Source organism: Pseudomonas sp. ICMP 460, from assembly GCF_002723595.1.
Taxonomy (GTDB): Bacteria; Pseudomonadota; Gammaproteobacteria; order Pseudomonadales; family Pseudomonadaceae; genus Aquipseudomonas; species Aquipseudomonas kitaguniensis.
In genome coordinates this window covers 1-57671 of record NZ_LKBR01000019.1, presented here as the reverse complement: position 1 = coordinate 57671, position 57671 = coordinate 1, and the positions used below count along the sequence as shown (strand labels likewise).

Sequence of the window (57671 nt, the reverse complement as noted above, 5' to 3'; positions counted from 1 at the left end):
CACTGACCTGTTCAAGCAAGCCGGCTTGAGCATGCCGGCACACCCCACCTGGAGCCAACTCGGTGAATTCGCCGCCAAACTCACCGCAAAGGACAAAGACCAATACGGCCTGTGCCTGCGCGGCAAAGCCGGTTGGGGCGAGAACATCGCGCTGCTCAGCACCATGGCCAACGCCTTTGGCGCGCGTTGGTTCGACGAGCAGTGGAAGCCGCAATTGACCAGCCCCGAGTGGACGGCGGCCGCCAACTTCTACGTCAACACGCTGAAGCAATATGGCCCACCGGGCGTGTCCAGCAACGGCTTCAACGAAACCCTGGCGCTGTTCAACAGCGGCAAATGCGCGATCTGGGTCGATGCCAGCGTCGCCGGTTCTTTCACCACCGACAAAAGCCAGAGCAAAGTCGCAGACAGCGTAGGGTTCGCCGCGGCACCCACCGAAGTCACCGACAAAGGTTCGTCCTGGCTGTACGCCTGGTCCCTGGCGATCCCGGCCACCTCCAAGCACAAGGACGCCGCCAAGGCGTTCATTACGTGGGCAACGTCCAAGGACTACATTCAGTTGGTGGCCGATAAAGAAGGCATCACCAACGTACCGCCAGGCACGCGCCAGTCGACCTACAGCGAAGCGTATTTGAAAGCCGCGCCGTTTGCTCAAGTGACGTTGCAGATGATGAAGCACGCCGACCCCGCGCACCCATCGGCCCAGCCCGTGCCGTATGTGGGCATCCAGTACGTGACGATCCCTGAGTTCCAGGCCATCGGCACCTCGGTTGGCAAGCTGTTCTCGGCGGCGCTGACCGGCGGCATGACGGTTGAGCAGGCGTTGCTCGCCGCCCAGTCCACCACCGAGCGCGAGATGAAACGCGCCGGTTACCCGAAGTGATTTTTACAGGACACCCCCATGAAACGACTCGAAGGTAAAAGTGCACTGATCACCGGATCGGCGCGGGGTATCGGCCGTGCGTTTGCTCAAGCCTATATTGCTGAAGGCGCGACGGTTGCCATCGCCGATATTGACCTGCAACGCGCCGAGGCCAGCGCAGCCGAGCTTGGCCCCCAGGCCTACGCGGTGGCGATGGACGTCACCGACCAGGCGTCCATCGACGCGGCGATTGCTGCCGTGGTGGCGCATGCCGGCAAGCTGGATATTTTGATCAACAATGCGGCGCTGTTCGACTTGGCGCCCATCGTCGACATCACCCGCGGCAGCTATGCGCGGCTGTTCTCGATCAACGTTGCGGGCACGCTGTTCACGCTGCAAGCGGCTGCCCGGCAGATGATCAGCCAGGGGCACGGTGGCAAGATCATCAACATGGCCAGCCAGGCCGGGCGTCGGGGCGAAGCGTTGGTGGCGGTGTATTGCGCGACCAAGGCGGCGGTGATCAGCCTTACGCAGTCGGCGGGGCTGAACTTGATAAAGCAAGGCATCAACGTTAATGCCATTGCGCCGGGTGTGGTCGATGGCGAGCATTGGGACGGCGTGGATGCGTTGTTCGCCAAGCATGAAGGTTTGGCGCCTGGCGAGAAGAAGCAGCGGGTGGGCGCTGAGGTGCCGTTCGGGCGCATGGGAACGGCGCAGGACCTAACCGGCATGGCGGTGTTCCTGGCCTCGAAGGAGGCTGATTATGTGGTGGCGCAGACCTACAACGTCGATGGCGGTAATTGGATGAACTAAGACCAGGTCAGTTGAGGCGGCGCTTCTCAGATCAAGATCAAAAGCGTAAAAGCGCTTTCTGTGGGAGCGGGCTTGCTCGCGATGCATTCAACTCGGTGTACCTGATGGTCCGAGGTGCCTGCATCGCGAGCAAGCCCGCTGCCACATTTGGATCCTCATGACGCTTGATCAACACGCTAGTCGGCAAAACTGCGGTCAAAAAAATACACCGCGCCAGGCTTCAGGTTCTCCACCGTCGCCTGTGGCCGGCCGCCTTCGCCATGCTTCTTGCGCCCCGTCTCACGCAAATACCCGGCCTCAGTCAGCTTCAACAAACGCTGGCGAATACTGGTCTTCAACACCGGCCGCGCCAGCACCAGCGAAAAAATCGTGGTGGCTTGCGGCGCACTGAACTCAGCGCCCAGGAACATCAACGGCAAACTGCTGTACAGCGACTTGGAAAACAGCCGTTCCTGCACCGCCGCCACGATCAGGTTGTGGTCGAACGGCAGCTTGATACTGCCGTCCGCCACCGCGTCCAGCGCAGACCATTGCTGATGCTCAGCCAAGCTGACTTCCTCGGCGACGATCGCCAGGTAGTAAGTCGACGACGACCAGCAACGCGGGTCACGAAACGCGTCGCCCACGGTGCCGACTTGCTCGCTCCAGGCCAGTTCAAAGCCCACCTTGTCACTCGCGCGTAAACGCTCCACCGCATCCTTGAGGCTCAGATCTTGCACGCCGCCGTTCACGACCACGCCGGGCAACGCCCAATGCCCGGCGAAGGGCTCGGCTTCGCGTTTGTTCAGCAACAGCATCAACTCCCCGCGGGTGCGGCAGTAAAACAATACGCACAGGTCGACAGTGTGCAAGTAGGCGCTAAGTGGCATGGGAGGTCCTTATGAACAGTGGCGGGGTACAGTCTAACGGATCGAACAGGTATGTCATGTACTTGCACCAATGCTCATAACCAAATGTTTCTTGCAATGAAAGTACATGACGTGTACTTTTGTTTTCAGGCCACAGGAGAACCGCCATGCCCCTCGCAAAAACTGCCATCGCCTCATTCGACGTCGACGCCCAGAAGAGCTTCACGCCGCTGTGCCCCGACGAGTTACCGGTGGCCGGTGGCGACCAGATAGGCGCTGAGCTCAACTTCATGGCCAGCCTCGCCGGCCATCGCGTCGGCAGCAAAGACGCCCACACCCCGCACGCGTCGTGGGTGGTCGCGCAGCACAGCGAGATGCTGCAACCCACAGGCTTGGCGCACGCCGATGTCACTTGGGTCAGCCACTGCGTGCCGGGCACCGAGGGTTTTACGTTGTTGGACGAATTGCCCAGCCCGTATGACTACGACTACTTCATCTGGAAAGGCGTCGAACCCGACTTTCACCCATACGGCGCCTGCTACCACGACCTGCACGACAAGCTGTCGACGGGCGTCATCGAGTATTTGAAAGCCCAGGGCGTCAGCCGCGTGATCGTCGGCGGCCTGGCGCTCGACTACTGCGTCAAGACCACCGCGTTGCAACTGCTCAAGGCTGGTTTTGACGTGGTGCTGCACGTGCCCGCGTGCCGCGGTATCACCGAGGAGGGCGGCGTGCAGGCCGTGAATCAATTGCTCAAAGCCGGTGCGGTGATCAGCCGCACCCGCGAAGAACTGGCCGCGATGGCCACGCGCTAAGGAGAAACACGATGGAAAGTGCATACGACTACCAATCCCCGGTGATCCAGGGTTTGCTCGACACCGACTACTACACCTTCACCATGATGCAGGCGGTGTTGCACCAGCACCCGAACGTCGACGTGGAATACAACTTCATCGTGCGCTCCAAAGAAAAGCTCGGCCACCTGATTCCACAACTGCGCGATGAGCTGGAAAAGCTCGCCGGGCTGCACATGCGCGAAGGCGAGTTGCGCTTTCTGTTCAACCCGCGTTTTCGCGAATACCTGACCCCGGATTACGAGCGCTTCCTTGGCCTGTTCCGCTTCAACCTGCGCTACATCCATGTGAGCGAGGTCGACGGCCAACTGAGCATCCGCGTGGTTGGCCCGATGTTGCACTGCATCATGTTCGAGCAACCGGTGCTGGCGCTGGTCAGCGAGTTGCGCAACCGCGACAAATACCCCGACGTCAGCCTGGAAGATGTCACCCGCAAGCTTTACCAGAAGTTCGACTGGCTGGAGAAAAACCTCAGCCGCGACGAACTCGCCGATCTGCGCATCTCTGATTTTTCGACACGCCGGCGCCTGTCATTCAAGGCCCAGCGCGAAGTGGTGGACATCATGCGCCGCGACTTCCCCGGCCAATTCGTCGGCACCAGCAACGCGCACCTGGCGTATGAGTTCGACTTGCCGCTGATCGGCACCATGGCCCACCAATGGATGATGGTGCACCAGCAACTTGGGCGCCTGCGCGAAAGCCAGAACGCCGCCCTGGAAAACTGGGTGCGTGAATACCGAGGCCGCCTCGGGGTTGCGCTGACCGACTGCATCAGCACCGACTTTTTTCTCAAGGACTTCGACCTGTACTTCGCCAAATTGTATGACGGCCTGCGCCAGGACTCCGGCGACCCCATCGTCTGGGCTGATAAAGTGCTGGCCCGTTACGCAGCACTGGGTATCGACCCGATGACCAAGGACCTGATGTTCTCCGACGGCCTGAACTTCGAGAAATGCTTGCCGATCTTGCGTCACGTGCGCGGCAAGGCCAAGTTCGGGTTCGGTATGGGCACCAGTTTGGCCTGCGATGTGGCTGGCGTAGAGCCGTTGAGCATCGTGATGAAACTGGTGCGGGTGCACGGTGAACCGGTGGTGAAGTTTTCCGATGACCCGATCAAGAACGTCTGCGAAGACCCGTCGTTTTTGCAGTATGCGGCCAAGGTATTCAATGTCGGCAGTCTGGAGGTGTGACATGCAAGAGCGTATTGCGCAGGAACTGAATATCGACCGGCAACTGGTCAAGGGCGCTGAAGCCAACGAAATTCAGCGGCGCATCGACTTCATCAAGGCCACCTTGCGCAGCGCGGGCGGCAAGGCGCTGGTGCTCGGCATCAGCGGCGGTGTGGACTCACTCACGGCGGGCCGCCTGTGCCAGCTTGCCGTCGAGCAACTGCGCGCCGATGGCGACGCCGCGCGCTTTATCGCGATGCGCCTGCCCTATAAAACCCAAGCCGATGAGCGTGACGCGCAAGCCTCACTCGCGTTCATCAAACCGGACCACATCGACACCTTGAATATCGCCGCCAGCGTCGACAGCCTGATGGCCAGCCTCACCGCCGGTGCAGCCAGCGCCGCGCAGGTCGACTTCATCAAAGGCAACGTCAAGGCGCGCACCCGGATGATTGCGCAATACGCCGTGGCCAACCTGCACAATGGCCTGGTGGTCGGCACCGAAGCGTTGATGGGCTTCTTCACCAAATTCGGCGACGGCGCCTGTGACCTGGCACCGCTGTCGGGCCTGACTAAAACCCAAGTGCGCTTGCTCGCCACAGCCCTCGGCGCACCGGCAAACCTGGTGCACAAGCAGCCCACCGCAGACCTTGAAGAATTGGCGCCGGGCAAGGCCGATGAACAGGCGTATGGCTGCACCTATGCAGAGATCGACGCCTACTTGATGGGTGAGCCGGTGAGCGAGCGGGTGAGGCAGATTGTGCAGGCCGCGTACAGCAAGACCGCACACAAACGCGCGCTGCCAACCACCCCGGCCTGATAGTGATGATCGTCCCCACGCTCCGCGTGGGAATGCACCCGTGACGCTCTGCGCCGCCCTGCGCAGAACTCAACGCTCAATCGACCGGCTCCACCGCGCATTCCATTCTGGCCGCGCCTGGTTGACCTGATCCCAATCAATCGAAATCGCGGTTTGCAGGTAACCCTGCATCGCCTCCACCCGCGCGCGGGTTTTTTCGGTGGTCGGCGTGGTCGGGTTCGAGGGTATCTGGTCACCTTCTTCCAGCGCCGGCGCTTGAGCCTCGGCGGTCAGCAGGAACGCTGCGAGTTTTTGCGCCAGTTCTGGCTGGTCATGGCACGCAGCGGCTTTGACGCGATCTGCCTGGACCGCAGCGAAGGCCCGTACCCGATCCGCACTTTTACCGGTGACATCGGCGGGCGCGCGGCGTTGAGCGTGGCAACCATCAGTGACCGGCTAGGCCCGAGCTGGTTGCCGATTGTGGTGGAATTGCTCAAGCGCGAGGCCGCGGCGATTGGGCCGCGGATCCATCCGTTCGATCCGACATCGCGCAGGCCGTCGCAAACCTTCGGCGCATAGCCCAGCGCTCATTGAACGCTCAAGCCGAACGCGGTCAAGTGTGGGAGCGGGCTTGCTCGCGAAGCAGGCACCTCGGACCCTCAGGCACACCGCGTTGATGCCATCGCGAGCAAGCCCACTCCCACACTTGACCGTGTTTTGATCGTTGCCCTCAACCATGAGTACAGCAAAATGCTATCCACTTACGGTATAAACCTTGGACGCTTTAGTGTTTCGAGGCCCCGTTTTTAATGCAAATCCCTCTACAACGCCCACTGTGGCAGATCTACCTGATCTTTCTGGCACCGATGGTGCTGTCGAACTTTTTACAGAGCTTTTCCGGCACCCTTAATGGCATCTATGTCGGGCAAATGCTCGGTACACAGGCGCTGGCGGCGGTGTCGGGGATGTTCCCCATCGTGTTTTTCTTTATCGCCTTGGTGATCGGTTTGGGGGCGGGCGCTTCGGTGCTGATCGGTCAGGCCTGGGGCGCCGAGGAAACCGCCATGGTCAAGGTGATCACCGGCGCCACGCTGACCCTCGGTGCGCTGGTGGGGTTGATCGCAGCCGTGCTTGGCAGCCTGTTTGCGCGCCCGGCGTTGCAGGCATTGGGCACGCCGGTTGACGTTCTGGACGATGCGGTCGGTTATGCCCAAGCGATGATGCTGATCATGCCGCTGCTGCTGGTGTTTATCCTCTACACGCAACTGCTGCGCGGTGTCAGTGACACGGTCTCACCGTTGTTGGCATTGATGGTCTCGACGTCTGTCGGCCTGTTGCTGACCCCGGCGCTGATTCGCGGCTGGATCGGTTTGCCGCCGCTGGGCATTCAAAGTGCGGTGTACGCGGGCCTGGTCGGTAACGCCTCGGCGATGCTGTTTCTGATACTGCGCCTGCGCCATAAAAAGCATGTGATGGCGCCGGACCGTGAACTGCTCGCCGCGTTGCGCCTGGACCGCGTAATACTCGGTAAAGTCTTGCGCATCGGCCTGCCGACCGGCTTGCAGATGGTGGTGCTGTCGCTGTCGGAGCTGGTCATCCTGGCCTTGGTCAACAGCCACGGCTCTCAGGCCACGGCGGCCTATGGCGCGGTGACGCAGATCGTCAATTACGTGCAGTTCCCGGCGTTGTCGATTGCGATTACCGCCTCAATCCTCGGTGCCCAAGCCATTGGTGCGGGGCATCCGGATCGGGTCGGGCCAATTTTGCGTACCGGGCTATTGATCAACCTGTGCCTCACCGGTGGCCTGATCGTGCTCGGGTATTTAATGTCGCACTGGTTGTTGGGCCTGTTCATCACCGACGCCGATGCGCGGGTCAAGGCCGAACACCTGCTGCACATTATGTTGTGGAGCGTGCTGGTATTCGGTTTCCAGGCGGTGGTGGGCGGGATCATGCGCGCCAGCGGCGTGGTGCTGATGCCGGTCGCGATCTCGATTTTCTGTGTGCTCTGCGTTGAGCTGCCGATGGCGTATGTGTTCAACGCACATTTTGGTCTGGAAGGGGTGTGGATGGCGTTTCCGGTCACCTACCTGGCGATGCTGGCGCTGCAGACCGCGTATTACCGGCTGGTGTGGCGGCACAAGCAGATCAAGCGGTTGGTGTAATAAAGGTCGGTGTAATAAAAGTTGCCCACATTCAGTGGCAGAAGGCGTTTAAGTCATGGCAAACCCTTACGCCGAGTTGTTCCAGGCCCCTGGTGCTCGCGCTTTTGTACTGGCCGGCATGCTTGCCCGCATGCCGATCTCCATGGTCGGCATCGGCTTGATCACCATGCTGTCCCAGGTTCACGGCGGCTTCGGTTTGGCGGGCGCGGTGGCGGCCGTATTCGCCCTGGCCACGGCGTTTTGCGCGCCGCAGGTGTCGCGCTGGGTAGACCGCTACAGCCAGGGCAAGGTAGTGCCGATAGCGGCGTTGATCGGCGGTGGGTCGTTGTTACTGCTGTTGTTGTGCACCCGTTTGCAGGCGCCGGAGTGGACGTTGTTTGTGTTCGCCGCGCTGGCCGGTTGCATGCCGAACATGTCAGCCATGGTGCGGGCGCGCTGGACCGAGCTGTACCGGGGCCAGCCCGCGCTGAAAACCGCCTTTGCCCTGGAGTCGGTGCTCGATGAGGTGTGTTTCATCATCGGCCCGCCGATTTCAGTCGGTTTGAGCGTTGTGCTGTTCCCGGAAGCCGGGCCTTTGATCGCCGCACTGTTGCTGGCGGTGGGCGTGACCGCCTTTGTGCTGCAACGCGCGACTGAACCGCCCGTGCATGAACACCACGAGCATCTCGGCGGCTGGTTGATCGCCTCGCCCTCGGTGCTGATCTTGATGATTGTGCTGCTGGCCATGGGCATGATCGTCGGCGTGGTGGATGTGGTCAGCGTGGCCTTTGCCCAGCAACAGGGCCAACCGGCGGCGGCGAGCATCGTGCTCTCGGTATATGCCATCGGTTCGTGCCTGGCAGGGTTGGCGTTCGGCACTCTCAAACTCAAGGCATCGCTGCCCCGGCAGTTTCTGTTATGCGGCGTGGCCACCGCCTTGACCACCTTGCCATTGTTGCTGGTGACCAATATTCCCGGCCTGGCGGTGGCAATCTTCATTTCCGGATTGTTCTTCGCGCCGACGCTGATTGTGTCCATGGCGCTGGTGGAGCAGATCGTGGCGCCGAGCCGCCTGACCGAAGGCATGACCTGGCTGATCACCGGCCTGAGCATTGGCGTGGCCATCGGTGCTGCCAGCTCCGGTTGGATGATCGACCATTTCGGCGCCACCAGCGGGTTCTGGGTGGCGTTGGTCGCGGGCGCGGTGGTGTTTGGCGCTGCGCTGCTGGGGTATCGGCGCTTGGGCTAGTCAGCCAATCGCCGGCGCAGGCTCGGCGCAATGCTGTTGCAAAAACTCATTCAGCGCTTGGCGTGTCAGGTCATTGAGCGTCACTTTTTTGCGGATCGCCGCCAGCGCCGCTGCCAGATGCAGGTCATGGCCGACGCGTACGTTGAACGAACCCTTGCAGGGCTTTTCGGGTGTTTGCCCGAGGGTTTGGCAGGTAGCGAGGTAATCGTCTACCGCCTCACGAAAGGCCGCGTCCAGCGCTGCAACGGTGTTGCCTTCATAGCTGACCAACGCCTTGATAAACAGGACTTTGCCGAACAGGCAGTTGTCTTCGAGGCTGGCTTCGATAGAGCCGATGTAACCTTTGTATTTGAGTTGGTTGTTCACTGAATCAGTTCTCCTGACTTCAATTGTTCGATGACCTGGCGCCGAATGTAGTGCTTCAGTTCGTTGCCGGGGTGAGGCTTGTGCAAGCTGATCATCGCACTGGGGTCACCGCTGTCGAATTTGACGCGGCTTCCAGCCCCTTCAATTTGTGTGTAGCCAAGCCAACGCAGCAGCGTCACACGCTCTGGCCAGTTAAAAGCCATGTGCTCATTGAGCAATTTGGCGAGCAGCTTTTCATTTTTGGACACGGCGTTCCCTGCGTGTAACTAAATGTAGTTGCAAAACGTGGTGTGCGTCAATGCTAACCCGGGCGACCGTGCCTTTGCTGAAATTGATGTAACCCCTGATGACACCTCGCTCCACGCCCTCCATGCGCCGCTAATTTTTCCCCGCCCGGTTCGTTTTATAGGGACGACGTGCCTTTGTGCTTCCTGCCTATTGCTCCGGACTCCAAGAAATGAATGCTGAAGACTCCTTGAAACTTGCTCGCCGGTTTATCGGGTTGCCCCTGGAAAAACGCCAGGTATTCCTGCAGGCCTTGCAGAACGAAGGTGTGGATTTTTCAAGGTTTCCGATTCCGGCCGGGGTAGAAGCCGAGGACCGCCAGGCGCTGTCCTACGCACAGCAACGCATGTGGTTTCTCTGGCAGTTAGACCCGGCCAGCGGCGCCTACAACCTGCCGGGCGCGGTGCGGCTCAAGGGCGCACTCAGCCTGCGCGCGCTGGAGCAAGCCTTCGCCAGCCTGGTGGCGCGTCATGAAACGTTGCGCACGGTGTTCCAGCGCCAGGCCGATGAGCGCCTGGCGCAAGTGGCACTGGCGCCGTCGCTGGTGGTCGAGCAGGTGGACATGAGTGCCCTTGACCTCGCGGCGCGCGAGCAGGCCGTCAACCACGCGGCGACGCGTCAATCGCTGTTGCCGTTCGATCTGGAAAGCGGCCCGCTGCTGCGCATGCAATTGCTCAAGCTCGACGAACAGGAACACGTGCTGCTGCTGACCCTGCACCACATCGTCTCTGACGGTTGGTCGATGAACGTGCTGATCGACGAATTCATTCGCTTTTACGACGCGCATGAGCGCAACGAAACGCCGCAATTGCCGGCGCTGCCGATTCAGTACAGCGATTACGCCCTGTGGCAGCGCCGCTGGCTGGAGGCGGGCGAGCAGGCGCGTCAGTTGGCGTACTGGCAAGCGCGTCTTGGCGATGAGCACCCGGTGTTGGAACTGCCGACGGATCGTTCGCGCCCGGCCATGCCCAGCTACCAGGGCACGCGCCATAACTTCGCAATCGATGCGGCGTTGGCCGCGCAACTGCGCAGTTGCGCGCAACAGCACAACGTGACCCTGTTCATGCTGTTGCTGGGCGCCTTCAATGTGCTGTTGCATCGCTACACCGGGCAGGGCGACATCCGCGTGGGTGTGCCGATTGCCAACCGCAACCGCAGTGAAGTCGAGGGGCTGATCGGCTTCTTCGTCAACACCCAAGTGCTGCGCACCCAGCTGAACGGGCAGACCCGCGTGGCCGAGTTGCTGCAACATATAAAAGAGCACGCGCTGGGTGCCCAGGCTCATCAGGAGTTGCCGTTTGAGCGCCTGGTAGAAGCGTTGAAAGTCGAGCGCAGCCTCAGCCACACGCCGCTGTTCCAGGTGATGTACAACCACCAGCCGGTGGTGGCGGACATCGCCTCGGTCAGCACTGCTTCCGGCCTGGAGCTTTCGCTGGTCGAGTGGCAGGGCCGTACGACCCAGTTCGACCTGACGCTGGACACCTATGAAAAGTCCGGCACCTTGCATGCCGCGCTGACCTACGCCAATGACCTGTTCGACGCGCCTTCGATTGCGCGCATGGCCCGGCACTGGATCAGCCTGTTGCACGCCATGGTAGCCGAGGGTGACCAACGCATCGGCGAACTGCCGATGCTGGCCGCCGAGGAGCAGCACTTGCTGGTGCGTGGGTGGAACCAGACTGCCGAGGCGTACCCGACCGAGTGCGCTGTCCATCAACTGATCGAAGCGCAGGTGCAGCGCACGCCGCATGCGCCAGCGCTGGAGTTTGGCGCAACCACGCTGAGCTACGCAGAACTCGACGCGCGTGCCAACCAGCTGGCGCATGCGTTGCGCGAGCAGGGCGTTGGCCCGGACGTGCTGGTCGGCCTTTGCGTCGAGCGCTCGGTCGAAATGGTCGTGGGCCTGTTGGCGATTCTGAAGGCGGGCGGCGCGTATGTGCCGTTGGACCCGGAATATCCCCAGGAGCGCCTGGCCTACATGATCGAAGACAGCGGCATCACGCTGCTGCTTAGCCAACACAGCTTGCTGGCATTGCTGCCCACCGAAGGCGTTCAGGTGATTGCGCTGGACCAGACGCCGGGCTGGCTCGACGGCTACAGCACCGGCTCGCCTGCAGTGGCGATGCATGCGCTCAATTTGGCCTATGTGATATACACCTCCGGTTCCACCGGCAAACCCAAAGGCGCCGGCAACAGCCATCGCGCGCTGGTCAACCGCTTGTGCTGGATGCAACAGGCCTACGGTCTGGACGCCAGCGATGCGGTCTTGCAGAAAACCCCGTTCAGTTTTGACGTGTCGGTCTGGGAGTTTTTCTGGCCGCTGATGACCGGTGCGCGTCTGGTGGTCGCAGCACCTGGCGAACACCGCGAGCCGGCGCGCCTGATCGAGACCATCGGCCGCCACGCCATCACCACGTTGCACTTTGTGCCGTCGATGCTGCAGGCGTTCATCCACGAGCCTGGCGTACACACCTGCGCGAGCCTCAAACGCATCGTCTGCAGCGGCGAGGCGTTGCCGCTGGATGCGCAGCTGCAGGTGTTCGCCAAACTGCCAACGGCGGCGTTGTTCAACCTTTACGGCCCCACCGAAGCCGCCATTGATGTGACCCACTGGGCCTGTGTCGATGAAGGTGCTGACAGCGTGCCGATCGGCCGTCCGATCGCCAACCTTGCCACCTACGTGCTCGACGCCCAGCTCAACCCGGTGCCAGCCGGCGTGTCCGGCGAGTTGTACTTGGGCGGTGTGGGCCTGGCGCGCAGTTATCACCGCCGTGCGGGCTTGACCGCCGAGCGCTTTGTGCCGAGCCCGTTCCTCGCTGGCGAGCGCCTGTATCGCACCGGCGACCGCGTGCGCCAGCGCGCCGATGGGGTGATCGAATACCTCGGTCGTCTCGACCATCAGGTCAAATTGCGCGGCTTGCGTATCGAGTTGGGCGAAATCGAAGCCCGCTTGATGCAGCACCCACAGGTGCGTGAGGCGGTGGTGCTGGTGCAGGGCGGCAAACAGTTGGTCGCGTACCTGGTACTCGAAAGCGCAGCGCCCGCCGACCTCAAGGCGTGGCTGCTGACCAGCCTGCCGGAATACATGGTGCCCACGCACATGGTGCACCTGGCCCAGTTGCCGGTCACCGCTAACGGCAAGCTCGACCGCAAGGCGCTGCCGGTGCCGGATGCCGCGCCGCAACACGCCTTCGTTGCGCCCTCAAGCGAACTGCAAAAAGCCCTGGCGGCGATCTGGCGTGACGTACTCGGCGCCGCGCAAATCGGCCTGGACGACAACTTCTTCGAACTGGGCGGCGACTCGATCATCTCCATCCAGGTGGTCAGCCGTGCTCGGCAGGCGGGCATTCGCCTCAGCCCGCGCGACCTGTTCCAGTACCAAAGCGTGCGCAGCCTGGCGCTGGTGGCGCGCTTTGAGCAGGCGGCTGTTATCGATCAAGGCCCGGTGAGCGGCGAGGTGATTCTGACACCGGTGCAGCACAGCTTTTTCGCGCAGGCGATCCCGGCGCGTCAGCACTGGAACCAGTCGCTGTTGCTGACGCCGCGTGAAGCGTTGGTGCCAGCACGCCTGGAGGCGGCGCTGGTCCAATTGATCGATCATCACGATGCGCTGCGCCTGCGCTTTACGCAGTTGGCCGAGGGTTGGCACCAAGCCCACGGCGCCGCCGACGAGGCGCGCGTACTTTGGCAGTCCAGCGTTACCACCGACGCCGAGCTGGCCGCGCTGTGCGATGAAGCCCAGCGCAGCCTCGACCTGGAGCAAGGCCCGTTGCTGCGTGCAGCCCTTGTCACCCTGGCCGACGGCAGCCAGCGCCTGTTGCTGGTGGTGCATCACTTGGTGGTCGATGGCGTGTCCTGGCGCATCCTGCTCGAAGACTTGCAGCAGGCCTACCGCCAGGCCCAATTGCCAGCCAAGACCAGCAGCTATCAACAGTGGGCGCAACAGTTGCAGGCCCACGCGAAAACCCTTGAGGACCAACTGCCGTTTTGGCAGGCGCAAGCCGCCGACGCCGACTTGCCGTGCGATCAGCCCGAGGGTGGTTTGCATAACCGGCTCGGCCTCAAGGTTGCAACCCGCCTGGATGCCGAACACACCCGCCAACTCTTGCAGGACGCGCCGGCGGCGTATCGCACGCAGGTCAACGACCTGCTGTTGACTGCGCTGGCGCGCGTGATCAGCCGCAGGAGCGGCCAGGCCGCCGCGTTGATTCAACTCGAAGGCCATGGGCGCGAAGACCTGTTCGACGGCATCGACCTGAGCCGCACGGTCGGTTGGTTCACCAGCCTGTTCCCGGTGCGTCTGCAGGCCGGTGGCGAGCTGTCGAGCGCGATCAAATCGGTCAAAGAGCAACTGCGCGCAATTCCGCACAAAGGCCTCGGTTACGGCCTGCTGCGTTACCTGGGCGCGCCTGCATCACGCGAAGCGCTGGCAGGCTTGGCTGCGCCGCGTATCACCTTCAACTACCTGGGGCAGTTCGACCGCCAGTTCGATGAGTCGGCGCTGTTCGTGCCGGCCGCTGAAGGCAGCGGCCAGGCGCAAGATGCCGACGCTCCGCTGGCCAACTGGCTGACGGTGGAAGGGCAGGTGTATGGCGGTGAGCTGTCACTGCAATGGGGTTTCAGTCGCGAGATGTTCAACGCCGCAACCATTCAGCGCCTGGCGGATGAGTACACCACCGAACTCAAGGCCTTGATCGCGCATTGCTGCCAACTCCCGGCCGGTCAGGTGACGCCGTCGGACTTCCCGTTGGCACGCCTCAGCCAACCACAACTGGATGCACTGCCGGTGGCCGGGCCGGCTATCGCAGACCTTTACCCGCTGTCGCCGATGCAGCAGGGCATGCTCTTTCATACGCTGTTGGAACCTGCGGCCGAGGCGTATATCAACCAGCTGCGCGTGGACATAGACGGCCTCGATGTGCAGGCGTTCGGGCGTGCCTGGCAAGCGGCGCTGGACCGGCATGCCATCTTGCGCAGCAGCTTCCATTGGCTTGGCCTCGACAGCGCCCATCAAGTGATCCAGCGCCAGGTCGACCTGCAGTTGCAGGTGGTCGAAGACGTGGCTGCCGACCTCGATACCCTGGCCGCTGCCGAACGTGCACGCGGCTTTGAGCTAAATGCCGCGCCGCTGTTTCGTCTGATGTTGGTGCGTGGCGCGGGCAGCGCCTGGCATTTTATTTTCACCAGCCATCACATCCTGATGGATGGTTGGAGCAACGCGCAGTTGCTCGGCGAAGTCATTGCCCACTATGCAGGCCAGGCTGTGCCTGCGCCGCTGGGGCAGTTCCGCGATTATTTGGCTTGGCTGCAACAGCAAGCGTCGGGCGAAGTGTTCTGGAAGAACGCCCTGGCGCCGCTGCAAGCACCCACGTTGCTCGCGCAGGCGCTGCGTACGCCGGTCGGCGGTGTGGGTGTGGCTGAGCATCACGTGACGCTGGGCAACGACTTTACCCAGGCCCTCGGCGAGTTTGCCCGCCAACAAAAAGTCACCCTCAATACGGTGCTGCAGGGCGCCTGGAGCCTGTTGCTGCAACGCTACACCGGCCAGGCTTGCGTGGCGTTCGGCGCCACCGTTGCCGGGCGTTCGGCACCGTTGCCGGGGATCGAGCAGCAACTGGGCCTGTTTATCAATACCTTGCCGATTATCAGTGCGCCGTCGCCCGCGCAATCGGTCGGCGCGTGGCTGAGTGAGCTGCAAGCGCTGAACCTCGGCCTGCGCGACCATGAACACGTGCCGCTTTACGACATTCAGGGCTGGGCCGGTCAACAAGGCTCGGCGTTGTTCGACACCCTGCTGGTGTTCGAAAACTTCCCCGTCGCCGACGCCTTGAAGCAGGGCGCGCCTGCTGGCCTGACATTTGGCCGGATGCACAACCATGAGCGCACCAACTACCCACTGACGCTGGGCATTGAGCTGGGTGCTGGCTTGCGCCTCGAATTCAGCCACGACCGCGCGCACTTCAGTGAGCAACAGGTCACGCGGTTAGGCGCTGACCTGCTGCACCTTTTGCAGCAATGGGTGGTTGACGCCAGTGTGTCACTTGGCAACGTGCAACTGCTCGACGCAGCTGCCCAGCACAGGCTACTCACCCTTAGCCGATCCGCCGCTGCCGCGCCGCGCCATCAGCGTGTGCATGAGCGCATCGCCGCGCAGGCACAGGCCACGCCTGACGCGCTGGCGGTGCAGGCAGGCACTGAGTGCCTGACCTATGCCCAGCTCAACGACCGTGCTAACCGCCTCGCGCATCGCCTGTTGGCACTCGGCGTCGGGCCGGGCCAGCGCGTAGGCCTGGCCAGTCGACGTGGCCCGCAGTTGATCGCAAGCTTGCTGGCGGTGCTTAAAAGCGGCGCCGCCTATGTGCCGCTGGACCCGAAATACCCGGCCGAGCGCTTGGCCTACATGCTCGCCGACAGTCGCCTCGACCTGCTGCTCAGCGAAACCGGTTTGCTCGCTGACCTGGCGTTGCCGCAAGGGCTGACGCGCGTGGATTTCAGCGCCAGTGGTGAAGAGCTGGCCAGCTACCCGGCCACCCATCCCGCCAACGCTGCAGCGGCTGGCGACTTGGCTTACATCATCTACACCTCCGGCTCCACCGGCCTGCCCAAAGGCGTGGCCATCGACCATGCCGCCCTCGGCCAGTTCTGCGACAGCGCCGAGGTTTACAGCCAGTTGGGTGCAGAGGACCGCGTGCTGCAATTTGCGACCTTCAGCTTCGACGGGTTTGTCGAGCAGTGCTATCCGCCGCTGTGTGTGGGCGCGGCGTTGATCATGCGGGGCGATGAGCTGTGGGACGCCGGGCAGTTGGCGCGCGAAATCGTCGAGCAGGGCGTGACCCTGGCCGACTTGCCGGCCGCTTACTGGTATCTGTTGGCCAAGGAATGTGCGCGCGACCGTCGCACCTTGGGCAAGCTGCGCCAAGTGCATGTGGGCGGCGAAGCCATGTCGGTGGAAGGCCTGCGCGCCTGGCACGCCGCAGGGCTGGGCGCGGTGCGCCTGGTCAACACCTACGGGCCGACCGAGGCGACGGTGGTGTCCAGTGTGCACGACTGCCAACTGGCAGATGCCAGTGATGCGTTCGGCGTGCCGATTGGTCGGGCCATCGCAGGCCGCGCGCTGTATGTGCTCGACAGTGCTTTCGAGCTGCTGGCCACCGAAGGAGTCGGGGAGCTGTGCATCGGTGCGCAAGCGGGCTTGGCTCAGGGTTACTTCGACCGCCCGGCACTGACTGCCGAGCGCTTCCTTCCCGACCCGTTTTCCAACGTGCCGGGCGCGCGGCTCTACCGCAGCGGTGACCTGGCGCGCTACAACGCGGCGGGGGCGCTGGAGTACGTCGGGCGTATCGACCATCAGGTGAAAATCCGCGGCTATCGCATCGAAATGGGTGAGATCGAGGCCTGCCTGCAAGGCTTGCCGCACGTGCGTGAAGCCGCAGTCGTCGCCCAGCCGGGTGCGACCGGCCTGCAATTGGTGGCTTACGTGGTGCCCGCCCAAGGTCAAAACCTGGACTCGCAAGCCCTGGCGGCAACCTTGCGCGAGTCGCTGCCGGACTACATGGTGCCGGGGCACTGGGTGGTGCTTGAAGCCTTGCCGCTGAACAACAACGGCAAACTTGACCGGCGCGCGCTGCCGGCGCCAGACCTGAACCTGCGTCAACAGGCGTATGTGGCGCCGCACAGCCCGCTGCAACTGCAGTTGGCGGCGATCTGGCAAGCGGTGCTGCAGGTCGAGCAGGTCGGGCTGACGGATCATTTCTTCGAACTGGGCGGCCATTCGTTGCTGGCCACTCAAGTGATTTCGCGCGTGCGGCATGAGTTGAAACGCGAAGTGCCGTTGCGCGCACTCTTTGAGCAGCCGACGCTGCAAGCATTCGCCACCGCGTGTGCGCAGTTGCATCCGCACAGCGCGCAACCGCTGGTAGCGCTGGAGCGCGGGCAGCCGATGGCGCTGTCCTTCGCCCAGGAGCGCCAATGGTTTTTGTGGCAACTCGACCCTGCCAGCGCCGCCTACCACGTACCCACGGCGCTGCAGGTGCGCGGCCAACTCGACATCACCGCACTGGAGCGCGCCTTGCAGGCACTGGTCGAACGGCATGAGCCTTTGCGCACCACCTTTGTCGAAAAAGCTGAGCAAGTCTTGCAGGTAATCCATCCCGCACTGGCGATGCCTGTCGAGCAGGCCAGCGTAGAGGCGTCGGCTATCCAGCGCTGTGTGGAGCAAGAAATCCAACGCCCGTTCGACCTGTGCAACGGCCCGCTGATGCGCGTCAAACTGCTGGTGATCGCGCCCGACCATCATGTGCTGGTGATCACCCAGCACCACATCATCTCTGACGGTTGGTCGATGCACGTGATGGTCGATGAACTGGTGGCGTTGTATCAGGGCCAGACCCAGTTGCCCGCCTTGCCGATCCAATACGCCGACTATGCCGTGTGGCAACGCGACTGGATGGCGGCCGGCGAAACACAGCGCCAACTGGATTACTGGCAGCGGCGCCTGGGCGACGAGCACCCGGTGCTGGAGTTGCCACTCGACCGCCCGCGTCCGCCGGTGCAAAGCTACCGTGGCGCGCGTCAACAGGTGCAGCTCGACCCTGCGCTGGTGGCCGACCTGAAGGCGCTGGCGCAACGTGAGGGCGTGACGTTCTTTGTGCTGTTGCTGGCGTCGTTCCAGACCTTGTTGCATCGCTACAGCGGCCAGTCAACGCTGCGTGTCGGGGTGCCAATCGCCAACCGTAACCGCCTTGAGACCGAGCGTCTTATTGGTTTCTTCGTCAACACCCAAGTGCTGCAGGCCGACCTTGACGGGCAGATGGCTTTCGGCCAATTGCTCGCGCAGGTCAAACAACGCGCGCTGGAAGCTCAGGCCCATCAAGACCTGCCATTCGAGCAGTTAGTCGAGGCGCTGCAACCGGAGCGCAGCCTCAGCCATAACCCGTTGTTCCAAGTGATGTTCAACCACCAGGACACCCTGCGCGGCGGCGCTGTGCAGTTGCCGGGCCTGGTGTTGCAGCCGCTGGAGTGGGCTGGCCACACCACGCAATTTGACTTGAGCCTTGAAACCGAAGAATCAGCCGACGGCCTGTGGGCTTCGCTGACCTACGCCACCGACTTGTTCGAGCCCGCGACCCTGCAGCGCATGGCGCAGCACTGGCAGAACCTGTTGCGCGCAGTGGTCCGTGACGCCTCGCAAGCACTGGACGAATTGCCGATGCTCAGCGAGCAGCAATGGCAACAGAGCGTGCACGGCTGGAACCACAGCCAGTTCGACTACCCGCACACGCGCTGCGTGCATCAACTGTTCGAAGCACAAGCACTGGCCACGCCGGACGCCTGCGCGCTGCAATTTAATGACGACGCGCTGAGCAACAGCGAGCTCAACCGTCGTGCCAACCGCCTGGCCCATCGCCTGATCGCAGCGGGCGTTGGCCCGGACGTGCTGGTGGCGGTGCATGTCGAGCGCTCGCTGCAGATGGTGGTCGGCTTGTTGGCGACGCTCAAGGCCGGTGGCGCCTATGTGCCGCTCGACCCGCAGTTCCCGGCGGATCGTCTGGCCTTCATGCTTGAAGACAGCCAGGCCCGGGTGTTGCTGACCCAGCCACACCTGAACGGTAGTCTGGCGCAACCGCACGGTGTGCAGGTGCTGTTAGTGGATGATGCCAGTGCGGACGAACACAACCCGCAGGTCGCTGTCACGCCCGCGCACTTGGCCTACGTGATCTACACCTCTGGTTCCACCGGCAAGCCCAAGGGCGTGATGGTGCGCCATCAGGCGCTGTGCAGCTTTACCTGCGGCATGGCTGACGCCCTGGAAATTCGCCGCGACGCGCGGGTGATGTCGCTGACCACGTTCTCGTTCGACATCTTTGCACTCGAGCTGTACGTGCCACTCAGCGTCGGCGCCACGGTGCTGCTGAGCAACCAGGAACTGGCGCTCGACCCGGAAGCGATTCTGGATCGGGTGCACGGCCAGCGCGCAAATGTGCTGCAAGCCACCCCGTCAACCTGGCGCATGCTGCTGGAAAGCCCGCGTGCCGACCTGCTGCAAGGCATCCAGTGCCTGTGTGGCGGCGAAGCGCTGCCGGTTGACCTGGCCCAGCGCCTGCTCGACCTGCAAGGCCCGGTGTGGAACCTGTATGGCCCGACGGAAACCACCATCTGGTCGGCGGCCCATCGTCTGTTGGACGCACAGCCTTTTGTCGGGCGACCGATTGCCAACACCTCATTGTTCATTCTCAACGCCGGGTTAACGCCTTGCCCGCAGGGCGCTGCCGGTGAATTGCTGATCGGCGGCGTTGGCTTGGCGCGGGGTTATCACCAGCGGCCAGCGCTCACCGCTGAACGTTTTGTGCCTGACCCTTACGGCGCACCGGGCGAACGCCTGTACCGCACCGGCGACCTGGCCCGCTATCGCGCCGATGGCGTGGTGGAGTACATCGGCCGCGTCGACCATCAGGTCAAGGTGCGCGGTTTCCGTATTGAGCTGGGTGAAATCGAAGCCTGCCTGCGTGAACTCACGGCGGTGCGCGAAGCCGTGGTGCTGGCCGACAATGATCGCTTGATCGCCTACCTGGTGACCGTCGCCCCCGACCAGCAGGCGGCGCTGCGTGAGCAGTACAAGGTTGCCTTGCGCGAACGTTTGCCGGATTACATGGTGCCTGCGCACCTGATTTTCCTCGACAGCCTGCCCTTGACCCCCAACGGCAAACTCGACCGCAAGGCACTGCCCAAAGCGGATGCCGGTGTGTTGCTGAAAGCGCATGCAGCGCCCGTCACGCTTCGCGAACAACAGGTTGCGGCGATCTGGGCCGAGGTGCTGGAGGTGCCGCAGGTGGGCCTCGACGACCACTTCTTCGAACTCGGCGGGCATTCGCTGCTGGCCACGCGTGTGGTGTCGCGGGTGCGCCAGGTGTTGGCGCTGGAAGTCGCGCTCAAGAGCCTGTTTGAACAGCCGCTGCTCGGTGATTTTGTGCGCGCGCTAGGCGAGCAGGGCGTCACCGCGCCAGCGCTGCTGAGGGCGGATCGCACGCAGCCTTTACCACTGTCTTATGCGCAGGAGCGCCAGTGGTTCCTCTGGCAACTCGATCCGCAAAGCGCGGCGTACCACATCCCCAGCGCGCTGCGTTTGAAAGGTGCGCTGGACGTCGCCGCGCTGCAACGCAGTTTCGACACCTTGCTGGCGCGTCATGAAAGCCTGCGCACGCATGTGCGCCAGGAGGCTGGCGGCGCCGTGCAGGTGATTGAGGACTCGGGCCTGATCGAAATTGAACGCTGCGACGCGGATGAAGCGGGCCTCAAGGCGCAGGTGACTGAGCTGGTCGCGCGGCCGTTTGACCTGCTGCGCGGGCCGTTGCTGCGGGTCAAGTTGTTGCGCCTGGCCGAGCACGATCACGTCGTGGTGCTGGTGCAGCACCACATCGTTTCCGATGGCTGGTCGATGCAACGGATGGTCGAAGAATTGGTGCAGCTTTACGCCGCGTTCAGCGACGGCCGCACGCCGCACTTGCCGGCACTGCCGATTCAGTACGCCGACTATGCGCTGTGGCAGCGCAACTGGATGGAAGCCGGGGAGAAAGCGCGTCAACTGACCTACTGGCGTGAGCAGTTGGGCGGCGAACAGCCGGTGCTGGAGTTGCCGTACGACCACCAGCGCCCGGCGTTGCCAAGCCATCGCGGTGCACGCCTTGCGGTTGAGCTGGCGCCGCCACTTTTGGCGGGGTTGCGCAGCCTGGCCAAGCAGGCCGGGGTCACGTTGCCGATGGTGTTGCTGGCGGCCTATCAGGCCTTGCTGCACCGCTACAGCGGCCAGCAAGACGTGCGCGTCGGCGTGCCGATCGCCAACCGCAACCGCCTCGAAACCGAAGGCCTGATTGGCTTCTTCGTGAATACCCAAGTGCTCAAGGCCGAGATCAACGGCCAGATGAGCGTCGCAGACTTGCTGCAACAGGTACGTCAGCGCTCGCTGGACGCTCAGGCGCATCAGGACCTGCCGTTCGAGCAACTCGTGGAGGCGTTGCAGCCCGAGCGCAGCATGAGCCTGAGCCCGTTGTTCCAGGTGCTGTTCAACCACCGCGTGACCTCGGCACGCAGCCACTTGCAGCGTTTGCCTGGCCTGCAGGTCGAGGTAGTGAGCTGGGACGAAGGCGTGGCGCAGTTCGACCTGGCGCTGGATGTGGAGGAATCCCGCGAGGTGCTGCGTGCGTCGCTGAGTTACGCCACCGATCTGTTTAACCACAGCACCATCGAACGCATGGCCGGGCATTGGCAGAACCTGTTGCAAGCCATGGTCGATGATCAGCAACAAGCCATTGGCCAACTGAACCTGCTCGATCGTGACGAGCAACAGCACATTTTGCAGCTGTGGAACTGCACCGATTCCGGCTTCCCGGCCACGCGCCTAGTGCATGAGTTGGTCGCCGACCGCGCTGGCGAAACGCCGGATGCCGTCGCGGTCAAATTCGACACGCAAACGTTGACCTACGCCGAGCTGGATGGCCAGGCCAACCGCCTGGCGCATGCGCTGATCGCGCGCGGTATCGGCCCGGAAGTGCGCGTGGCCATCGCCATGCCGCGCAGTGCCGAAATCATGGTGGCGTTCCTTGCGGTGATGAAAGCCGGTGGTGTGTACGTGCCGCTGGACATTGAGTACCCGCGTGATCGCCTGCTCTACATGATGGACGACAGCCGCGCGCAATTGCTGCTGACGCACACGCGTGCCTTGCAGCAATTGCCGATCCCGCAAGGCCTGAACACCCTGGCGATAGATCGCACCGAGGACTGGGCGCATTACAGCGACAGCGCGCCACAGGTGGCACTGCACGGCGACAACCTCGCCTACGTGATCTACACCTCCGGCTCCACCGGCTTGCCCAAAGGCGTGGCCGTGGCTCACGGGCCGCTGGTTGCGCACATCATCGCCACCGGCGAGCGCTATGAAACCGGCCCAGCGGATTGCGAGCTGCATTTTATGTCTTTCGCCTTCGATGGTTCCCATGAAGGCTGGATGCACCCGTTGATCAACGGCGCCAGCGTGCTGATTCGTGATGACAGCCTGTGGTTGCCGGAATACACCTACGCACAAATGCACCGCCACAACGTGACCATGGCCGTGTTTCCGCCGGTGTACCTGCAACAGCTTGCCGAGCATGCCGAGCGTGATGGCAACCCACCGGCGGTGCGGGTTTACTGCTTCGGCGGTGATGCCGTCGCTCAAGCCAGCTACGACCTGGCGTGGCGTGCGCTCAAGCCGACCTATCTGTTCAACGGCTACGGCCCGACGGAGACGGTGGTGACGCCGTTGCTGTGGAAAGCGCGCAAGGGCGACCCTTGCGGCGCGGTCTACGCACCGATCGGGACGCTGTTGGGCAACCGCAGCGGCTACGTTTTGGATGCGCAATTGAACCTGCAACCCATCGGCGTGGCGGGTGAGTTGTACTTGGGCGGCGAGGGCGTGGCGCGCGGTTATCTGGAGCGTCCGGCACTGACCGCCGAGCGCTTTGTGCCGGACCCGTTCGGCAAACCCGGTAGCCGCGTGTACCGCAGCGGCGACCTGACCCGTGGCCGGCCGGACGGCGTGGTGGACTATTTGGGCCGCGTCGACCATCAAGTGAAAATCCGTGGTTTCCGCATCGAACTGGGTGAAATCGAAGCACGCCTGCGCGAGCAGAGCAGCGTCGGTGAAACCGTGGTGGTCGCCCAGGAAGGCCCGACCGGCAAGCAACTGGTCGCGTATGTAGTACCGGCCGACCCAGCCCTGATCGACCAGGCCGAGTTCCGCGACGTTTTGCGCCGCGCGCTCAAGACGCGACTGCCGGATTACATGGTGCCCACGCACTTCATGTTCCTGGCGCAAATGCCGCTGACCCCCAACGGCAAACTCGACCGCAAGGGCTTGCCTGCGCCGGATGCAAGCCTGATGCAGCAACGCTATGTGGCGCCCGAAACCGAACTGGAACAGCAGGTTGCGGCGATTTGGGCGCAAGTGCTGCGCCTGCCGCAAGTGGGCCTGGACGACAACTTCTTTGAAATCGGCGGGCATTCCTTGCTGGCGATCCAGATCACGTCGCGGGTTCAGGTAGAGCTGGGCCTGGAAGTGCCACTGGTCGAAGTGTTCCAGACCGAAACGCTGCGCGCCTATGTGCAGGCCGCAGCCACCTTCCGTGCGGGCAGTGCGGAAGACTTTGATGATCTTCGTGACTTTTTGAGCGAACTAGAGGCGATTTGAACCATGCTTTCCAACCCTAATATCGACTTGGTCTCGCGCTTTCTTCGCCTGCCTCTTGAACAACGCCAGCAGTTTTATCAACGCCTGCAAGCGCGCGGCATGAGCTTTGCGCAATTACCGATTGCCCCGACCCGCCAGGCTGTCGATGCGTTGCCATTGTCCTACGCGCAAGAGCGCCAGTGGTTTCTCTGGCAGTTGGACCCAGGCAGCGCCACCTACCACATTCCTGGCGCGCTGCGCCTGCACGGCCGGCTGGATCTGGCGGCGCTGCAACAGAGTTTCGACGCATTGCTGGCGCGTCACGAAAGCCTGCGCACGCGCCTGGTGCAAGACGGTGAGCGGCTGTTGCAGGCGGTCATGCCGCAGGCCACGGTTGAAATCGTGCAGGTGCGCACCGACGAACAGCAACTGATGGCGCAGGTGCAAGCGCAGGTCGCGCTGCCGTTCGATCTGCTTCAGGCACCGCTGTTGCGTGTGACGCTGCTGCAACTGGCCGAAGATGAGCATGTGCTGGTGATGGTGCAGCACCACATCATTTCCGATGGTTGGTCGATGCAGGTAATGGTCGAGGAACTTGTGCAGCTTTATGCCACGTGCAGTCAGGGCCGCAGCCTTGAATTGCCGGACCTGCCGATCCAGTACGCCGACTATGCCCTGTGGCAGCGCGGCTGGATGGAGGCGGGCGAGAAAGCCCGTCAGTTGGCTTACTGGCAGGCACTGCTCGGCGGTGAGCAACCGGTGCTGGAACTGCCCCTTGACCATCCGCGCCCGGCCCAACAAAGCCATCGCGGCAACAGCCTGCAAGTGCATCTGCCACCCGCATTGGTCGGCGCTCTCAAACGCCTTGCGCAGCAAGAGGGCGCCACCCCGTTCATGCTGTTGCTGGCGTCGTTCCAGACCCTGCTCTATCGCTACAGCGGGCAGTCGGATGTCCGCGTCGGCGTACCCAACGCCAACCGTAACCGTGTCGAAACCGAACGGTTGATCGGCTTTTTCGTCAATACCCAAGTGCTCAAGGCCGACCTCGATGGGCAGATGACCTTCGTCGAACTGCTGCAACAGACCAAGCGTCGCGCCCTCGAAGCCCAGGCTCACCAGGACCTGCCTTTCGAACAACTGGTGGTGGCGTTGCAGCCCGAGCGCAGCCTGAGCCACAACCCGTTGTTTCAGGTGATGTTCAATCACCAGACCGACGCCAAAGGCGAGGGCCAGCAATTGCCGGGCCTGCGCGTCGCGGAGCTGGACTGGGACAGCCAGACCACGCACTTCGACCTGAGCCTGGACACGCACGAATCCGCAGAGGGCATTTGGGCCGCGCTGACCTACGCCACTGACCTGTTTGATGCCGCGACGATAGAGCGTTTGGCGCAGCACTGGCAGAACCTGCTGCAGGCTTTGGTGAGCGCGCCTCATAGCCGCATCAGTGACTTGCAGATGCTCAGCGCCGCCGAACACGCGCTGATACGTCAGGCGTGGAACGCCCCGGCCACCGGCACTGAATTGTTCGCGGTGCATCAGTTATTCGAATCGCAGGCGCACCAGCACCCGCAGCGACAGGCGTTGGCGCTGGATGAGCAGACCATCAGTTACGCCGAGTTGAATCGTCAGGCCAACCGTTTGGCGCACTATTTGATCGGCCAAGGCGTAGGCCCGGAGGTGCTGGTCGGCATCGCCGTGGAGCGCTCATTCGCCATGGTGGTCTGCCTGCTGGCGGTGCTCAAGGCGGGCGGCGCCTACGTGCCACTCGACCCTGACTACCCGCACGAGCGCCTGGTGCACATGCTTGAGGACAGCGGCGTGCGACTGGTGTTGACCGAGTCTTCGCTGCGTCAGCGCCTGCCGTTGCCTGAGCAGTTGGCGACGCTGGACATCGACTTGGCCGATGCGCAGCTTGCGCAGTGTGCCGAGCACAACCCGCCGTTTGAATTCGAGCCGCGCAGCCTGGCCTATGTTATCTACACCTCCGGCTCCACCGGCAAACCCAAGGGCGTAGCCATCAACCATGCGGCCCTGAGTGAGTTTGCGAGCATCGCCGCCGATTACTCGTGCCTGACCCCGGATGACCGGGTGTTGCAGTTTGCGACCTTGAACTTCGACGGTTTCGTCGAGCAGTTGTACCCGGCGCTGACCCGCGGCGCCAGCGTAGTGCTGCGCGGCCCGCAGCTGTGGGACGGTGCCGAACTGTACCGGCAGATCATCGCGCAGGGCATCACCCTGGCCGACTTGCCAACGGCGTACTGGAAGCTCTTCTTGCAGGATTGCCTGGCGGCCGGCCCACGTGCTTACGGTGCACTGCGCCAAGTGCATATCGGCGGCGAAGCCATGCCGCTGGACGGCCCGGCACTCTGGCGTCGCGCCGGGCTTGGGCATGTGCGTCTGCTCAACACCTATGGGCCTACCGAGGCGACGGTGGTGTCCAGCGTACTTGACTGCAGCGACGCGACGACCGTGATCGGTGCCAGCGCCAGCCCTATCGGCCGCGCGCTGGCGGGGCGTGGCTTGTATGTGCTCGACCGCGATTTGAACCTGCTGCCGATGGGCGCGGTGGGTGAGCTGTATATCGCCAGTCAAAGCGGCCTGGCCCGCGCGTACCTGCAGCAACCGGCACTGACCGCCGAGCGTTTTGTCGCCGACCCGTTGGGCCGCCCGGGCGAGCGTGTGTACCGCACCGGTGACCTGGCACGCTGTCGCGCTGATGGGGTGATCGAGTACGTCGGGCGTGTCGATCATCAAGTCAAAATTCGCGGTTTCCGTATCGAGCTGGGTGAAATTGAGGCCTTGCTGCTGGCTCAGTCAGGTGTGCGCGAAACCCTGCTGCTGGCCGCTGATAACCAACTGTTGGCCTACGTGGTGCCAACACAACCACTGGATGAGGCAGAACAGGCGGCCACCGCTGAACAGCTCAAGGCCAGCCTGCGCGAACAATTGCCGGACTACATGGTGCCGGCGCACCTGATCTTCCTCTCGCACATGCCGTTGAACCCGAATGGCAAGCTGGACCGTCAGGCACTGCCCAAGCCGGATGCCGGCGCAGTGCAAGCCGATTGGCAAGCGCCTGTCACACCGCTGCAACAACAGGTTGCGGCGATCTGGGCGGATATTCTTGGCGCTGAGCGCGTGGGCCTGACCCAGCACTTTTTCGAACTGGGTGGGCATTCGCTGCTGGCGATGCAGGTGGTCTCACGTATCCGCCAGGCACTTAACCTTGAAGTACCGCTCAAGAGCCTGTTTGAACAGCCGCGCCTGGACGGATTCGTCGCCGCCATTGAAGCGCATTCCCCGACGTCGCCCAAAGCCCCGGCGCTGCTGCCGGTGGGGCGTGAGCAGGCGTTGCCGTTGTCATATGCGCAAGAGCGCCAATGGTTCCTCTGGCAACTGGAGCCGCAAAGCGCTGCGTACCACATTCCCAGCGCCCTGCGCTTGAAAGGCCAGCTGGATGCGGCGGCGTTGCAACGCAGTTTCGACACGCTGCTGGCCCGCCATGAAAGCCTGCGCACGCATGTGCGCCAGACGCACGACGGCGCGGTGCAGGTGATCGAGCCAGTGGTGGCGATGCAGATTGCGCACGACGACGTCGAGGAAGCTCAGCTCAAGGCGCGCGTAGAAGCTGAAATCGCCCAGCCGTTCGACCTGCAACAAGGCCCGCTGCTGCGTGTGACGCTGCTGCGTCTGGCAGCCGACGAACATGTGCTGGTGCTGGTTCAGCATCACATCGTGTCCGATGGTTGGTCGATGCAGTTGGTGGTGGAGGAGCTGGTGCAGCTTTACGCGGCGTATAGCCAAGGGCAGGACGTGCAACTGCCGGTGCTGCCGATCCAGTACGCCGATTACGCCGTGTGGCAACGCAACTGGATGGACGCTGGCGAAAAAGCCCGCCAACTGGCGTACTGGCGTGAGGTACTCGGCGGTGAGCAGAGCGTGCTCGAATTGCCCTTCGACCATCCTCGCCCGGCGGTGCAGAGCCACCGTGGCGCACGCCTGGCGATTGAGCTGGCACCCGCGCTGGCGCACGACCTCAAGGCGTTGGCGCAGCAACAAGGCGTGACCCTGTTCATGTTGCTGCTCGCCTCGTTCCAAACCCTGCTGCACCGCTACAGCGGCCAGGAAGAGATTCGCGTCGGCGTGCCGATTGCCAACCGCAATCGCAGCGAGACCGAGCGCCTGATCGGCTTTTTCGTCAACACCCAAGTGCTCAAAGCCGACCTGCATGGGCAGATGAGCGTCGAGCAGTTGTTGCAGCACACGCGCCAACGCGCGCTGGATGCCCAGGCGCATCAGGACCTGCCGTTCGAGCAATTGGTAGAGGCGCTGCAGCCGGAACGCAGCCTGAGCCACAACCCCTTGTTCCAAGTGATGTTCAACCACCAGACCGATGTGGGCCAGGCCCAGGTCCAGCATCAGTTGCCGCACCTGCACGTAGAAGGGCTGGACTGGGAGAGCAAGACCGCACACTTCGATCTGGACCTGGATATTCAGGAGTCCACCGAGGGCATCTGGGCCACGCTGGGGTATGCCCAAGACCTGTTTGAAGCCGCCACCGTGCAACGCATGGCCCGGCATTGGCAGAACCTGTTGCAGGGCATGGTTGCCAATCCGCAGCAAAGCCTCAGCCAATTGCCATTGCTGGACGCTGCCGAGCGGCAACAGATTCTTGAGCTATGGGACTGCACCGATTCGGGCTTCTCGGCCAAGCGCCTGGTGCATGAATTGGTCGCTGACCGCGCGCGTGAAACGCCGAATGCCGTCGCGGTCAAATTCGCTGCGCAAACGCTGACCTACGCCGAGCTGGATGGCCAGGCCAATCGCCTGGCGCATGCGCTGATCGCGCGCGGGATCGGCCCGGAAGTGCGCGTGGCCATCGCCATGCCGCGCAGCGCCGAAATCATGGTGGCGTTCCTTGCGGTGATGAAAGCTGGCGGCGTGTATGTGCCGCTGGACGTGGAATACCCGCGTGACCGCCTGCTCTACATGATGCAAGACAGCCGCGCGCAACTGTTGCTGACGCATTCTGCCGTGCAGCAGCGGCTGCCGATTCCGCAAGGGCTGCAAGCGCTCGCGGTCGATCAGGCCGAAGCCTGGGCCGGCGCTGATGACAGCGCGCCGCAGGTCGCCCTGCATGGCGACAACCTCGCCTACGTGATCTACACCTCCGGCTCCACCGGCCTGCCCAAAGGCGTGGCGGTGGCTCACGGGCCGTTGGTTTCGCACATCATCGCCACCGGTGAGCGCTATGAAACCGGCCCAACGGATTGCGAGCTGCATTTTATGTCTTTCGCCTTCGACGGTTCCCATGAAGGCTGGATGCACCCGTTGATCAACGGCGCCAGCGTGCTGATTCGTGATGACAGCCTGTGGTTGCCGGAATACACCTACGCACAGATGCACCGCCACAACGTGACCATGGCCGTGTTCCCGCCGGTGTACCTGCAACAGTTGGCCGAGCATGCCGAGCGTGACGGCAACCCACCGGCGGTGCGGGTTTACTGCTTCGGCGGTGATGCCGTCGCTCAAGCCAGTTACGACCTGGCGTGGCGTGCGCTTAAGCCGACCTATCTGTTCAACGGCTACGGCCCGACGGAGACGGTGGTGACGCCGTTGCTGTGGAAGGCGCGTAAAGGCGACCCTTGCGGCGCGGTGTATGCGCCGATCGGGACGCTGTTGGGCAACCGCAGCGGCTACGTATTGGATGCGCAATTGAACCTGCAACCGATCGGCGTGGCCGGTGAGTTGTACTTGGGCGGCGAGGGCGTGGCGCGCGGTTATCTGGAGCGTCCAGCGTTGACCGCCGAGCGTTTTGTGCCGGACCCGTTCGGCAAACCCGGCAGCCGTGTGTACCGCAGCGGCGACCTGACCCGAGGCCGCCCGGACGGCGTGGTCGACTATTTGGGCCGCGTCGACCATCAGGTGAAAATCCGTGGTTTCCGCATCGAACTGGGTGAAATCGAAGCGCGCCTGCGTGAGCAGGACAGCGTCGGTGAAACCGTGGTGGTGGCCCAGGAAGGCCCGACCGGCAAACAGTTGGTCGCCTATGTGGTGCCGTTGGACCTGACGTTGCTCGACGATGCCGTGGCGCAATCGAACAGCCGCGAAGCACTGCGCCGCGCGCTGAAAACCCGCCTGCCGGATTACATGGTGCCCACGCACCTGATGTTCCTGGCGGGCATGCCGCTGACGCCGAATGGCAAGCTGGATCGTAAAGGCTTGCCGCTGCCGGACGTGAGCCTGATGCAGCAGGTCTACGTCGCACCGCAGAGTGAGCTGGAGCAGAAGATCGCGGCGATCTGGTCCGACGTGCTGCGCCTGCCGCGCGTGGGCGTGCATGACAACTTCTTTGAGCTGGGCGGCGACTCGATCATTTCGATCCAGGTGGTCAGCCGTGCACGCCAAGTGGGCGTGCGGTTCACGCCCAAGGATCTGTTCCAGCACCAAACGGTGCAGAGCCTGGCGGCAGTCGCCCTGGAGGGCGAGGGCGCGGTGGTGCTTGATCAGTCGGCACTGACCGGCGAGTTGCTGCTGCTGCCTGTGCAATACGCGTTTTTTGACGATGAAATTCCTCAGCGCGAGCACTGGAACCAATCCGTGGTGCTGCAACCGCATCAGCGTCTGGCGGCGCCGCTGTTGATGGCGGCGTTGCAGGCTTTGATTGAGCATCACGACGCTCTGCGCACGCGCTTTGTTCACGCTGCAAACGGCTGGGCCGCGGCCTATCGAGGCCCCGATCAGCACCAGGCCGAACAGGTGCTGTGGCAGACCACGCTGACCACGCTGGAAGAACTTGAGGCGTTGGGCGAAGAGGCTCAACGCAGCCTCGACCTGAGCCAAGGCCCGCTGTTGCGCGCGGTATTGGTGGGCCTGGCCGATGGCTCACAACGCTTGCTGCTGGTGATCCATCACTTGGTGGTGGACGGGGTGTCCTGGCGCATCCTGCTGGAAGACTTGCAAAGCGCCTACCGCCAATTGGCTGAAGGCGCCAACGTGGTACTGCCGGCCAAAACCAGCTCCACACGCGCTTGGGCCGAGCGGCTGCAGGCTTACGCCGGCAGCGCCGCGCTTGGCCAGGAGTTGCGCTGGTGGCAGACGCAGTTGCACGGCAGCCGCGCCGGTTTGCCGGGCGCCGACCCGCAGGCCAGCGTGAGCAACCGCGATGCGCTAAGCGTGACCACCCATTTGGACCAAGGCTTTACCCGACGCTTGCTGCAAGACGCGCCAAGTGCCTACCGGACTCAGATCAACGACCTGCTGTTGACGGCGCTGGCACGCGTGATGGTGCGCTGGACCGGTGACGCGTCGATGTTGATCCGCTTGGAGGGCCACGGCCGTGAAGACCTGTTCGACGAGATCGACCTGACCCGCACCGTCGGTTGGTTTACCAGCCTCTATCCGTTGCAACTGGCGCCAACCGATTCGCTGGCGGGCTCGCTCAAACAGATCAAGGAGCAACTGCGCGCCGTACCCAACAAAGGCCTGGGTTTTGGGGCCTTGCGTTATTTGGGCAGCCACGAGGCGCAGCAGGCGTTGGCCGCGTTGCCAACCCCGCGCATTACGTTCAACTATTTGGGGCAGTTCGACGGCAGTTTTGAGGGCGGCGAACAGCAAGGGCTGTTCGCGCCATCCGGTGAGGCCGGCGGTGCCGAGCAAAGCGACGATGCGCCGCTGGGTAACTGGCTGGAAATCAATGGCCAGGTCTACGCCGGTGAGCTGAAGCTGAACTGGAGCTTCAGCCAAGCCATGTTCGCGCCCGCCACCGTGCAGCAGTTGGCCGATGACTACGCAGTGGAACTGAAAGCCTTGATCGAGCATTGCTGCGCCACGGGCAATCAAGGTGTCACGCCGTCGGACTTCCCGCTGGCGCGCCTGTCTCAAGGCCAACTGGACGCGCTGCCACTGAGCGCCTCTGAAGTTGAAGACCTGTACCCGTTGTCGCCGATGCAGCAAGGCATGCTGTTCCAGTCGTTGTATGGCGAAGGCTCTGGCGACTACATCAACCAGATGCGCATTGATGTGGACGGTTTGAATGTGCCGCGCTTCCGCCAGGCCTGGCAGGCGGCCGTCGACCGGCATGAAATTCTGCGCAGCGGTTTCCTCTGGCAGACCGATGTGCAGCAACCGCTGCAAGTGGTTTACAAGCAGCGCCGCATGCCGTTCGATGAACTCGATTGGCAGGGCCGCGCAGACTGCCTCGCCGCCCTCGGCAGCCTGGCCGAGTCGGCACGCGCCGAGGGTTTTGTGCTGGAACAGGCGCCGCTGCTGCGCCTGTCGGTGATACGCACCGGCGTATCGAGTTATCACCTGATCTACACCAACCACCACATCCTGATGGACGGTTGGAGCGGTTCGCAGCTGTTTGGTGAGGTACTGCAACACTATGCCGGCGAGCCGCTGGGCGCGCCGACCGGGCGTTATCGCGATTACATCGCCTGGCTGCAGGCACAGGACAAGGCCGTCAGCGAAACCTTCTGGAAAGAACAACTGGCCAACCTGCTGGCGCCAACGCGCCTGGCGCAAGACCTGTCGACTGAGCAACCGGCGGCGCTGGCGGCCAACGGCGAACATCGGCTGAGCTTTGATGCCGCGCACACCGAGCGCCTCAAAGCGTTTGCGCAAAGCAACAAAGTCACCCTCAATACCTTGGTGCAAGCTGCCTGGTTATTGCTGCTGCACTACCACACCGGGCAGGCGACGGTCGCCTTTGGTGCCACCGTGGCCGGCCGCCCGGCCGAGCTGCGCGGCATCGAACAGCAGGTCGGGTTGTTTATCAACACGTTGCCCGTAGTGGCCACGCCGGATGCACAGCTGTCGGTCAGTCAGTGGCTGCAACAGGTTCAGGCGCAGAACGTGCGCTTGCGTGAGCAAGAGCATACGCCGCTGTTCGAGATTCAGCGCTGGGCCGGGTTGGGCGGCGAGGCGCTGTTCGACAGCATCCTGGTGTTCGAGAACTACCCGGTGTCCGAGGCATTGGAGCAGGGCGCGCCGTCGGGCCTGCGCTTTGGCGCTGTGCACAGCCTTGAGCAAACGCACTACCCGTTGACCGTGCTGTTGGGCATGGGCGAGAGCCTCGGGCTTGAATTCAATTACGACCGCCAGGCCTTCAGTGCCGCGCATATTCAGGGTTTGGCTGAACACTTCGAGCAGTTGCTCAACGCGTTGATTATGCATGCCGATCAGCGCCTGGCCACGCTGCCTTCCGTGGCGCAGGCCCAGCGTGAAACGCTGCAGGCCTGGAACGCCACGGCGCAGACTTACCCGCTGGACCAAAGCGTGCATCAGTTGATTGAAGCGCAGGTCGCACGCACGCCGGATGCTACGGCGCTGGTGTTTGCCGGGCAGCCACTGAGTTACGCCGAACTTAACCGTCGCGCCAACCGCCTGGCACATCGTTTGATCGCGGCAGGTGTGGGGCCGGACGTGCTGGTGGGGCTGGCGGTGGAGCGCTCGATCGAGATGGTCGTCGGCCTGCTCGCTGTGCTCAAGGCCGGTGGCGCCTATGTGCCGCTGGACCCGGACTACCCGCGTGAGCGACTCAGCTACATGCTGCAAGACAGTGGTGTGACGTGGCTGCTGACGCAGGCGCATTTGCTCGAACAACTGCCGATTCCGCAGGGCGTTCAGAGCCTGGTGCTGGAAACCGGAGCGGCGTGGCTTGAGGGCTATAGTGCGCACAACCCGGCTATCGCCCTACAGGGCGAAAACCTCGCGTATGTGATCTACACCTCGGGTTCTACCGGGCAGCCCAAAGGCGCCGGTAATCGACATTGCGCACTGACCAATCGACTGTGCTGGATGCAACAGGTGTATGGCCTGGATGCCAGTGATACGGTGCTGCAGAAGACGCCGTTCAGCTTTGACGTGTCGGTCTGGGAATTTTTCTGGCCGCTGATGACTGGCGCGCGCCTGGTGGTGGCAGCGCCTGGCGACCATCGCGACCCGACCAGGCTGGTCAGCCTGATCAACGCCGAGCAGGTCACCACGCTGCACTTTGTGCCATCCATGCTGCAAGCCTTCTTGCAAGACCCGGCGGTCAACGCCTGCCATAGCCTGCAACGCATTGTGTGCAGCGGTGAAGCCTTGCCGGTGGATGCCCAGCAGCAGGTATTTGCCCAGTTGCCGGCCGCCCGGCTGTACAACTTGTACGGGCCGACGGAGGCCGCCATCGATGTAACGCACTGGACGTGCGTCGACGAAGGGCGTGATGCCGTGCCGATTGGTCGGCCCATCGCCAACCTGGGCTGCTACGTGCTGGACAGTAATCTGGAGCCGGCGCCGGTGGGCGTGTTGGGCGAGCTGTACTTGGGCGGCATCGGTCTGGCGCGGGGTTACCACCGTCGGCCGGCGTTGACCGCCGAACGTTTTGTGACTGACCCGTTTGGCAGCGGCGCACGCCTTTACCGCAGCGGCGACCTGGCGCGCTACCGTGAGGACGGCGTGATCGAGTACGCCGGGCGCATCGACCATCAGGTCAAGCTGCGCGGGCTGCGCATCGAGTTGGGTGAAATCGAAGCGCGCCTGCTGGAGCACGCGAATGTGCGTGAAGCGGCGGTGCTGGCCGTGGAGGGCGCGTATCTGGTGGGTTATGTGGTGTTGCATGCGTGCGGCGAAGACTGGAAAACTGCAGTCGGCGAACACTTGGCTGCGCAATTGCCGGACTACATGGTGCCCGCGCAGTGGGTGCTGCTGGAGCAGATGCCGTTGAGTCCGAATGGCAAGCTGGACCGCAAAGCGCTGCCCAAACCTGAGGCAAACGCAGCGCAGGCTTACCAGGCGCCGCAGAGTGAAATCGAACAGCACGTCGCTGCGATTTGGAGCGAAGTGCTCGGGGTTGAGCGAGTCGGGCTGAACGACAACTTCTTCGAGCTGGGCGGGCATTCTTTGCGTGTGCTGCTGCTCAAGGAGCGCATCCGGCAGGTCAGCGGGGTCAACCTGTCTGTCAGCCAGTTGATGCTCAACCCTACCGTGCGTGGGCAGGTCGCTTGCCTGCAGGGCAGTGCGCGCAGCGAGTTGATCGTCAAGCTCAACAGCCAGACCCAAGGCACGCCGCTGTTCATGTTCCACCCAAGCTTTGGCTCGGTGCATTGCTACACCGCCATCGCCCTGGCACTCCGCGAGCAGCGCCCGGTGTACGGTGTGATCTGCCGTGCATTGGTGGAGGAGGGCGCGTCGGTGCCGGAGTGGCAAGCGATGGTCGACGACTACACCGCGCAATTGTTGAGCGCTCAGCCGCAAGGCGCCTATCGCCTGGCCGGTTGGTCGCTGGGTGGCAACCTGGCGATGGAAGTCGCCTACGCGCTGGAGCAAGCAGGGCGCGAGGTCGAATTTGTCGGCTGGATCGACGCCGCGCCACCGCAATGGCTCACGCCGTATTGGGACGCGGTGGTCATCGAGGAAGACCGTGAGGTGTCGGCCAATGAACGGCGCGCGGCATTGCTTGGGGTGATGTTCCCGGCGTCTGCCGAGCACATCGAAAGTGCCTGGCAGCAGTGCCAACGTGAGGCTGATGACGAAGCCTTGCAATGGCAAACGTTCGTGGCATGGGCCGAACACACACTGGGTGAGGCGTTCACCGGCATTAAAGAAGAGTTGCTGCGTGGCAATGAAGCACAGATTTCCTGGGAAGTTGACCGGGCACTCAGTGAGCGTATGACGGCGGCTGACTTCAAGCCGATCAAGGCGCCAGTGAGTTGCTGGTGGGCTTCATTGAGCCGCGCCGGGCAGTTTAAAGCGCTGATTGAGCAGCACATGGCGCGTGTAATTGGCCAGGGGCGCATCGAGCGTTCGGTGATGATCGACACCGATCATGACGGGATCATCGACAGCGCCGAGTTCATCAATAGCCTGGTGGCCGCCATGGAGTAGGGCGCCGCGGCACAAAAAAACCGGATCATTGATCCGGTTTTTTTTTGCGTATTTTCTGGCCCGCCAGACATAAAAAGTTATTCAAACGCACTTTGGGATGCGTCCTACATCATTTTTTTGGCCGGTTTGTTAGCTTGCCGCGAAATTTGAGCGCGTTCAGAGGGGGCTTCTGCAGCCAAACCAAGCCCCGGAAATGCTCTATCGGCAGGGAGATGCCCCCGTATGAAACACGTCATTCGCCATTTAGTAGTCCTTGGTACTTGCCTGGCCCTGACGGTGGGCTGCTCTGCCAGCGAACAGTCCAATACCTTCACGTTCACCGCCGACTTGCCTCCGGGTTTTGCCTATGTCGCCTCCGTGAGCTACGTGCCCGTTTCCGGCCAATCCTGCAACCTAGGCAGACGTGACAATTTGAAACAGCAGTTCAACCGCGAATGGCGTACTGAGTACAAGCCTGATGCGCAGATTGAAATACGCCGCACCCGCAAAGGCTGTGAGTTGGTTATTAACGGGATAGAGCTAGAGATCAAAGCGGCCTACGGGAAGGACCGAGGTGATTTCGGCGGTGACTCCGGGTTTATCGCCGTACGCGATCACCTCAACGCTGACGACAAACGCACCTTCAGTGCTGCTGGCGAAAGCCAGTTTTCCGGGGAGTGTCAGTGGTTTTTTCGCACGATTGGTCCCAAGCGTTACATAACCAAAATTCTCTACTGCAGAAGTACCGACGCCCAAGGCAATGTCACCAAAGGTCGTCCGTTTGCTGCGTACACCCTCGATCAGCTACCGGGTAAAACCGTGAAGCTGAACATCAAGCTGGCTTATTTAGAAAAACCAGCTGTCGGCGACACGTGGGTCAAGGTGCCCGGAGGTTGGAAGCGCTGCATGGGCGACAACTTTGAAGATCAATATGCGTTTTGCTACGGCAATTACAGAGACTTCAGCAGTTTCAAAATGCCGGATGGCCGCAGTTGCACTATTTATCCAGGCTGTACCGAAAACAAAGAGGTAACCCCATGAGCCTCCCAACCCTGGAAGACAGTGACAAAGCGTTCTTCAGCGGGCGTATTCATGCCTGCCCGGTACGCGGGCACTCGACCAGTTTCCAATTAGTGGATGAACTGGGGGACGGCAAACCCTATGCCGGTTTGGCGTATGTGGTCATCGACTACGAGGATGTGGTTTACAACGGCAAACTGGATGCCAACGGCTTCGGCAAAGTGGAGAACCACTACAGTGGTCCTGTGGTGCTGAAACTTAATCAGCCGTACTTGGGAAGCGAAAAGACCTACACGTTCCTGCGAGAAAGACCTCACTACCCGCTACCCATCACTGAACTCCAAGTACGCGCCGAGAAAACCCGTTTTCTCAATAAATCTGGCGCCCGCACACATACCAATCCGGCCCAGAGCAACGCGAACACCTTCTACCAGGTTGAAGTGCGTGAACTGGTTGACCACTGGGCGCACCTGCCACCCATAGTGGAACGTCAGTTTCCACCCAATCCCCATGTATTTTCGTTGTTCAGGCAGGAATCCGAGGTAAGAAACTTCAAGTTCAAACAGGGCGGCAATAGCACCGGTGCCACGCAGTACGATTTGGCCATGTCAGGGCCAGGGTTTACGCTGTCTTCACGCCCGCCAAGAGGTGTTGCCCTGATGCCGGACCAGCACACGGTGCTGGAGGTTCGCCCATTGCGCGCCTTGCGCCCCATGCTTTCGCCGAGCAATGATTTTTGTGCGCTTAACCTCTACCAACTGGCGTTGATGTCGACACTGAGTTACAGCGACTTTGCGCAACACCCCAGCGCTCATCCGGTAGAAGCTGACACCGTGAGTTTTCCGCTGCAGCCGAGTATCGGTAATTGGTTTGCTGACGCGCTCGCGAAGTTTGAAGAACTTTGGCAGGTGGATGCAGCGCAGGCTGGCGGGAAAACCTATTACCCTTTGTATGAGGAAGTGCCGTACTCCAAGCGGCTGGAGGTCGTACCCTTTGACCCCGAACTGTACCGGGAAGTGAATAACCCCAACTTGGGTGAAAAACAGGAAAATCCAGCGAGCATTCACTCGTTGGATGACCGCGCAGTTACCGATACCCAGGCCTTCATCACTCACCACGATGCGCTGATTCTGATCTCGATACGCGGCACCGCCAGTGTGGATGATGCTTTGCGCGACATGGATGCCAATCAGGTGCCCTTTGAGCAAGGGGAGGGCAAGGTGCATAACGGATTTTATGATGCGGCCAAGGTAGCCTATGATTTTGCAGTCAGCTATCTGGACAAATTTTACAGCGGCCAAAAAATGGTCATTACCGGGCACAGTCTGGGTGGTGCAATTGCGCTGATAGTGTCTGAAATGCTGCGACGTGATAAACGCTATGCAGCGGACATCGTGCTCTACACCTACGGCGCCCCACGCGCCGGCGACAGCACCTTCGTAGAAGCAGCCAAGCCCCTGACTCACCACCGCATCGTCAATCAAAACGATCCGGTCCCCAGCGTGCCATCGACGTGGATGAACACGTCCACCCAGCGCCAGTACGCCGGGCAAGGCGTCGTGACGGTAGTGAACCCGACGCTGGGTTTGTCGTGGTTTGCACTGGGCATGATCAATATGACCGGTGAACCCTTCACTCACCACGGTACGCTGCGGCACTTCATGCCGGTCTACTTTAGCGCCCGCCTCAAGTCCTCGCTGCTCTGGAAACCGGGCTGCAGCACCATCAATGACCACGGCTGCGCTGTCGCATTAAAGGCTATAGACGGCTTGCCGGATCGCGGTTCATTCCTGCGGCAAGTGATTGATAATGCCGACCACAAAATGGTGCATAGCTACATTCCACACTGCTGGGCCAGCCTGCGTCGCTGGCAGCAAGCGCACCTGTCCAATCGTTCGTTGGTGACTGACGATGAGTTCTACCAAGTGGATGAGTCATTGAAGAATGCCAAGCGGCAAATACTCGACCTTGAGATGCGGCATGCTGCAAGGCCTGAACGCTACAGAAGTGGTAGCGCCGGAATTATCGATGCGCTTCAGAAGGAAGCAGACAACATACTGGCAACACGGACGCGCCTGTGTTCCTTACGGCGTGAGCGAGTCACCGAAGCCCACGTGTATGGTGTGTTCGCTGGCACCCGCGAACTGATAGAGAACGACTTGCCTCGCTGGAGCGCGCACCCGCAGAACAGCAGCGAAGAACAACTGGCAATGGCCCCACCGTCGGCCGAAGAAAATGAGCGGGCGATAGCCGCTATTACCGGGGCCTTCGTGCCTGGCGCGCCGTACACGCTGGATATTGATTCGTTTACCTAGCCCTATTGCACTCATTTCCGCTGATCATTGCACCCGTCGCGTGCAAAAGCCCGATGAAAGCGAGGCCTTCATCGGGCTTCAAGTTGACCGCCGGGGCGATCACTGCATAAGGTCAGAAGTCCCAGCGGGTGCTGAACATTACGTTACGCGGCTCACCGTAGGCGGCCGAGTTATAGAAGCCCACGTTGGTGTAGTAGTTCGTGTCAAAGATGTTGTTGACGTTGACCGTCGCCGAGAGGTTCTTGGTGATCTGGTAGCGGGTCAACAGGTCCACCACCCAGTAGGATTTCTGGGTGATGTCCTGGTTTTTTTCGAGCGGCGAGTTATAGATCTCGTACCAGCCCTTGCTCTGCCAGCGCACGCCGCCACCGATGGTGAACTGGTCGAGGTTGCTCTTGAGCTTGTAGGTGGTGTTCAGGTTGACCTGATGCTCCGGCTCGAAGGTAGAGATTTTTTTGTTGTCTTCGTCGCGTACGATCTTGTGCGTGTAACCACCCTGTACTTGCCAGCCGGGGCTCAATTCCCCGGAGATTTCCGCTTCGTAGCCTTTGGTGACGGCCTTGGAACCCTTGAACGCATAGTTTTGCGGCGCCGGAGTCTGGTTGTTGTAGGCGTCGTCCGGGATAGCGCGATTGGTTTCATGCACCTCGAAATACGCAAGGCTGGTGTTCAGGCGGCCTTCAAAGAACTCGCCCTTGAGGCCGAATTCGTAGTTTTGCCCTTCGTCCGGCTCCAGCAGCGTTTCGTTGCGGTCTTTGTAAGTACTTTCCTGCGGTTGAAAAATATCGGTGTAGCTGGTGTACAGCGAGAAGTTGTCGTTGAGGTCGTAGATCACACCCGCATAAGGGATAAACCGGCCGGTTTCCTTGTACGACGGGTTGTTACCGGTAACGTGGTAGTTGGCGACACGGCCGCCGAGAATCACGTTGAGGTCATCCATCACGTTCAAGCGCGTGGTCACGTAGTAGCCGGTCTGGCGAATGGTGTCGTCGTTGTACTGTTGGGCCGGGCCATAAATCGGCTTGCTGATAGCGCCATTCCAGTTGTAGAAATCCACCTTGTTGCCATCTGGCCATTCCGGCGACCAATAACCCTTGCCCTGCCAGCGCGAGGTGCCGATCGAACCGCCCACCACCAGTTCATGGTCGCGGCCGAACAGGCTGAAAGGCCCGGTGGCATACAGGTCGGCCGAGGTGCTTTTGGTCTCGCCGGTGTACTTCTGCCCATTGATCTCTGCGGTGCCATCGGCTGCCGGCTGCACGAACTGGATAGAGCCGAGGTCGGCGTGGTAGCTGTTGATCTTGTGGTCGAGCTGGAACTTGGTGACCCAGCCGTCGCCGAGGTCATGCTCGAGCATAGCAAAGGCGGTGCGGGTGTTTTGCTCCCATGAACTCCAGCTGGTGCCGTTGTTGTAGGAGCGCGGCATCTTGTTGATGCTGCCGTCGTACTTCACCAGCGGGAAGGCACCGGACCAACTGGAGCCTTTCGGTGTGTTGTCCTGGTAGTCGAAGCCGACGGTCAGCATGGTGTCGGGCGACAGGTCGAATTCGGTGATGCCGTAGTAGGTTCCGGTCTTGCGCGAGTAGTGGTCCATAAAGGAATTTTTGTCTTGATACGCAGCCACTGCGCGCCCGCGAACATTGCCGCTGTCGGTCAGGGGGCCGCTGACATCGACTTCGCTGCGGTAGTTGTCCCACGAGCCCGCGCCCAGTTGTACATGGCCCTTGAACGCCGAGGTTGGCTTTTTGCGAACCAGGTTGATGGTCGCGCCCAGCGAACCGGCACCGTTAAGCAGGCCGGTTGAGCCCTTGAGTACTTCGACACGGTCGTAGATGGCCATGTCACTCAGGGTGTTGCCGGCCGAATAGCCGACGTTGCGCACGGTGGACGGGATGCCATCGTACTGGAAGCTGTTGACCGAGAAACCCCGCGAATAGTAGTTGGTGCGGTCGGTGTCATAGGCCGACACGGTGATGCCCGGCGTGTTGCGCATCACGTCATCGACGTTATTGAGGCCGAAGTCTTCGATGTGCTGGCGGGTAATCACCGTGATCGATTGCGGGGTTTGCCGAGGCGTCAGGGTCAGGCGTGTGGCCGTGGCAACGGTGCCCGGCGTATAGGAGCCGGAATCTTCGGTAATGTTGCCCAATACGTTTCCAGTCACCTGAGTCGGGCTCAGTTCCACCCCGGAGAAAGCGCCGGCTGCGGTCACGGTCAGCGCGTTGCCACTGAGGCTGTGGGTCGTTTCGGTGCCACCCAGCAAGGTATCAATGGCCTGCTGCGGCGCCATCTTGCCCTTGACCGCGCGGCTGTTCTTGCCCTGCACATCCCCCGGCGCATACAGCACCTGCACGTTGGTCTGACGACCGAATTCCTGCAGCGCGCTCCCCAGCGACTGCGCGGGAATATCCAGCTCGATCTCCTGCGCCTGTGCATAGCCTGCCACCGGCAGTGATAGCGCCAGGACCAGACCGCTCGCAGACAGGTTGATGTTCAGGGCCCGGCGCATGGATAGCGCTTTGCTTAGAGGGCTGAGACCGAGTCTTGCTGGCATGGATGCTTTCTCTTCTATGTTAAGTGGGCTGCTATGGGTGTTGATTGAGTTTAGTTCTCATTACCACTAGTGAGACGTTCCTACTTGGCAAAACCGGAAAAGAAATTTCAGGCGGGCTCCATCTCGTGCACCACCTGGCCGGCACGCAGGCGCACCAACTGGTCGGCGATGTCGAAATATCGGTCGTCGTGGCTGATCACGATGATGGTTTTGCCCAGCCGCTTGAGGTCCGGCAACAGCTCGGTGTAGAAGATGCGGCGGAAGGCCGGGTCCTGGTCGGCAGCCCATTCGTCAAACACCAGCACCGGGCGTTCTTCGAGCCACGCATTGACCAATGCGAGGCGCTTGCGTTGGCCGGTGGACAAGTCGGTGGTGCTGAACACGCCGTCCTTCACGCTGACCTTGTGCGCGATTTCCAGGCGTTCCAGGTATTTCGCGGCGCTGTCCAGGGACTGCGTGGCGCTGCCCTGTACCAGGTCGTCGAACAGGTAATAGTCGGAAAAGATCGTGGTGAACAGTTGGCGGTAATCGTCGCGCTCAGGGTCGGTCACGGCCTCGCCGTTGAGACGAATCTCGCCCGCCTGGGGCGTGTACAAACCCAGCAACAGCTTGATCAGGGTGGTTTTGCCGCTGCCGTTTTCGCCGACGATAAACACGATATCGCCTTGCTTGATGCTCAGGTTGATCGGCCCCAGGTGGAACGACTCGCTGCCCTCAACGGCTGGGGGGCTGTAGCTCACGCCGCGCAGTTCGAGGCTGTTGACCAGCGGTGTTGGCGCTTCGCTGTCATCCATCAGCAGGTGCGGTTCGGGGGAGGAGAAGCGCTGCGACAACTCGCTGATCCGGCCAAAGGCGATCTTGGCTTTACCCACCACCGGCAAATAGCCGAGCAAGTGTTCAAGCGGGCCTTTCATGTACAGCAGCACCAGCACGAAACCGGTGATCACGGTCGGGTCCGGGTTCGGCTTGTAGGCCTGCATCGCCAGGGCCAGGCCGATTACCACGAAGAACAGCATCGAGCCAAAGGTCTTGGCGAGGATGTAGATGTTGACCGAGCGCACCTGGATGTCGCTGATCAGGTCGGCGGTTTCCTGGATGCGGTGGGTGTTCATGCGAAAGCGCCGTGGCCGGTGCATGCGCAGTTCCTTGGCGCCGGAAGCGATCGCGTTGTAGTAACGCTGCAGTTCATCTTCGTGGCTGCGCGCCTGGTCGAAGCCCTGGATGCCCTTGCCGCCGGCGATAAACTGCACGGCGCTGCCAATAATAATCGCCACCACCATCATCAAAAACATCGGCACCGACAGATAGGCCAGGTAACCCAGGCAGCCGAGGGTGACCGTGGCGGCGATGGCCAGCGGCGTGAAGGCGAAGGAAAAATCGCTGATGGTGTCGACGTCATGCGTCAGCACCGGGATCAGGCGGTGCGAGCGGTAACGCTCGATTTGCCCGATGGGCGCCGACAGCACCTTTTCGCCGAGGTCTTTGCGCAAGGCGGCGATGATGCGTTGCCCGACGTAGTTGGTGCCGATGTCCGAAATGATCGAACTGAGCAGTGCCAGCACACACAGCGCCGCAAAGGTCAGCACCACGCCTTGGGTCATGCCGTTGGCCGAATGCAGGGCATTATTGATGGTGGCCAGCAGCAAGGTGATAGCCAGGCCTCCGACCATGCCCAATGCGACGGAGATCGTCACGAGGGTACGGAAGGGTCTGAGCAATGCGAGCAGACCATTAAAGGCGCCGCGCTTGGGGTCGGTCATAAATACTTCCCGGAGAGTGAAAAGAGGGGCTGGGCACACAGACCCTTACCCATGACAAACGAAGTGCTGCCGCGAGTATTTAGCGCGCTGTGCCCGACGGCAGTGGCGCGGGATAAATTGCCGAGGGTTTGGTTCGTTCTTGTGCTGTAGGCGCACGCGTATCGACGCCGCGCGCAGTTCATTCAGCGAGAGCGAAACAATGACGAAAAAGAACCTGGTGTATGTCTGGTCCCTGAGAAATGCCGCCGCCGACAAGGCCGGGCAGCCGGTGGCCTACAAGGACCACGAGCGCTACATGAAGTCGGTGCTGGAATTTCTGGTGGGGTCGCTGAACGACACGCTGCTGGGCGACGCCTATAACCTGGTCGGCGTGGTGTACGACGATGATGAACAGAACCCGCGTGACCAGCAGTTGGTGGCCGACTACGGCTTTGCCTACACGCCCGGCCGCCAGTGGCTATACCCGGCGGATTTGCAGGTGCAGGGCCAGCGGGTCAACGACCTGTTGCTGAGTGTGCCGTCGACCTACCGTCGCCTGCCGCGCGGCAGCGCTGCGCATATCGCCGGCAAGCAAGATTTTGAGCGGCGCCTGCACGATACGTTGGTGGAGTTGAAGGCCGACATCGTGGTGCTGGATGGTTTGCTGGTGATTCTGGATGAGCTGGTGCGGCCAGGGGCGCCGTTTGCGCGACGCATCATGAATATTCACCCGGGCATTACCCGGATCGAGTCGCCTTACGAGCGTCGCGGGGCATACGCCACCTGGAATGCGCTGTATGGCGCGCGTGGGCAAACGGTGGTGGACTGGGCGACCAAGGCAACCAGACCGTCGGAGCCGGTGTATTTGACCGGTGCGTCGTTCCACTATGTGGATAACGGTATCGACTCTGGCGAAGTGTTTCACGATGTGCTTAAAACCGAAATTTCGCCGCACGACACGATTCTTGAACTGCGCTGGAACAACTTCAACAACAGCCTGTTTCCGGCGTTGCATGAAGGGCTGGAATTGTTGGCTCGCAAGCACTAAAACAAGCAGGGTCAATTGTAGGGCGTGCTTGCTTGCGAAGGCGGCGCATCAGTCGATGCATAGGGTGACTGACACAGCGCGTTCGCGAGCAAGCCCGCTCTCACAGTTTGGACGGTGCCGGTCTTAGAGGTCGCGCACTACACGAAAGCCAATCCAGTCCCCGCGGGTCTGCGGGTAGATATTATTGCGGTTGCCCGAGCGCGAAAACACCGGCGCCTCGCCCCAGTCATTGCCGCGAATCTGATAACCCTCACATTTGGGTTCCATCCAGGCGCTGCCGTCAGTCGGCGCGCCGATGTAGTTTGGATGTTCGCAATCAGCTACCCGCTCATACACATTGCCATGCATGTCGTACAGGCCAAACGCGTTCGGCGCGTAACTGCCCACCGGCGAGGAATAACTGTAGCCATCCGCCGGCCCATAAGTGTTGGCATGCTCGGCGATGCTGTAACCCTTGCCCGCATCAAACGGGAACGGGAACGGCCCACTGGTACCGGCGCGCGCCGCGTACTCACGTTGGGCTTCGCTGACCATGTGATAGTGCTGGCCGGTCTTTTTCGACAGCCACGCCACGTACTGCTTGATGTCGTCCATGTCCATGCACACCGCCGGCTGACGTGGCCCTTGCGGGTAGCGCGGCTTGCTGGCGATGCATTCGCGGCCGGGGCGGGTGTCGCCATCGGCGATCTTCACGCCGGTCTGGCGAATGTAGCTGTCCCATTCGCCCGCGGTGATCTGAAAGCGGCTCATCGCAAACGCCTTGGCGAAGGTCACCGCATGCATCGGACCTTCGTCGGGTTCGCGGCCGACTTCGTCTTCCGGGGTGCCCATGGTGAACGTGCCGGCGGGCAGCACGACCATTTCCGGGCAGTCCTTGCAGTCCTTGAAAACCTTGCCCGGCTGTGGCGCGGCTGCCTGCGCAAGCTGTGGCAGCAGTGCACCGCACAGCGCGGTCAGCGCCAGGGCTGTCAAGGGTTTGAGTCGGGATGGATTCATGTAGGCATCTCGTTCAAAGAAAAAAGGGGGTGTCACAACTGCGCCGTCAACAAGGTCATGAAGCGCTGGATCTCATCCGGGCTGTTAAGCAGGCCGGGCGAGGTGCGGATCACCGGGCCGACATCGCGGTCCACCGCGTCGATCACCACGCGGTTTTTCATCATGCGGGTTACCACCGCTTCGCTGTCCTGGCCGTTGACCCGAAAGAAGCTGAAACCGGCCGACAGTTCAGGGCTGCGCGGTGTCACCAGTTCGACCTGCGGGTGCGCCAGCAACTGCTCTTTCAGTTCGGTGTTCAGTGCATGAATACGTGCCTGTACCTGCGCCTTGCCCACGTGCAGGTGCAACTTGAACGCCTCATCCGCCGCCCAGCGATGCTCGAACGCGTGGTAGCCGCCAGGGGTCATGGTGGTGGCGAAATTGGTGTCCTCGGAAAACGTCGGCACCATCGGCGTTACGTATTTGTTCTCGGCGTCACGCGCGCACACCAGGCCGGTGCCGCGCGGGCCAAACATCCATTTATGCGTGCCGGCAATAAAAAAGTCGCAGTGCATGGCCGGGAAATCGAGGTTTTCCACGCCAAAACCGTGCACGCCATCCACCACATACAGGATGCGGTCGTGGTCATCGCGGTCGCGGTTCTGTTCCTCGACAAGCTTGCCGATCTCGCCAATGGGCAGCTTCACGCCACTGCCGGACTGCACCCATGTCATGCCCAGCACGCGGGTAGTGGGGCGGATATTGCGCTTGATGTTGCCGAGGATTTCGTCGGCGGAGACACGGCTAGCCTGTTCGAACAAGCTGATCCGGCGCACCTGGGTGCCTTGCTTGAGCACGCGAAAATCCAGCACGTTTTGGGTCGCATAGTGCTCATGCACCGTGGTGAGAATTTCCTGGTCAGGCCGCAGCTTGATCCCGCCATAAATCATCGCCAGACCTTCGGAGGTGCTGCCGGTGAGGGCGATTTGCGGCGGCTGCGCGTTTAAATAGCGACCGGCCCACTCACGCACCTGGCCTTCACGTTTCCAGGTTTCCTCAAGGCCCCAGTCCATCGCCAGCCCAGGGTTGCGGTCGATCTGCTGGCGATAGCGCTCAATCGCCTCGCGCACCGGCTTGGGGTGCGAGGCCACCAGAAAGTTGGAGAAGTGCAGGTAGTCCGGGTCCTGGTTGAACAGTTGCTTGAAACCCGTCCATGGGTCGTTCGTCGCGGGCGCAGGGTTAGCGGCCATGGCCTGCGGCACGCGGGCTGCGCCCAACGGCAGGCTGGCGGCGAATACCCCCGCCTGTTTGAGAAATGTACGGCGGTCGGTCATCAACTGGCTTCCAGCGAGTCAGCGGTTAGCCAATGGCTTGGCGGCTTTTTGTACCTGGTCCCACACCCGCAGGAAGTTGCCGCCCCACAGCTTGGCGATGTCCGCTTCGGAGTAGCCACGCTGGATCAGCTCGGCGGTGACGTTGCGCACCTCGCCGACGTTCTCCCAGCCCTGAATGCCGCCGCCGTCATTGAAGTCCGACGAGATACCGACGTGATCGATACCGATCTTGCGCACCGTGTAGTCGATGGCATCGCCCCAATCCTTGAGGCTGGCCTTGGGTTCTTCTTCAAGAATGCCGTACAGCCCCTGCGCGTATTCGCCGAATTTTTGCTCGGGCCAGGCGGCAATGATCGCGTCGCCGGGCATCAAGGCCATGGCCAGGTTTGGCAGCGGCGGCAAATCAAAACGCGCGCGCAAGACATTGAGTTTGTCTTGGGTGGGCTGGCTCAGCGGGCGCAAATAGGCCGGGAAGGCCACCACCTGCACCACGCCGCCGCTGTTCTTGATCAGTTGCAATTCCTTGTCGCTGAGGTTGCGCGGGATGTCCACCGAGGCGCGCGGCGCCGAGTGCGACGCGACCATCGGCGTGCGGCTCAACTGCGCGACTTGCTCCAGCGCCTTGGTCGACATTTGCGACACGTCGATGATCACCCCCAGGTCATTCAGGCGCTGCACCGCTTGCTGGCCGATGGGCGACAGGCCTTCGAGGGCGTCGGTCGAATCATTGAAAAACGGCAGGGGGCGCGACGAGTCCGACCAGGCGTTGTTGCCGATGTAACTGAAGCCGAACATGCGCATGCCGCGCGCAGTCCACAGGTCGAGCTGGTCCAAGTCGTTGCCGAGCGGGTAGGCATTGAGCATGCTGATAAAGATCGCAAACTTGCCCTCGCCGTGCAGGCGCCTGAAGTCGTCCGGGGTGTAGGCGATGCCCACTTGGTTGGGGAAGTCGCGCACCATGCCGGAGATGATCGTGTAGCGCACCTCTTGCTCATGGCGGGCCTCTTCGACAAAGCCGTCAGTGGGCTTGTGCGGCGCGTTGGCACCGTTCCAGATTTCCGGCCAGCCGAAAATCGTCAGGGCTGCCCCCGACAAGCGCCCGCGTGCCGCCTTGGCCAGGTCGAACTGGCCGCTGCCATCTTTATCGGCCTCGTTGCCAGCCGTGCCGAAGTCCATGGGCACGGTGATATGGCTGTCGAATGACAGCAGGCGGTCCTGCATTTCGTTGGCCTGCTTGATCACCTCCAGCGGGTAGCCGGCATTGCCGCGAAACCAATGGTCCCAGACCAGCCAGCCAGCCCCGGCGCCGATGGCCAGTGCCAACGGCAGGCCGATGAACAGCGCCTTTTTCGAACGTGGTTTTGTCATTGCCATCTCAGTCAGTTGAGGCTTTTGCTCTGAGGAAGAACGAGCGATGGGCGGCGAAATTTAGGTGCTGCATCAGGCACAGCAGGCACACCGGTAAATTTATCGGCGGCGCCAACGTTCTAGCTCTGATCAAGCCGTTTCCTAAGGTAAACAATGACCATCTCTCGACGTGGGTTCATCGCAGGCCTGGCGCTGACAGGCGCTGCCGTGCCGGCGGCCTTTTATGCCCATCGCGAGCTGACGCGTGAACAAGCGTTGCCGATCACCCCGGGCGAAGCCACGGTGGAACTGGCCGACACCGCCGGCCAGCACCTGGCGAACACCCTGCGTGGCGTGTGGAGCCTGCGCCTGGAAGGTCGCGATACCGGCCTTAAAGGCTTGCCGCTGCAAGGCCTGGAGCTGCTGCTCGACATCGCCCCGCGTGGCCGTGGCCTGCGCGGTTATCTGGACACCGCCGCCAACCTGCGCGCCGACGGTGAGCCGCGCTACCGCGTACTCGGCGACCTGCTGACGGGCGAGGGCGCCTTGCTCTACTGGCGCCTGATCGACCGCGATGCGCCCGGCGGCGCACCGGCGTATGAATTCAAAATGAGCCTCGACGAAGTCTGGGCCGACTTCGGCAATGCCGGCAGCGGCACCCTCAGCGGGCAGATTTTCGACCTCGACCGACCCTTGGCCCTGACCGAGCTCGACAACCGCGTTGTCGCCCACAAGCACGTGTTTCCCGAAGCCCGTGAGCGTATCGGCCTCAATCCGACGCTGCTGGCCTGGCTGATCGCCCCCGAACACCGGCTGTTTCATCAGCTCTGGCACGCCACGCGTGACCAATGGCACAAGCTCTCTGAAGAAAAACGCGACGCCCTGCGCGGCATCGGCTGGCAGCCCGGCCCGCGTGGCCAGGAGCGGGATGCCCGGGGCAAGCGTAAAGACCGCAACGGTTCGGGTATCGACTTCTTTTTTATGCACCGGCACATGCTCGGCACAGCACGTTCGATGCAAGACTTGCCGTCGTGGCCGCAATTTCCCGAACCGCAGCCGGCGCTGGAGCGCGACCGCCAGGGTTTTGTGCGCTACTTCGACAACCATGACGGCTTTGCGCTGCCGCCCGCGTGGTCGGCGCCGGAGGATGGCGACTACACCCAGTGGGTCAGCGACATCAAGGCGGCCGAGACTTACCACAGCAACTTTCAGGTATGGGAGTCGCAATACCGCGATCCGCGCTACTTGGCCAAATTAACCTTGGGCCAGTTAGGCTCGGAAATGGAGCTGGGCCTGCACGACTGGCTGCACATGCGCTGGGCCTCGGTACCGCGTGACCCCTCCAACGGCGCACCGGTGCCCTTCGCCCGTGACCCGGCGGACTTTGCCGCGCGTTGGTATGCAGCCCAAAACGACTTCCTGGGCGACCCGTTTTCATCGCACGTGAACCCGGTGTTCTGGCACTTTCACGGCTGGATCGATGACCGCATCGAGGACTGGTTTCGCGCCCACGAGCGCTTCCATCCGGGCGCGGTCAGCCGGCTGCAGCTCAACGGCGTGGCCTGGTTTGCGCCGGGGCGATGGGTGGAAGTGGGCGACCCATGGCTGGGGCCGGACACGCATGGCTGCAGCACCACGCCGGGGTTGCAGATCGGGCGGTCGATGGAGATGGACCCGGAAACCATGAAGCTCGCGCTGCGCATTACATTCGCAGCCGAGGACGAGGGTTTGCAGGCGTTGTTCAAGCGAGTGCCGAAGCGCCCGTGGTACGCGCGGCACTTGAAGCTCAAGTAATACCCGGCACATTCGGCCAACGGTCTGCGACCAGAAACAGGCGTTCGGCTTCCTGCCAATCCTCGCCGTTCTGCACCAGGCGTACCAACAACTGCGCGGGCGCCAGCGGTTCCAGCGCCGCCAGCCACGCTTGCATCTGCGCCTCGCCCCACAGCTCACTTGGCGCGTAATGGGCCGGTGCCAACCACGCATGCCGGGGCAGCGGCTGCCAGCGGCCCGGCGCGCTGCCAGCCGCGAACGCCGGCCAATCACGCTGATGCAACCAGCGCCCGCGCAGGTGCTGCGGGTGCGCGCCGTGTGGGGCGGCAGCCTCGCCGGGCCACGGGTACAGCAAGTACCCGCCGAGCCACAAGTGCGCATCGAACTGCTGAATATCCAGCGCCGCCAAGGCTTCGCGGCTTTCCGCGCGCGCCGACATCGGCAGTTGGTGCTGGGCGAGGTGCGCCAGTTTGCGGTCCAGCCGGTCATTGCAGCCGGGGCCGAGCCATTGCGCGGTGTCCTGGCCATCGCCGTGCTGCGGGCCGAGGTAGAGTTTGATGGCCAGTTCCACATGGTGCACACCATCGCGATCACGCAACAGCATGTCCAGCTCGCCCAAGGTATGCCCGGCGCGACGGATCGGCAGGTTGGCGGCCAGCAACTCCACGCCTGGCGCCTGCTGCACGGCGAATTGCCACAGCTGCTCGTAATACACGCCCAGGCGTCGGCTGCGCGACAGGCTCAGCCATTGCTGCAAGGCACGGCTGTCCTGATCGAGTGCGCGTAACCACTGTTCCAGAGCATGCGGTGCCTGCACCCAGTCGCTGCCGGCCAGCGGATGGCGCTGCGGCCATGGTGTTTGTGCGAGCATCGGCGGGGCGAGTATCACCCACGCCAAATCACGCACCTGGGGGTGACGCAGTTGGCGGGGCAGGGCGTGCAAATCGGCGAACACGGTCATGCCTGCGAGCATAGCGGTTTAACCGCTGTACGGGTGGCTGAGAACCATTGTCATCCAGCCCCTGCGGCGACAAAGGGTTTTGCCTGGGGCGGCCTTTCGCCCATAATCGCTGTTTTTGGCCAGACCCCATTTCCGCAGGAGCCCCATGGAGCACTTTCGCAATATCGGCATTATCGGTCGCCTGGGCAGTACCCAGGTGCTGGACACCGTTCGCCGACTGAAAAAGTTTCTGCTCGAGCGCCACCTGCACGTGATCCTCGAAGACACAATTGCCGAGATCCTGCCGGGCCATGGCCTGCAAACCTCGTCGCGCAAGATGCTGGGCGAGGTCTGCGACATGGTCATTGTGGTCGGTGGCGATGGCAGCCTGCTCGGCGCGGCCAGGGCCTTGGCGCGGCACAACGTGCCGGTGCTCGGGATCAACCGCGGCAGCCTGGGGTTTCTGACCGATATACGCCCGGATGAGCTGGAAGTCGAAGTGGCCAAAGTGCTTGATGGCCATTACCTGGTGGAAAACCGCTTCCTGCTGCAAGCCGAAGTGCGCCGCCATGGCGAAGCTATTGGGCAGGGCGATGCCCTGAATGACGTGGTGCTGCACCCCGGCAAGTCCACGCGGATGATCGAGTTCGAGCTGTATATCGACGGCCAGTTTGTGTGCAGCCAAAAGGCCGACGGCCTGATCGTCGCCACGCCGACCGGCTCCACCGCGTATGCGCTGTCGGCGGGCGGGCCGATCATGCACCCCAAGCTGGACGCCATTGTGATCGTGCCGATGTACCCCCATATGTTGTCGAGCAGGCCCATCGTGGTCGACGGCAACAGTGAGCTGAAAATCGTGGTGTCCAAAGACATGCAGATTTACCCGCAAGTCTCCTGTGACGGGCAGAACCATTTCACCTGCGCGCCCGGTGACACCATCACCGTGAGTAAAAAGGCGCAGAAACTGCGGCTGATTCACCCGCTCGACCACAACTACTACGAAGTGTGCCGGACCAAGTTGGGCTGGGGCAGCCGCTTGGGGGGTGGAGGCGACTGATGCTCGATCCCGCGCGTAGCTACGACCTGATTGGTGACGTGCATGGTTGCGCTCATACGCTTGAGCATTTACTCGAGCAATTGGGCTACCACAAGCAGGGCGGCACCTGGCGGCACCCGTCGCGCATGGCGGTGTTCCTCGGCGATATTATCGACCGTGGCCCACGCATTCGCGAGGCGCTGCATATTGTTCATGACATGGCTGAGGCCGGTCAGGCGCTGTGCATCATGGGGAACCACGAGTTCAATGCCCTGGGCTGGAGCACACCGGCGCCGCCGGGCAGTGGCAAGCAATTTGTGCGCGAGCACAACCCCCGCCATGCGCGGTTGATCCACGAAACCCTGAGCCAATTCGAACAGCACCCGGCTGACTGGCAAGCCTTCCTCGGCTGGTTCTACGACATGCCGCTGTTTGTCGACGCCGGGCGCTTTCGTGTGGTGCACGCCTGCTGGGACGACGTCTTTATTGCGCCATTGCGCGCGACCTTCGCGGATGGCTGCATAGATCAGCATTTTGTGCAGGCCGCCGCCGTGCCGGGCAGCTTTGCTTGCAATGCGTTCGACCGGCTGCTGCGCGGCACCGACATGCGCCTTCCGGACGGCTTGACGCTGACCGGCGGCGATGGCCTGACGCGCTCGTTCTTTCGCACCAAGTTCTGGGAAGACGACCCGAAAACCTACGGCGACATCGTCTTCCAGCCCGACGCATTGCCGGAGCCGGTGGCGCGCACGCCGCTGTCGTCGACGGAGAAAAATTCGCTGCTGCGCTATGGCGTCGACGAGCCGTTGTTGTTCGTCGGCCATTACTGGCGCAGCGGCAAACCGGCGCCGATTCGCAACAACCTGGCGTGCCTGGACTACAGCGCGGTGCTGTACGGCAAGCTGGTGGCGTACCGGCTCGACCAGGAAACGCAACTGGATCCACGTAAATTTGTATGGGTCGACGTCGAGCGACCCGAGGTCATTGCACCCGAGGTTATAAAATGAGCACCGTGGCCGTATTGCGCTTGCCCCTGAGCGTCGACCTGGCGGGTTTCGTCAAGCTGCTGCAACGCATGCAAGTGCCGCATCGCGTCAGCGAAGAAGCTGGCGAGCAAGTGTTATGGGTGCCCGACAGCATTAGCGACGACGTGCGCGTGTTGTACCAGCGCTTTCCCGCCGGTGACCCGGACCAGCAACTGGATATTCCCGAACAAGCGGCGATCACACGGCCGAGTTTTGTTCAGCAGGTGCGGCATAGCCCGGTGACGGCGTTGGTGCTGCTGGCGAGCCTTATCGTCGGCGCGGTGACGTTACTCGGTGAAAACCTGCAAGCCATCGCCTGGCTGACGTTCCTGCCGTTCCGGGTGATGGGCGAATACATTCAGTTCACGCCGTTCGCCGACATGTTGGCGTCCGGGCAGTGGTGGCGGTTGGTCACGCCGATGCTGATCCATTTCGGCATCCTGCACCTGGCCATGAACGGCATGTGGTACTGGGAACTGGGCCGGCGCATTGAAGCGCGTCAGGGCAGTATCAACCTGCTGGGCTTGACGTTGTTATTCAGCCTGGTCTCCAATTACGCTCAATATGCCTACGGCGGCCCCGGACTTTTCGGTGGGTTGTCCGGCGTGTTGTATGGTCTGCTCGGGCATTGCTGGATCTTCCAGTTATTGTCGCCCAACCCCGCCTATCGCTTGCCCCGTGGGGTCTTGGTGATGATGCTGGTGTGGCTGGTGCTGTGCCTGTCGGGGCTGGTCTCGATGATCGGTTTCGGCGAAATCGCCAACGCGGCCCATGTCGGCGGGTTGGTTATCGGTTGCCTCACAGGCTTGCTGGGCGGGCTGTATAACCGTCGCAAAGCGGCTATTTGATAAGGAAGAGTCTTATGTCCTCTTTTGTTGAAATGATCGAAAACATCACCCCGGACATCTACGAGAGCCTCAAGCTCGCCGTCGAAATCGGCAAGTGGTCGGATGGCCGCAAGCTCACTGCCGAGCAGCGTGAATTATCCTTGCAAGCGATGATCGCCTGGGAACTGCAGAACCTGCCGGAAGAGCAGCGCACCGGCTACATGGGCCCGCAGGAATGCGCGTCCAAATCGGCGCCGGTGCCGAACATTCTGTTCAAGTCGGACGCGATCCATTGATTGAAATTGGTCGCGGTGCAGTCAGCAAAATGTCGGCGCAACTGGGTCAGCCGACTGTTCAATATGCGTTTCGTCTGGGCGACACCGAGGTGCCGGTCAACCCGTTGATCGGCACGCACGTGCGCCTGGAGTTTTTGGGTGCGATTCACTGCAGCCACTGCGGGCGCAAGACCAAAACCAGTTTCAGCCAGGGTTATTGCTACCCGTGCATGACCAAACTGGCCCAGTGTGACCTGTGCATCATGAGCCCCGAGCGTTGCCACTACGACGCCGGCACCTGCCGTGATCCGGGCTGGGGCGAGCAGTTTTGCATGACTGACCATGTGGTCTATTTGGCCAACTCCTCGGGGGTCAAGGTTGGCATTACTCGTGCTACTCAGTTGCCGACGCGCTGGCTTGATCAGGGCGCGAGCCAAGCGTTGCCGATCATGCGCGTTGCGACTCGTCAGCAATCCGGGTTCGTCGAAGACCTGTTCCGCAGCCAAGTGGCCGACAAGACCAACTGGCGCGCACTGCTTAAGGGCGATGCACAGTCGGTCGACCTCAAACAGGTGCGCGATGAACTGTTCGCGTCTTGCGCCGAAGGCTTGTTGAGTTTGCAGGAACGCTTTGGCCTGCAGGCCATCCAAACAATTGCCGACATCGATCCGATCGAAATTCGCTACCCGGTAGAGCAATATCCCACAAAGATAGTCAGCTTCAACCTGGACAAGAACCCGATTGCCGAAGGTACGCTGCTGGGGATCAAGGGCCAATACCTGATCTTCGACACCGGCGTAATCAACATTCGCAAGTACACGGCCTACCAGCTCGCCGTGCATCAGTAGAAGGACGAAGACATGCGTACCGAACAGCCGAAGATGATTTACCTGAAGGACTATCAGGCGCCGGACTACCTGATCGAGGAAACGCACCTGACCTTCGAGCTGTTCGAAGACCACAGCCTGGTCCACGCGCAGTTGGTGATGCGCCGCAACCCAGAGCGCGGCGCCGGTTTGCCGCCGCTGGTGCTGGACGGCCAGCAGCTTGAGCTGCTCAGCGTGAACCTTGCCGATCACGCGCTGACGGCTGACGACTATCAGTTGACTGACAGCCACCTGACCGTGCACCCGACGAGTACGACGTTTACCCTCGATACCACGGTTAAAATTCACCCGGAAACCAACACCGCGCTGGAAGGCCTGTACAAATCCAGCGGCATGTTTTGCACCCAGTGCGAGGCCGAAGGCTTCCGCAAGATTACCTACTACCTTGACCGTCCGGACGTGATGAGCACGTTCACCACCACCGTGATCGCCGAGCAACACCGCTACCCGGTGCTGCTGTCCAACGGCAACCCGATTGCCAGCGGCCCCGGTGAAGACGGCCGCCACTGGGCGACGTGGGAAGACCCGTTCAAAAAACCCGCTTACCTGTTCGCGCTGGTGGCCGGTGATTTGTGGTGCGTTGAAGACACGTTCACCACCATGACCCAGCGTGAAGTGGCGCTGCGCATCTATGTCGAGCCAGAGAACATCGACAAGTGCCAGCACGCGATGAACAGCCTGAAAAAATCCATGCGCTGGGACGAAGAAACCTACGGCCGCGAGTATGACCTCGACATCTTCATGATCGTTGCGGTGAACGACTTCAACATGGGCGCGATGGAAAACAAGGGCCTGAATATCTTCAACTCCAGCGCCGTGCTGGCCCGCGCCGAAACCGCCACCGACGCCGCGCACCAGCGGGTTGAGGCGATTGTCGCGCACGAATACTTCCACAACTGGTCGGGCAACCGCGTGACCTGCCGCGACTGGTTCCAGCTGTCGCTGAAAGAAGGCTTTACGGTGTTCCGTGACGCGGGTTTCTCCGCTGACATGAACTCGGCCACGGTCAAGCGCATCCAGGACGTGGCCTACCTGCGCACTCACCAGTTCGCCGAAGACGCAGGGCCGATGGCTCACGCCGTGCGCCCAGACAGCTTCATCGAGATTTCCAACTTCTACACCCTGACCGTGTATGAAAAGGGCTCGGAAGTGGTCGGCATGCTTCACACCTTGCTCGGCGCCGAAGGTTTCCGCAAAGGCAGCGACCTGTACTTTGAGCGCCATGACGGCCAGGCCGTGACCTGCGACGATTTCATCAAGGCCATGGAAGACGCGAACGGCGCCGACCTGACCCAGTTCAAACGCTGGTACAGCCAGGCCGGTACGCCGCGCCTGGCCGTCAGCGAGTCTTACGACGCAGCCGCCAAGACCTACAGCCTGACCTTCCGCCAGAGTTGCCCGGAAACCCCGGACAAGGTCGAAAAACTGCCTTTCGTGATTCCGGTGGCAGTGGGCTTGCTGGACGCTGCGGGCGCCGGCATCGCCTTGCGTCTGGCTGGTGAAGCGGCCGCTGGCGACACCTCGCGAGTGATCTCGGTGACCGACGCCGAGCAGACCTTCACCTTTGTTGATGTCGCCGAACAGCCGTTGCCTTCACTGCTGCGTGGCTTCTCGGCGCCGGTGAAACTGAGCTTCCCGTACAACCGCGATCAACTGATGTTCCTGATGCAGCACGACAGCGACGGCTTCAACCGTTGGGACGCCGGCCAGCAATTGTCGGTGCAGGTGTTGCAGGAACTGATCGGCCAGCATCAGCAGGGCCAAGCGTTGAAGCTTGACCAGCGACTGATCACGGCATTGCGCAGCGTGCTCCGCGATCAAAACCTGGACCAGGCGATGGTCGCCGAAATGCTCTCGTTGCCGGGTGAAGCCTACCTCACCGAAATCAGCGAAGTAGCGGACGTTGACGCGATCCACGCTGCTCGCGAGTTTGCGCGCAAGCAACTGGCAGACAACCTGCACGAAGAGCTGTGGTTGCGCTACCAGGCCAATCGCGACCTGTCCAAGCAAACCCCTTACGTGGCAGCGGCTGAGCATTTCGCCCGTCGCGCGTTGCAGAACATCGCGCTGTCGTACCTGATGCTCAGCGGCAAACCTGAAGTGCTGGCAGCCACACTGGAGCAGTTCGACACCAGCGACAACATGACCGAGCGCCTGACCGCGTTGGCGGTGCTGGTCAATTCGCCGTTCGAGGCGGAAAAGGCCCAGGCGTTGGCGGTGTTTGCCGAAAACTTCAAGGACAACCCGCTGGTCATGGACCAATGGTTCAGCGTACAGGCCGGCAGCACCTTGCCAGGCGGGCTGGAACGGGTCAAAGCGCTGATGCAGCACCCTGCGTTCACGATCAAGAACCCGAACAAGGTGCGTGCGCTGGTCGGCGCGTTTGCCGGGCAAAACCTGATCAATTTCCATGCCGACGATGGCTCGGGCTATCGCTTCCTGGCGGACCTGGTGATCCAGCTCAATGGTTTCAACCCACAGATCGCGTCGCGCCAGTTGGCGCCGCTGACCCGCTGGCGTAAATACGACAGCGCCCGGCAGGCGTTGATGAGGGCCGAACTGGAGCGCATTCGTGCGTCCGGCGAGCTGTCGAGCGATGTGTTTGAAGTGGTCAGCAAGAGCCTTGCGTAAGTTAAGCGTTTAAGAAAAACGGCCTGAAAAGGTCGTTTTTTTTGGCCTCCTCACGGCATCGCGGTAAAGACGCAAACCACAACGCTGATTGGATGGATGCCGTCCCACGCCGTTCTGTGTGGGTTCAGATCATCGAATCAATATCAAACGGGTACGGCGCGCCGGGCGTATAACCTGACAGTGAGGCCATAAATTCCTCGTCGCTCAAGACCGCAGCGGGCGCCATGGCCAGTTGTTCAGCCCGCGTATTTTCCGCGTGAGCCTGCCAGCGCAGCAGGCTGTCTGCGAGTGCTTCCGTATCTTCTGAAAGCAAGCCGTAGACGGTGGCAGCGGTCACCTTCTCATAACGCAACGTAGCCAAGCGGTCACGGGTTTGTTGCACTTTATGGGTTTCTCGACTGAACGCTTCAACCGTAGGTTCGTGGCTTTCGCGGTATTTATCGCCACGCGCGTACAGGTCTCGGCGGCGGAGGAACAACTGTTGGTTAATGCGGATCAGAGCAGCG

At 61.9% G+C, this 57671-nt stretch carries 28 protein-coding genes and 2 pseudogenes (1 of these 30 running past the window's edge); 19 read left to right on the top strand and 11 right to left on the bottom strand.

Features of this window, described 5'->3' with window-relative positions:
- Positions 1 to 883 carry the 3' portion of a sugar ABC transporter substrate-binding protein gene (locus AO240_RS14895; protein WP_371918632.1) on the top strand. The gene continues 377 nt to the left of window position 1, outside the view, so the window shows 883 of its 1260 coding nt (coding positions 378-1260); its start codon lies off the left edge, out of view; its stop codon occupies positions 881 to 883.
- An 18-nt stretch (positions 884 to 901) separates the two neighbouring features.
- Positions 902 to 1675: an L-iditol 2-dehydrogenase gene (locus tag AO240_RS14890; RefSeq protein WP_099237106.1), complete on the top strand. Its 774-nt coding sequence runs from the start codon at positions 902 to 904 to the stop codon at positions 1673 to 1675.
- Between the two features lie 176 nt (positions 1676 to 1851).
- Here the strand turns inward: AO240_RS14890 and AO240_RS14885 are convergent, their stop codons facing one another.
- A complete protein-coding gene (locus tag AO240_RS14885; protein ID WP_099237105.1) occupies positions 1852 to 2544 on the bottom strand; it encodes an NUDIX hydrolase in 693 nt (230 codons plus the stop codon).
- Positions 2545 to 2690: 146 nt separating this feature from the next.
- Here AO240_RS14885 and AO240_RS14880 point away from each other — a divergent pair, with 146 nt between their 5' ends.
- The 3 genes from AO240_RS14880 to nadE are packed head-to-tail and all read left to right on the top strand — an operon-like array spanning position 2691 to position 5366.
- Positions 2691 to 3338, top strand: coding sequence for a nicotinamidase (locus AO240_RS14880; RefSeq protein WP_099237104.1), 648 nt, complete (start codon positions 2691 to 2693; stop codon positions 3336 to 3338).
- An 11-nt stretch (positions 3339 to 3349) separates the two neighbouring features.
- Positions 3350 to 4567 carry a nicotinate phosphoribosyltransferase gene (gene pncB / locus AO240_RS14875; protein ID WP_099237103.1) on the top strand — a complete coding sequence of 406 codons (1218 nt, stop codon included), beginning with the start codon at positions 3350 to 3352 and terminating at the stop codon, positions 4565 to 4567.
- Position 4568: 1 nt separating this feature from the next.
- Positions 4569 to 5366 carry an ammonia-dependent NAD(+) synthetase gene (nadE, locus tag AO240_RS14870; protein WP_099237102.1) on the top strand — a complete coding sequence of 266 codons (798 nt, stop codon included), beginning with the start codon at positions 4569 to 4571 and terminating at the stop codon, positions 5364 to 5366.
- 69 nt (positions 5367 to 5435) lie between these two features.
- Here nadE and AO240_RS14865 read toward each other — a convergent pair.
- Positions 5436 to 5693 (bottom strand): annotated as a pseudogene (locus AO240_RS14865) (ABC transporter substrate-binding protein); the annotation flags it as partial.
- A gap of 461 nt (positions 5694 to 6154) precedes the next feature.
- Between AO240_RS14865 and AO240_RS14850 the strand changes: the two are divergent.
- Both AO240_RS14850 and AO240_RS14845 read left to right on the top strand, forming a co-directional pair.
- Positions 6155 to 7510 (top strand): MATE family efflux transporter, encoded by a 1356-nt coding sequence (locus AO240_RS14850; RefSeq protein ID WP_099237100.1) that lies wholly within the window; start codon positions 6155 to 6157, stop codon positions 7508 to 7510.
- Between the two features lie 55 nt (positions 7511 to 7565).
- Positions 7566 to 8738, top strand: coding sequence for an MFS transporter (locus AO240_RS14845; protein ID WP_099237099.1), 1173 nt, complete (start codon positions 7566 to 7568; stop codon positions 8736 to 8738).
- Here AO240_RS14845 and AO240_RS14840 read toward each other — a convergent pair whose 3' ends face one another.
- Both AO240_RS14840 and AO240_RS14835 read right to left on the bottom strand, forming a co-directional pair.
- The gene (locus AO240_RS14840) at positions 8739 to 9104 is read right to left on the bottom strand and encodes a type II toxin-antitoxin system HicB family antitoxin (protein ID WP_099237098.1); all 366 of its coding nucleotides are present in this window, start codon (positions 9102 to 9104) and stop codon (positions 8739 to 8741) included.
- Complete coding sequence (locus AO240_RS14835; protein ID WP_099237097.1) at positions 9101 to 9352, bottom strand: type II toxin-antitoxin system HicA family toxin; 252 nt, start codon at positions 9350 to 9352, stop codon at positions 9101 to 9103. Before AO240_RS14835 ends, AO240_RS14840 begins: the two co-directional genes overlap by 4 nt.
- Positions 9353 to 9561: 209 nt before the next feature.
- On the opposite strand from AO240_RS14835, the gene AO240_RS14830 reads away from it, so the two are divergent.
- The 4 genes from AO240_RS14830 (at position 9562) to AO240_RS14815 (ending at position 38774) form a co-directional block, all read left to right on the top strand.
- Positions 9562 to 23610: a non-ribosomal peptide synthase/polyketide synthase gene (locus tag AO240_RS14830; RefSeq protein ID WP_099237096.1), complete on the top strand. Its 14049-nt coding sequence runs from the start codon at positions 9562 to 9564 to the stop codon at positions 23608 to 23610.
- A gap of 3 nt (positions 23611 to 23613) precedes the next feature.
- On the top strand, positions 23614 to 35460 hold the full coding sequence (locus AO240_RS14825; RefSeq protein ID WP_099237095.1) for a non-ribosomal peptide synthetase: 11847 nt from the start codon (positions 23614 to 23616) through the stop codon (positions 35458 to 35460).
- 222 nt (positions 35461 to 35682) lie between these two features.
- Complete coding sequence (locus AO240_RS14820; protein ID WP_099237094.1) at positions 35683 to 36480, top strand: hypothetical protein; 798 nt, start codon at positions 35683 to 35685, stop codon at positions 36478 to 36480.
- Positions 36477 to 38774: a lipase family protein gene (locus tag AO240_RS14815; protein ID WP_099237093.1), complete on the top strand. Its 2298-nt coding sequence runs from the start codon at positions 36477 to 36479 to the stop codon at positions 38772 to 38774. The genes AO240_RS14820 and AO240_RS14815 overlap by 4 nt, the downstream gene beginning before the upstream one ends.
- 112 nt (positions 38775 to 38886) lie before the next feature.
- Here the strand turns inward: AO240_RS14815 and AO240_RS14810 are convergent, their stop codons facing one another.
- Positions 38887 to 41283, bottom strand: coding sequence for a TonB-dependent siderophore receptor (locus tag AO240_RS14810; RefSeq protein WP_371918631.1), 2397 nt, complete (start codon positions 41281 to 41283; stop codon positions 38887 to 38889).
- A 152-nt stretch (positions 41284 to 41435) separates the two neighbouring features.
- On the bottom strand, positions 41436 to 43088 hold the full coding sequence (locus AO240_RS14805; RefSeq protein WP_099237091.1) for a cyclic peptide export ABC transporter: 1653 nt from the start codon (positions 43086 to 43088) through the stop codon (positions 41436 to 41438).
- A 199-nt stretch (positions 43089 to 43287) separates the two neighbouring features.
- Here AO240_RS14805 and AO240_RS14800 point away from each other — a divergent pair, with 199 nt between their 5' ends.
- Positions 43288 to 44115: a N(5)-hydroxyornithine transformylase PvdF gene (locus AO240_RS14800; RefSeq protein WP_099237090.1), complete on the top strand. Its 828-nt coding sequence runs from the start codon at positions 43288 to 43290 to the stop codon at positions 44113 to 44115.
- A 123-nt stretch (positions 44116 to 44238) separates the two neighbouring features.
- Here the strand turns inward: AO240_RS14800 and AO240_RS14795 are convergent, their stop codons facing one another.
- Genes AO240_RS14795 through pvdM form a run of 3 tightly spaced genes read right to left on the bottom strand, consistent with a single transcriptional unit; the run spans position 44239 to position 47792 of the window.
- Positions 44239 to 45111: a formylglycine-generating enzyme family protein gene (locus AO240_RS14795; RefSeq protein WP_099237089.1), complete on the bottom strand. Its 873-nt coding sequence runs from the start codon at positions 45109 to 45111 to the stop codon at positions 44239 to 44241.
- A 32-nt stretch (positions 45112 to 45143) separates the two neighbouring features.
- Positions 45144 to 46424: an aminotransferase class V-fold PLP-dependent enzyme gene (locus tag AO240_RS14790; RefSeq protein WP_099237088.1), complete on the bottom strand. Its 1281-nt coding sequence runs from the start codon at positions 46422 to 46424 to the stop codon at positions 45144 to 45146.
- Positions 46425 to 46442: 18 nt separating this feature from the next.
- Positions 46443 to 47792 (bottom strand): pyoverdine-tailoring dipeptidase-like protein PvdM, encoded by a 1350-nt coding sequence (gene pvdM, locus AO240_RS14785; protein ID WP_058415019.1) that lies wholly within the window; start codon positions 47790 to 47792, stop codon positions 46443 to 46445.
- A 153-nt stretch (positions 47793 to 47945) separates the two neighbouring features.
- Between pvdM and AO240_RS14780 the strand changes: the two genes are divergently transcribed.
- Positions 47946 to 49565: a PvdJ/PvdD/PvdP-like protein gene (locus AO240_RS14780; protein ID WP_099237087.1), complete on the top strand. Its 1620-nt coding sequence runs from the start codon at positions 47946 to 47948 to the stop codon at positions 49563 to 49565.
- On the opposite strand, the gene AO240_RS14775 is transcribed toward AO240_RS14780, so the two are convergent.
- Positions 49558 to 50505: a DUF1853 family protein gene (locus AO240_RS14775; RefSeq protein WP_099237086.1), complete on the bottom strand. Its 948-nt coding sequence runs from the start codon at positions 50503 to 50505 to the stop codon at positions 49558 to 49560. The genes AO240_RS14780 and AO240_RS14775 overlap by 8 nt on opposite strands.
- Before the next feature lie 145 nt (positions 50506 to 50650).
- On the opposite strand from AO240_RS14775, the gene AO240_RS14770 reads away from it, so the two are divergent.
- The 6 genes from AO240_RS14770 to pepN are packed head-to-tail and all read left to right on the top strand — an operon-like array spanning position 50651 to position 57165.
- A complete protein-coding gene (locus AO240_RS14770; protein WP_003190745.1) occupies positions 50651 to 51541 on the top strand; it encodes an NAD(+) kinase in 891 nt (296 codons plus the stop codon).
- Complete coding sequence (locus tag AO240_RS14765) at positions 51541 to 52527, top strand: metallophosphoesterase (RefSeq protein ID WP_099237085.1); 987 nt, start codon at positions 51541 to 51543, stop codon at positions 52525 to 52527. The genes AO240_RS14770 and AO240_RS14765 overlap by 1 nt, the downstream gene beginning before the upstream one ends.
- Positions 52524 to 53393 carry a rhomboid family intramembrane serine protease gene (locus tag AO240_RS14760; RefSeq protein ID WP_099237084.1) on the top strand — a complete coding sequence of 290 codons (870 nt, stop codon included), beginning with the start codon at positions 52524 to 52526 and terminating at the stop codon, positions 53391 to 53393. The genes AO240_RS14765 and AO240_RS14760 overlap by 4 nt, the downstream gene beginning before the upstream one ends.
- Before the next feature lie 14 nt (positions 53394 to 53407).
- The gene (locus tag AO240_RS14755) at positions 53408 to 53668 is read left to right on the top strand and encodes a YeaC family protein (protein ID WP_058415014.1); all 261 of its coding nucleotides are present in this window, start codon (positions 53408 to 53410) and stop codon (positions 53666 to 53668) included.
- Positions 53665 to 54495, top strand: coding sequence for a DUF2797 domain-containing protein (locus AO240_RS14750; protein ID WP_172979411.1), 831 nt, complete (start codon positions 53665 to 53667; stop codon positions 54493 to 54495). Before AO240_RS14755 ends, AO240_RS14750 begins: the two co-directional genes overlap by 4 nt.
- Positions 54496 to 54507: 12 nt before the next feature.
- Positions 54508 to 57165 carry an aminopeptidase N gene (gene pepN / locus AO240_RS14745; RefSeq protein WP_099237083.1) on the top strand — a complete coding sequence of 886 codons (2658 nt, stop codon included), beginning with the start codon at positions 54508 to 54510 and terminating at the stop codon, positions 57163 to 57165.
- Positions 57166 to 57289: 124 nt separating this feature from the next.
- On the opposite strand, the pseudogene AO240_RS28550 reads toward pepN, so the two are convergent.
- Positions 57290 to 57671, bottom strand: a pseudogene (locus AO240_RS28550) (lipase family protein); the annotation flags it as partial.

Bases quoted from the DNA above. Each gene is read 5' to 3' on its own strand.
- AO240_RS14820 (WP_099237094.1), top strand. From the start codon at position 35,683: ATGAAACACGTCATTCGCCATTTAGTAGTCCTTGGTACTTGCCTGGCC.
- AO240_RS14810 (WP_371918631.1), bottom strand. From the start codon at position 41,283: ATGCGCCGGGCCCTGAACATCAACCTGTCTGCGAGCGGTCTGGTCCTG.
- pvdM (WP_058415019.1), bottom strand. From the start codon at position 47,792: ATGACAAAACCACGTTCGAAAAAGGCGCTGTTCATCGGCCTGCCGTTG.
- AO240_RS14805 (WP_099237091.1), bottom strand. From the start codon at position 43,088: ATGACCGACCCCAAGCGCGGCGCCTTTAATGGTCTGCTCGCATTGCTC.
- AO240_RS14775 (WP_099237086.1), bottom strand. From the start codon at position 50,505: ATGACCGTGTTCGCCGATTTGCACGCCCTGCCCCGCCAACTGCGTCAC.
- AO240_RS14770 (WP_003190745.1), top strand. From the start codon at position 50,651: ATGGAGCACTTTCGCAATATCGGCATTATCGGTCGCCTGGGCAGTACC.
- AO240_RS14760 (WP_099237084.1), top strand. From the start codon at position 52,524: ATGAGCACCGTGGCCGTATTGCGCTTGCCCCTGAGCGTCGACCTGGCG.
- AO240_RS14755 (WP_058415014.1), top strand. From the start codon at position 53,408: ATGTCCTCTTTTGTTGAAATGATCGAAAACATCACCCCGGACATCTAC.
- AO240_RS14815 (WP_099237093.1), top strand. From the start codon at position 36,477: ATGAGCCTCCCAACCCTGGAAGACAGTGACAAAGCGTTCTTCAGCGGG.
- AO240_RS14890 (WP_099237106.1), top strand. From the start codon at position 902: ATGAAACGACTCGAAGGTAAAAGTGCACTGATCACCGGATCGGCGCGG.
- AO240_RS14765 (WP_099237085.1), top strand. From the start codon at position 51,541: ATGCTCGATCCCGCGCGTAGCTACGACCTGATTGGTGACGTGCATGGT.
- AO240_RS14885 (WP_099237105.1), bottom strand. From the start codon at position 2,544: ATGCCACTTAGCGCCTACTTGCACACTGTCGACCTGTGCGTATTGTTT.
- pepN (WP_099237083.1), top strand. From the start codon at position 54,508: ATGCGTACCGAACAGCCGAAGATGATTTACCTGAAGGACTATCAGGCG.
- AO240_RS14825 (WP_099237095.1), top strand. From the start codon at position 23,614: ATGCTTTCCAACCCTAATATCGACTTGGTCTCGCGCTTTCTTCGCCTG.
- AO240_RS14795 (WP_099237089.1), bottom strand. From the start codon at position 45,111: ATGAATCCATCCCGACTCAAACCCTTGACAGCCCTGGCGCTGACCGCG.
- AO240_RS14780 (WP_099237087.1), top strand. From the start codon at position 47,946: ATGACCATCTCTCGACGTGGGTTCATCGCAGGCCTGGCGCTGACAGGC.
- AO240_RS14790 (WP_099237088.1), bottom strand. From the start codon at position 46,424: ATGACCGACCGCCGTACATTTCTCAAACAGGCGGGGGTATTCGCCGCC.
- AO240_RS14850 (WP_099237100.1), top strand. From the start codon at position 6,155: ATGCAAATCCCTCTACAACGCCCACTGTGGCAGATCTACCTGATCTTT.
- pncB (WP_099237103.1), top strand. From the start codon at position 3,350: ATGGAAAGTGCATACGACTACCAATCCCCGGTGATCCAGGGTTTGCTC.
- AO240_RS14800 (WP_099237090.1), top strand. From the start codon at position 43,288: ATGACGAAAAAGAACCTGGTGTATGTCTGGTCCCTGAGAAATGCCGCC.
- nadE (WP_099237102.1), top strand. From the start codon at position 4,569: ATGCAAGAGCGTATTGCGCAGGAACTGAATATCGACCGGCAACTGGTC.
- AO240_RS14830 (WP_099237096.1), top strand. From the start codon at position 9,562: ATGAATGCTGAAGACTCCTTGAAACTTGCTCGCCGGTTTATCGGGTTG.
- AO240_RS14845 (WP_099237099.1), top strand. From the start codon at position 7,566: ATGGCAAACCCTTACGCCGAGTTGTTCCAGGCCCCTGGTGCTCGCGCT.
- AO240_RS14880 (WP_099237104.1), top strand. From the start codon at position 2,691: ATGCCCCTCGCAAAAACTGCCATCGCCTCATTCGACGTCGACGCCCAG.